This window comes from Streptomyces zhaozhouensis, from assembly GCF_900230195.1.
In the GTDB taxonomy this organism is placed as follows: domain Bacteria; phylum Actinomycetota; class Actinomycetes; order Streptomycetales; family Streptomycetaceae; genus Streptomyces; species Streptomyces zhaozhouensis.
In genome coordinates this window covers 113,087-170,757 of record NZ_OCNE01000011.1, presented here as the reverse complement: position 1 = coordinate 170,757, position 57,671 = coordinate 113,087, and the positions used below count along the sequence as shown (strand labels likewise).

Below are 57,671 nucleotides of genomic sequence, written 5' to 3'. Positions count from 1 at the left end.
GGTGGCGATCAAGACCGTGCGCAGCGAGCTTGCCGAGGACCAGCTGTTCCGCGTGCGCTTCACCAGGGAGGTGGAGGCGGCCCGCGCCGTCAGCGGCTTCTACACGGCCGCCGTGGTGGACGCCGACCCGCGCGCCGCCGTTCCCTGGCTGGCGACCGCCTACGTGCCCGCGCCCTCCCTGGAGGAGATCGTCACCGACTGCGGGCCGCTGCCCGCCCAGTCGGTGCGCTGGCTGGCCGCCGGCATCGCCGAGGCGCTCCAGTCCATCCACGGCGCCGGCCTGGTCCACCGCGACCTGAAGCCCTCCAACGTGCTGGTCGTCGAGGACGGCCCCCGGGTGATCGACTTCGGCATCGCCTCCGGCGTCTCCAACACCCGCCTCACCATGACCAACGTCGCGGTCGGCACCCCGGCGTACATGTCTCCCGAGCAGGCCAAGGACTCCCGCTCGGTCAACGGCGCGAGCGACGTCTTCTCGCTCGCCTCCACCCTGGTCTTCGCGGCCACCGGCCACCCGCCGTACCACGGGGGGAACCCGGTGGAGACGGTCTTCATGCTGCTGCGCGAGCGCCCCGACCTCGCCGGACTGCCGGACGAGCTGCGGCCGTTGATCGAGTCGCTGATGGAGCACAAGCCGGAGGACCGGCCCTCGCCGGCCGACCTCCAGGCCCAGTTGGCGCCCTACCTCTTCGCCGCCGGCGACGACGGCGGCAGCGCCTCGGCCTGGTTGCCGCCGGACGCCGTCGCCATGATCGAGGCCCGTCGGGGCCGGCCGGGCGGCGCGCCCCGGCAGCAGCCGTGGAGCGGCGCGGACGCGCCCCCGCCGCCGGGCCCCACCGGCGGGCAGGCGCCGCCGTCCCCGCCGCCGCCCTCGCAGGCGCGGCCGGAGCCGCAGTCGTCCGGGGCGGCGCCGCGTTCCTACGCGCCGCCGATGCCGTCGATGCCGCCGCCCCCGCCGCCGAGCACGCCCCCGCCGTCGACGCACGACAGCCCGCCGACCGGTCCGCCGGTCGTGCGGCAGCCGTCGGGGGCCGCGCAGCCGCCTCCGCCGGCGGCCGAGCAGCGGCGCCAGCAGCCGCAGGAGTGGGGCAGACCGCCGACGGCCCACCAGCAGGCGGCCGTTCCCAGCCCCAACACGGCGCACCCGGGCCAGATGCACCAGTCGGGCGCGACGGCCGACCACGCGGCGGGCGGGCAGGAGGCCGGCGGCCAGGAGGCCGGCGCCGCTCCGCGCTGGCGGCCCTGGCGCTTCCGGATGAGCAACGACCTCTGGGGGTCGCCCACGGTCTACGGCGGCGCGCTCTACGTCACCTCCCTGGAGGTGCACGCGCTGGACGTGGCCAGCGGCCGGCGGCGCTTCCGCACCCGGGAGGTCGCCTGGTCGATGGCGGTGGACGGCGGTCTGGTGCTCGCCTCCGACGGCCCGAGCCTGTTCGCGTTGGACGCCTCCGACGGCACCGACCGCTGGCGGGTCGGCACCGACGGATGGATCTACGGGCTGCGCGCCGAGCGCGGCACGGTGCTCACCGCCTCGCGTGGCGGCCTGGTCACCGCCTGGGAGGCGGGGACCGGCGAGCAGCTGTGGGAGCTGACCGGCGGGCAGAGCGACTTCGAGACGCAGGACGCGGTGCCCGTGATGCGGGACGGCGTGGTCTACGCCTGGGGCGAGGGGCAGCTCTACGTCCTCCAGGCGCGCACCGGCGCGGAGCTGTGGCGCTACCCGGTGGGTGACACCTCGGTGACCGGCGGGGTACCCGTCCGGGTGACACCGGCCGACGACGGGACGGTGTACGTCTGCGCCGGCTCCCGGGTGCTGGCGCTGGACGCCGCGTCGGGCGCCGAGCGCTGGCGCTTCGACGCGCCCGCCGCGATCCTCTGCTCGCCGACGTACCAGCCGGCGGGCGGCCGGGACGCGGGCGTCTACTTCACGGACTACCTGGGCACGGTCTACGCCCTGGACCTGGCGACCGGCGACGACCGTTGGCGGATCGCCACCGAGGCGCGGCAGTCGACGGAGCCGGTGCTGGTCTCCGACGGGCTGGTCCACCTGGGCAGCGGCACCGCGATGTACACGCTGGACGCGGTCAGCGGCACCCCGCGCTGGCGGTTCGCCGCCGGGGAGTCCATCGTCGGCGCGCCCGTGGTGCGGGACGGCCGGCTGCACTTCGGCTCGGAGGACCACTGCCTGTACACGCTGGACGCGGTGAGCGGCCGGCTCAGCTGGAAGCTGGAGACCGGCGGCGCGATCACCGGCACCCCGGCGGCCGCGAACGGGATGGTCTTCGCCTGTAGCAAGGACCACTGCGTCTACGCCCTCGACGCGGCCCGGGGAACGCGGCAGTCCTAGGTCGCCTCGTTTGGATCTTCGCGGGGCGGGACGCGACACACCGCCGTCCCCCACATGCGGGGGCGGCGGTGGCGCGCGAACCGGTGGTTCGACGAGGTTGCTGGGTGGCTACGCGACGTCGCGCCGGCCGTGCTCCTCGTGCTCACCGTGTACGGGGTGCTCCTCGTGGCGCCTGCGCCACGGGCCCTGCCGCACCTCGCCGCCAGTCTTCTCCTCGCGGTGACGCCCGTGGTGCGCGGGGCGCCCCTCGTGCTCGTGGCGCCCGTGACCGCGCAGGCCACGCTCCGCGAGATGACGGCCGGCCATGGTGGTGGCCGCGTACAGCATCAGCAGGCCCGAGCCCAGTGCGGCGAGCACCGGCCAGGACATGCCGCCCTCACCGATGGTGAGGCCGTTGCCGGCGTTGTACTGACGGATGATCCACAGCACGGTGAAGGCGAGGATCGCGGCGCCGGACAGGGTGGTCAGCAGACGGGACCGCAGCAGGATTCCGGCCACGGCCAGGGCGGCGGCGACCAGCATCGGCAGGAACAGGCCCGCGAAGAGCTCCGCGTTCCCTCCTGTCACGCCGGCCCCGTTGAACAGGTCCCACCATCGGTAGTTGTGGCCGTCGCGTCCTCCGTACCAGTTGAAGAACACGCTGCCGATACCCACGACGGCGGCTATCAGAGCGAGTATCGCTCCGAGGGTGTTACGCACCATGACGAGCCTCCCTAGGCACGACTGTCTGATTCCGGCTCGTGCTTTCGACGCTACGTCCACTCGGGCGGGCTCGCACCCCGAACGGCGGAGCACCGGGTGCGGGCACTAACCTCACCCGCCATGAGCCCCGTCGCGCGCCCGCTGCCCTTGCTCACCGCCGTCGTCGCCCTGATCACCCTCGAACTGCTGCGGCTGGGGACCACGGTGCTGGGCGGCTCCGGCACCGTCGCGGTCGCGGCCGTGCCCGCGTTGGCCTGCTTCGCCGGCCCGTTGACCTGGTGGTTGGGCTCGCGGCAGGGGCTGACCGTCGCGGTCGGCGTGCTGGCGGGCGCGCGGCTGCTGGTGCAGTTCCCGGTGGGGCGCTCGGTGCCGCTGGTCGGCTTCGCGCTCGCCTCGGCGCTGGTGGCGCTGGTGCTGGTGGTCCGCCGCGACATGGGCGACGCGGCGGCGGGCCCCGGCCGCGCGGCGCGGGCGATCGGGCTGGCCGTCGCCTTCGACCTGGCGCTGCGCCTTCCGCTCGACCTGCTGGACCTGATCTGGCGCGGCCGGATGCTGGGCTGGCTGCTGGTGCTGGCGCTGGCCGCGATGCTCGGCCCGCTGGCGAGGGCGGCGGCCACGGAACGGCTCACCCGCCCCGAGGGCGGCGCGCAACTCGCCGTGCTGGGACCGGCGTTCGCCCTGTACGCGATGGTGCTGGCCGCGCCGGGCGCCGTCGCGGTGGCCGGCGGGGTCTCGTTGACCACGGCGGGGCTGTGGCTGGGGGCCGGGGCGGCCGCCGGGATCGCGCTGCTCTCGCTGCCGGAGCCGGCCGGACTCGGCCGCTGGACCCGCTGGGCGCTGCCCGCCGCGCTGCCGCTGGCCGTCGCCGGCGTGACGCTCGGCCCGGCGCCGCTGGTCGCGCCGTCGGCGCTGCTGGGTCTCGCGGTGCTGCCCGCGGTGCTGCGGCGGGCGCTGGCGGTGCCGACGGGCTTCGGCCACGGTCCGCAGTTCGACCTGGCCCTGGCCGGCCTCGGCACCGGGCTCTCCTGCGTGCTGCTGGCCGCCGGCTACGAACTCCGCCTGTTTCCCTGGGCGTTCGCCCTGCTGCTCGCCCTCGCGCTGGCCGCCCGCGCGACGCGCGTCAACCAGGCGCCGCCGCCGCTGGCGCGGGCGTTCGTGCCGGTGGTGGTCGCGGTGCTGCTGCTCGCCTGGTCGCCGCTGGCCGGCGCGCTGCGCCCCGGTCCCGAGCCGCTGCCGACCGACACGGCCGGCGGCATGTACCGGCTGATGACGTGGAACGTGCACTCGGCCATCGCGCGGGACGGGGAGTTGACGCCGGAGGCGCTGCGTGCGGTGATCCAGGACTCGGGGGCGCAGGTCGTCGTCCTCCAGGAGGTGCCGCGCGGCACGCCGGGCGCCGGCGGGCTGGACCTGGTGACGTTCCTGGAGCGCCGGCTTGACGTGACGGCGGTCTGGGCGCCGGCCGCCGACGAGCGGTTCGGCAACCTGGTCCTCACCTCGCTGCCGGTGGTCCACGCCGAGACCGGCGCGCTCCCGCGTGCCGGCGGCGACATGGACCGTTCGTTCGCCGACGTCACGGTGCGGCTGACCGACGGCGAGACCGCCCGGGTCGTCGGGACCCATCTGCACGGCGGCTCCTCGCCCGAGCCCCGGCTGGCCCAACTGGACCCGCTGCTGGACCGGGTGGCCGGCGACCCGAACGCGGTGCTGGCCGGTGACCTCAACGCGCGCGCGGACTCGGAGGAGATCGAGACCGTCCGGGCGACGGGCCTGCGCAGCGCGCAGGACGAGGTGGGCGACCCCTCGCTGAACACCGCCGTCCGTCCCGAGCGCCGCGTCGACTGGATCTTCGGCGCTCCCGAGGTGGCCTTCGGCGGCTTCGAACTGATCGACACCACCGCCTCCGACCATCTGCCGCTGACCGTCACCGTCTTTCTGGAGTAGCGGCGTTCAGCGGGGCGGACCGCTCAACGGCGCCCGACGCGGAGGCCGCCCGCCGCCGCGTCGCCGCCCCGGAGGCGGCTCACGCCCCGTCGCCGTCCGACGGCGTGCCGCCGTCCGACTCGACGCCGTCGACCGCGTAACGGAGCGCCACCGCACCGCCCTTGAGGTGGCGCTCCTCCAACAGGCCGAGACGCAGCCGCAGTCCGCGGGGAAACGCCGCCAGGCCGCCGCCGACCGTGACCGGGTTGAGCAGCAACCGGACCTCGTCCACCAGCCCGGCGGCCAGCGCCGGTGCGGCCAGGGTCGGTCCGGAGACGGCGAGGTCCGCCGTCGCCTCCGCCTTCATGGCCCGGACCGCCTCCACGTCGAACTCCCGCTCGATCCGGGTGCGCGCCGTCTCCACCGAGTCCAGCGTCCGCGAGTAGACCACCTTGTCCGCCGCCAGCCAGACGTCCGCGAACTCCCTTTCCACCGGGGAGAGTTCCGCCTTCTCCCCGGCCGTCTCCCAGTAGACCGACTCCTCGTACATGCGCCTGCCCAGCAGATAGGTGCCGTAGGCGCGTTCCCACTCGCTGACGAGGGCCATCCCCTCCTCGTCCGGGGCGCTCCACTCGTAGGCGCCGCTCTCGTCGGCGAGGTACCCGTCGAGGGAGGTGATGGCGGAGTAGATCAGTCGGCCTGCCATGAGCAATGGTTCCTTTCCGGAATGGGAACGCCGAGACGTTCGCCCAGTACACCCCAGGAGATCACGAGCGGGCGGAAGCGGTGAGGAAGACGTCAAGTTCAGGCATGTCAGGGACAGTTGTGTGATGGGGTAGTCCTATGGACGTCAATGGGATCGTGGTGGAGACCGGCGGCTATCGCGCCGTGACCCCGTGGGAGGACGAGAAGTGGCGTGCGGAGGCGCTCGCGTGGATCTCCGAGCGGCTCGCCCACCGCGACCTGGTCGCCGGCGGCGACCCCGTCTGGGCGCGGCTCCGCCCGTGGTCCGTCGTCCTCCGCGTCCCGGTCACGGACGGCAGCACCGTCTGGTTCAAGGCCAACCCGCCCCGCTCCGCCTACGAACCCGCCGTCATGGCCGCCCTGCACCGCTGGGCCCCCGGCCGCGTCGTCGAACCGTTCGCCGTCGACACCACCCGCGCCTGGTCGCTCCTCCCCGACGCGGGGCCGATGTTCGCCGAGGTCCTGACCAACGACCCGGAGGATCTGGCGGCCTGGACCGAGATGCTCGCCCAGTACGCCCAGCTGCAACGCGAAGCCGAGTCGCACGCCGAGGAGTTGCTGGCCATGGGGGTCCCCGACTTCCGGCCGCCGCGCCTCGTCGAACGCTACCGCTGCCTCGTCGAGACCTCCGGCAGCCTCCGCGCCCCGGAACGCGAGGCGCTGCGGGCGGCGACCCCCCGCTTCGAGGAGTGGTGCCAACTCCTCGCCGACTCCCCGGTCGCCTGCTCGCTCGACCAGTCCGACCTGCACCCCGCCTCGGTCCTCACCGGAGGCCAGTACCTCACCCCCACCGGCGCGCTGACCGGCGACGGCCGCTATCTCTTCTTCGACTGGGGCGACTCCTCCGTCACCCATCCCTTCGCCAGCCTGCTGGTCGTCGGACGGGTCCTCGACGAACGCTTCGACCGCGACCCCGCCGCCCGCACCCGCGCCTGGGACGCCTACCTCGACGCCTGGGCCGAACGCGGCACCGGCCTCCCGGAGCTGCGCACCCTCGCGACGGTCGCCTGCCGCGTGGCGGCCGTCTGCCGCGCGGACACCTGGGACCGCGTCTTCCCGAGCATGTTGCTGACGACGGCCTACCGCGACGCCCATATCGCCCGGTGGCTGCGGGAGTTGCTGTAGGCGGCGTCCGTCCTGGTGCGCGCGCCGTCCCCGTGCCGGGCCCGCGGCTCGCGCGGGGGCACAGGACCGGGCGGGGTCCCGCGGTTTCCCGGGGCGGCGGCGGAGGGCCCCCCGAGGCGCCTCCGCCGTTCGCCTTGCCGACCTTGCCGACCTTGCCGACCTTGTTTGGCCTTGCCAACCTTGCCGACCTTGCCGGCCTTGTTCGCCGGGCGGCCGTCACACCAGGGGGCGCCGGCGGGCCTTGACGGTCTGGTCGGTGCGGGTGACGGCCTCACCGGTGTGGGGGTTGGTCTGCCGCCGCGGGTGGCGTTCGGCCAGCAGCACCTCCCACTCGCCCGGGGCCAGCTCCAGCGAGTCGACGGTCTCCTCCGGCGTCGGGAAGTGGACGTCGGAGATCTCGTCCTGCCACGGCGGAAGCCCCCCGTGCGCCTCGATCAGCAGCGTGCCGCCCGGCGCCACCGCCGCTGCCGCCGCGCGCAGCACGTGCGGGCTGAGCGTTCCGTCCCTGAAGTGCAGGAAGTGGGTGCTGACCAGGTCGAACGCGCCGGTCGGGAAGGTTTCGGCCAGGTCGTGGCGCTGCCACTCGATCCGGTCGGCGACGCCGGCCTCCGCCGCGTGGTCGGCGGCGCGGCCGAGGGCGACGTCGGAGACGTCGACGGCGGTGACCCGCCACCCCAGACGCGCCAGGTGGATGGCGTCGCCGCCCTCCCCGCAGCCGAGGTCGAGCGCGGTGCCGGGGGAGAGGTCGGCGGTCTCGCGGGCCAGCACCTCGTTGGCGCTGCCGCTCCAGAAGTGGCCGCCCTCCGCGGAGGCGTAGCGCCCGTTCCAGTACTCGTGGTCGGTGAGCTGCTCCACGTCGTGCCCCGCTTCCTGGTTCCCGTCGTGGTCCTGGCCGTGCTGGTGCTGGCCGTGCTGGTGCTGGTGCTGGGTCATCGCGCGCTCCTCCGGGAAGGGGTCGGAACGGCCGGGGTGTCGGCCTCGATCAGGTCCATGTTGATCACCGCGCCGGCGCGGACGCCGGCCGCCGCCGAGCTGACGACGTGCTCGTTGATGCCGGCCGCGTTGCCCGCGACCCACACGCCGGGGACGGGGGAGCGGCCGGTCGGGTCGGTCTCGATCTGGGTGCCGAGCACCTGGCCCTCCATGACCACGTCGGTCGGTTCGAGCCCCAACGCGGCCAGCGGGCCAAGCCGCACGGTCGAACGCGGCGAGACCACCACCGCCCGGCACGGCACGGAGCCGCCGCCGGCCAGGGTCAGGCCGCTGAGCGCGCCGTCCCGGTCGCGGGTCACCGCGGTGGCCCGGTCGTCGACGACGGTGACGCCCGCGGCCTCCAGCCGCGCGCGCCGGGCGTCGTCGAGCGCGGGGGCGGTGTGGGTGACCAGGGTCACGTGGTCGCTCCACTGGCTCCACAGCAGGCCCATGTGCGCGGCGAGCCCGTTGCTGGCGAGCAGCGCGACCGGCTGGTCGCGCACCTCCCAGCCGTGGCAGTAGGGGCAGTGGAGCACGGTTTCGCCCCAGTGCTCGGCGAGCCCCGCCACGTCGGGCAGCTCGTCCCGCACGCCGGTGGCGACCAGCAGCCGGCGGGCGGTGACGGAACGGCCGTCGCTGAGGCCGAGCCGGAAGAGCGGCGAGTCGGGCCCGCCCAGGGCCTCGGCCGAGGTGACGGAGACCGGGGTGAGGACCTCGGCGCCGTAGCCGCGCACCTCCTTCCTGCCGGCGGCCAGGATCTCGGCGGGCGGGGCGCCGTCCCTGGTCAGGTAGTTGTGGGCGTGCGCGGACGGCGCGTTGCGCGGCTCGCCCGCGTCGATCACCAGCACTCGCCGGCGAGACCTGGCCAGGGCCAGGGCGCCGCTGAGGCCGGCCGGGCCGCCGCCGATCACCGCGACGTCGTACGCGTCGCGGTCGTCCCCGGACGGCGGGGTCCCACGTGTGGTCATCGGGGTTCCTCCCTCGGGAATGGGGGTGTGGTGCGCATCGTCATGAATGTCGTTGTCACTGACTCGGAGCCTGCGGCAGCCGGGGCCAGAACGACAAGTCCTGTTGCCGGGATGGCAACATCCGGGCCGGGGGGCGCATGATGGGGTCATGGACGGAGGCGAGAACGCACGGGACGCGGGCCGCGCGCGGCGGGCGACGGGGGCCGGGGCGGCGGCCGGGTCGGCCGGGGCCGACCTGGCGCGGGTGCTGAACGACGTGGGGCCGAGGCTGCGGGCGCTGCGCCGGGAGCGCGACGTCACCCTGGCGGCGCTGAGCGAGGAGACCGGGATCTCCGTCTCCACCCTCTCCCGGCTGGAGTCCGGGCGCCGCAAGCCGACGCTGGAGCTGCTGTTCCCGCTGGCCAAGGCGTACCGGGTGCAGTTGGACGAGCTGGTGGGCGCGCCCACCACGGGGGACCCGCGGATCCACCCGCGGCCGTTCGTCCGGCACGGGCAGACCTTCATCCCGCTGACGCGCTATCTCGGCGGGCTGCACGCCTACAAGCAGATCCTGCCGCCGCACTACGGCTGCGACGCCGAGCCGCGCGTGCACGAGGGCTTCGAGTGGTGCTATGTGCTCTCCGGGCAGGTGCGACTGCGGCTGGGGGACCGGGTGTTGACGTTGACGGCGGGGGAGGCGGCCGAGTTCGACACCCGGGTGCCCCACGCGTTCAGCAACCCGGGCGACCAACCGGCCGAGTACCTCAGCCTCTTCGGGGCACAGGGGGAACGGATGCACGTCCGGGCGCGGCCGACAGCGGGCGGCGAGGGCGGCGAGGAGGGCTGACGGAAGGCGGGGAGGGTTGAACGGGAGGCGGGGGCGGCCGGGGCCGTGGGCCGGCGGCCGGCGGCGCCGAGGCCGGAGACCGTGCGGCCGGAAGTCTCCGAAGCCTCGCGGAGGGGGCGCGTCGCGCCTGGGACATCGGCCGTCGGCCCCCACCGACGGCCGATGTCTGGGTGGTTGTCGAGCCGGTCCGGACGGCGCCCCCTCCACGCCGCCCGAACCCCTTGCTCGGAACCTGCCCGGCGACTCCCCCGTCGCCGCCGAGCAGGCACACCACCGGGGAGGCCGGCCGCGCACCCCTGTGCGGCCGGACAACACTGAGCATGTCAGGCCGCCATAAACAGCCGATAAACGCGTGAGGGCGGCCCCCGCGAGGGAGCCGCCCGTGGTTGCCGGCGGTGGCTGAGCCGGCGTCACCTACCCGTGGACTGGGCGCTTCCCCCGGGGCCGCCGCTGCTGTAGTGGTCCGCCTGGGCCACCCCTGCCGAGGCGCCCCACACCGCGGTGACCAGGGCCAGACCGACGGCGAACTTTCTGATGCGGGTCATGACGGACTCCTCACTGGGAACGCCGACACGCGTCCCCTCCCGTGGCGTTGTGGAACCCCGCGCCGCGTGGCGCGACGCGGGGCGTCGTGCGAGGTGGTGCCGTACGTCTTGCAACACGAAGGCCGGCCCCCGAAACTTCGGGAGCCGGCCTCGGATAAGACCATTGTGAGCTCAGGAGGCGTAGTGGTCCACAGGGGCCACCGGGCCGGGCTTGTCCTTCGGCTCGCCCGAGGCGTAGTGGTCGCCCTTGGTCTCGACCTCGCCGTCGGTGTCCCGCTCGGGGACGTGCCCCGCGGCCTTGGGCTCACCGGAGGCGTAGTGGTCGCCCTTGGTCTCCACCGAGCCCTCGGCGGGCTCGCCCGAGGCGTAGTGGTCGCCCTTGGTCTCCACCGAGCCCTCGGCCGGCTCGCTGGAGGCGTAGTGGTCGCCCAGCGGACGGACCTGCTGGGGCTTCTTGCTCTCGGTCGTGGTGTCGGTCATGGTCAGCTCCTTGACGGTGTGGCTGTCATGGGGCGACACGGTCAGGCAGCAACCCCCCGTTGTGCTTCGGCCGATCCCAGCCAAAGATCGCCCGCCCCCGTGTTGTTGAGACGGTCCGCAGCCTGGCACGCCGAAATAAATGATCTCTAAACGTCCGAACGTGAGAAATCCCGAGCCGTCCTGCGTCCCTAGACGCGCGTGGGGGTCAGGAGGTTCCTCGCCTCGCCGGCCTCCGGCGCGCCCATCGTCTCCAGGATCTTCAGCGCGTCCTGCCAACAGGCCCGCGCACGGTCCGTCTGCTGAAGCTCCGCCAGCGCCCGTCCGAGCACCAACAGCACGGTGCCGCGCCGCCATTCGCCGCCGATGCCGCCGAGCGCCAGGGCCCGCTCCGCGTGCCGGGCCGCGTCCCCCGGGCGGTCGGCGGCGAGGTGCACCTCGCTGATGCGGTAGTGGGTGACGCCCTCCCAGAGCCGCTGCCGGGTGGCCCGGAAGACCTCCATCGCCCGGTCGAACTCCTCCAGCGCCTCCCGGTGGCGGTCCGCCCTGTTGAGCGCGACCCCCAGCGTGTAGCGGACGTTGGCCAGCCGCAGCGGCTGCCGCGCGCCGTCCAGGAGCATGGAGACACAGGCGCGCGCCATCTCTATGGCGCTGTCCACCCGGCCGGTGTCCAGGTGGACGCGCGCCAGGTTGCACAGCGCGCTGGCCCGCCCCGGCAGGTTGTCGTCCTTGCGGTACTCCTCGACCGCGCGGCTCAGATAGCTCTCGGCCGCCTCCAGATCGCCCCGGTAGATGCCGATGATGCCCCGGTCGTTGAGCGCGGTGGAGACCGCGTACGGGTCGTCGGCCGCCGTGCCGAGGAGCAGCGCGTGCTGGCTCTCCGCGTCGGCCTCGTCGAACCGGCCGTCCACCGAGTGCCCGTGGGCCAGCAGCGCGTGCAGCCGGCCCTGCGCCAGGTCGTCGTCGGCCTCCTGCGCGGTCGCGAGCATCCCCCGCACCACCTGGTTGAACTGGTGGGAGAACGCGCCGGACTCGGAGAGGTCCTGCACCGTCAGCAGGGTGTCGACCGCGCGCCGCAGCCCCTCGGAGGAACGCTGCTGGCGGACGCTGGCCAGCAGGCACTCCGCCTCGCTGAAGAGCCAGTCGAGCGCCGAGGCGCGGTCCCGGAAGGTGAGCCCCGGGTGGTCGGTGGGCGCCAGGTGGTCGATCAGCCGGTCGCCGGGGCGTTCGAAGGCGTAGACCCGGGCGCTGGACGCCAGGAAGTACTCCAACAGCCGCGCCAGCGCCGCCTCCCGCTCGGCCGGGGGCTGCTCGTCGCGTTCCGCGCAGGCGCGGGCGAAGAGCCGCACCAGGTCGTGCAGCCGGTAGCGGCCCAGGGGAGCGGACTCCAGCAGCGAGGTGTCCACCAGGGACTCCAGCAGCTCCTCCGTCGTCTCCAGGTCGCGGTCCAGCAGCGCGGAGGCGGCGGCGAGCGAGATGTCCGGGCCCTCGGTGAGGCCCAACAGCCGGAAGGCGCGCGCCTGCTCGGTCTCCAACTGGCCGTATCCCAGCTCGAAGGTGGCCTTCACGGCCTGGTCGCCGGCCTTCAGCTCGTCGAGCCTGCGCCGCTCGTCGCTCAGCTTCCTGGCCAACGTCGAGACGGTCCAGGTGCGGCGGGCCGCGAGCCGGGCCGCGGCGATCCTGATCGCCAGCGGCAGGAAGCCGCAGGCGCCCACGACCGCCATCGCCGCCTTGCGCTCGCCGGTCACCCGGTCCTCGCCGACGATCCTGGTGAAGAGGGTCAGCGCCTCCTCGGGGCTCATCACGTCCAGGTCGACCAGGTGCGCTCCGGCCAGGTCCACCATCCGCAGCCGGCTGGTGATCAGCGTCGCGCAGCCGGGCGCGCCCGGCAGCAGATCGCGGACCTGCGCGGCGTCACGCGCGTTGTCCAGCAGGATCAGCACCCGCCGGCCGGCCAGCAACGAGCGGTACAGGCCGGACCGTTCGTCCACGCCGTCCGGGATGTCGTCGTCCGGTATGCCCAACGCGCGCAGGAAGGCGGCCAGTACGGCGGTCGGCTCGGCCGGCGCTTCGCCGGCGCCCTGGAGGTCCACGTACAACTGTCCGTCGGGGAAGTGCTCCCGCACGGAGTGCGCCACCTGCACGGCCAGCGTCGTCTTGCCGACGCCGCCGATGCCGGCGACCGCCGAGACCGCCATCACCTGGCTGCCGGAGCCCGCCAGCTGCGAGCCCAGCTCGGCGACGAACGCGCCGCGGCCCGTGAAGTCCGGCACGGCCGCCGGCAGTTGCGCCGGGCGCACGCGGGGGCGCCTCGGGGAGCCCGTGGACACGGTCTTCAGCGTCAGCGAGCTGTCCGCGTTGAGGATGCGCTGCTGCATCTCCGACAGCTCGACGCGCGGCTCGACGCCCAACTCGTCTATCAGCAGCCGCCGCGCGTCCGCGTAGACCGCGAGCGCCTCCGCCTGCCGACCGCTGCGGTAGAGCGCCAGCATCAGCAGCTCGCGCAGCCGCTCCCGCAGCGGGTGCGCCGCGGACAGCGCGGTCAGCTCCGCGACGGAGTCGGCGTGCATCCCGGCCTGGAGCCCGACGTCCAGCCGCTGCTCGCGCAGCGTCAGCAGTTGCTCGGCCAGCCGGTTGCGCTGCATCTCGGCCTCGGGGCCCGGCAGTCCGGCGAGCGCCTCGCCGTTCCACAGGTCGACGGCCGCGCCGTACAGCTCGTGGGCCTGCGTCAGCTCCCCGCCGCCGACCGCCTTCTCGGCCGCCGCGCTGAGCCTGGACACCTCGTCCAGGTCCAACTCGTCGCGCGGGCCGAGCCGCAGCAGATAGCCGCCGGACTGGCTGACCAGCACCGAGGAGCGGGAGCCGAAGGACTTCCGCAGCCGGGAGGCGTAGGTGCGCAGCGCGGCGATCGCCTGCTGCGGCGGCTCGTCCCACAGCGCGTCCACCAGCTCCGTCGCCGAGGCCAGCCGGCCGCGCCGCAGCAACAGCGTCGCCAGCAGGGCGCGTTGCTGGGGCGATCCTGGGGGCAGGAGGTGTTCTCCCTGCCATGCGCGCACCGTTCCGAGCACCGCGAAGCGCAAGGTAGGTGTGTAACCCCCCGTGGTCCCCTCACCAACGGCCATGGTGTCCTCTGCTTCTCAACCTCTGCATGTATGGGGCGAACGTTGGAGTCTATCCGTCATCACGGAGTCCGTTAAAGACCAAGGTGGCCATCGCAGTGTGGCACGGAGTGGGCGCCGCCGGGAGTCGGTGCCCGGGAGAGGCGCCACTCCAGGCCACACCCGCACCGCGTCCTGTGGTGCCGGGGGGCCGCCTCTTATCCTCGAACCATGACGAGAAGCGCGGATGTTCCCACGGCCAACGCCATGCGCCGGGCGCTGCGCCGGGCCCGTGACGGGGTGGCCCTGGACGTGACAGAGGCCGCCGTGTTGCTCCAGGCGCGCGGCGCTGACCTGGAACAGCTCGCCGAGGCCGCCGGTCGGGTGCGGGACGCCGGGCTCGCCGAGGCCGGGCGTCCCGGGGTGATCACCTACTCCCGCAAGGTCTTTGTTCCGCTGACCCGGCTCTGTCGTGATCGTTGCCATTACTGCACCTTTGTGACCGTTCCGGGGAAGCTTCGTCGAGAGGGGCACGGCATGTTCCTCTCCCCGGACGAGGTGCTGGAAATCGCCCGTCGGGGTGCCGCACTGGGGTGCAAGGAGGCGCTCTTCACCCTCGGCGACCGCCCCGAGGACCGCTGGCCCGAGGCGAGGGAGTGGCTGGCCGCGGCCGGCTACGACGACACCCTCTCCTACGTGCGGGCCATGGCCGTCCGGGTCCTGGAGGAGACCGGGCTGCTGCCCCACCTCAACCCCGGTGTGCTCACCTGGACCGACTTCCAGCGGCTCAAGCCCGTCGCCCCCTCCATGGGCATGATGCTGGAGACCACCGCCACCCGGCTGTGGTCCGAGCCCGGCGGGCCCCACCACGGCTCGCCCGACAAGGAGCCGGCCGTCCGGCTGCGCGCCCTGGAGGACGCGGGCCGCTCCAGCGTCCCGTTCACCAGCGGGCTGCTGCTGGGCATCGGCGAGGACTTCACCGAACGTGCCGAGTCGCTCTTCGCGCTGCGCCGGATCTCCCGCACCTACCGCGGCATCCAGGAGGTCATCCTCCAGAACTTCCGGGCCAAGCCCGACACCGCGATGCGCGCCATGCCCGACACCGAACTCGCCGAGCTCGCCGCCGCCGTGGCCGTCGCCCGGCTGCTGCTCGGCCCCGCCGCGCGCCTCCAGGCTCCGCCCAACCTGGTCGACGAGGAGTACGCGCTGCTCATCCGCGCCGGCATCGACGACTGGGGCGGCGTCTCTCCCGTCACCCCCGACCACGTCAACCCCGAGCGCCCCTGGCCCGCCATCGCCGAACTCGCCGCCCGCACCCGGGCCGCCGGCTTCGAGCTGCGCGAACGCCTCACCATCTACCCGGAGTTCATCCGCCGCGGCGAACCCTGGCTCGACCCCAGGCTGCTGCCGCACGTCCAGGCGCTGGCCGACCCCGCCACCGGGCTCGCCGACGAGAACGCGACGCCCCGCGGCCTGCCCTGGCAGGAGCCCGACGAGCCGCTGGTCGCCAGGGGGCGCACCGAGCTGCACCACACCATCGACACCGAGGGCCGCACCGGCGACCGGCGCGCCGACTTCGACTCCGTCTACGGCGACTGGAGCGAGCTGCGCGCCCTCGCCCAGCCCGGCCTCACCCCCGACGCCGGGGCCTCACCCCGCCTCGACGGCGAGGCCCGCGCCGCGCTCGCCGTCGCCGCCGACGACCCGACCCGGCTCACCGACGCGCAGGCACTGACCCTGCTGCACGCCGACGGCCCCGCGCTGGACGCGCTGACCGACGTCGCCGACCAACTGCGCCGCCAGGTCGTCGGGGACGACGTGACCTACGTCGTGACCCGCAACATCAACTTCACCAACGTCTGCTACACCGGCTGCCGGTTCTGCGCCTTCGCCCAGCGCCGCACCGACGAGGACGCCTACACCCTCTCCCTCGACCAGGTCGCCGACCGCGCCCAACAGGCGTGGGAGGTCGGCGCCGTCGAGATCTGTATGCAGGGCGGCATCCACCCCGACCTTCCCGGCACCGCCTACTTCGACCTGGTGCGCGCCGTGCGCGCACGCGTCCCCGGGATGCACATCCACGCGTTCTCGCCCATGGAGGTCGTCAACGGCGCGACCCGCACCGGGATGTCGATCCGCGAGTGGCTGACCGCCGCCCGCGACGCCGGGCTCGACACCATCCCCGGCACGGCCGCCGAGATCCTCGACGACGAGGTGCGCTGGGTGCTCACCAAGGGCAAGCTTCCCGCCGACACCTGGATCGAGGTGATCTCCACCGCCCACGAGCTGGGGCTGCGCTCCTCGTCCACCATGATGTACGGCCATGTCGACCAGCCCCGGCACTGGCTGGGCCACCTGCGCACCCTCGCCGCTCTCCAGCGGCGCAACGAGGAACGCGGCGTCGAGGGGTTCACCGAGTTCGTGACGCTGCCGTTCGTCCACACCAACGCGCCCGTGTACCTCGCCGGCATCGCCCGGCCCGGCCCCACCGCGCGCGAGAACCGGGCCGTCACCGCGATGGCCAGGCTGCTGCTCCACCCGCACATCCGGAACATCCAGACGAGCTGGGTCAAGCTCGGCACCGAGGGTGCCGCCGAGATGCTGAGGTCCGGCGCCAACGACCTGGGGGGCACCCTGATGGAGGAGACGATCTCGCGGATGGCCGGCTCGGCCTACGGCTCGCACCGCAGCGTCGCCGAGCTGACGGCGATCGCCGAACTCGCCGGCCGCCCGGCCCGCCCGCGCACCACCACCTACGGCGCGGTCGACCCCGAACGGGTCGCCACCGCGCTCGCCGAGGACGGGCGGCTGCCCAGGCTGCTGCCGCTCGCCGGCGGTGCCGGGTGACCGCCCCGGTAGGCGGCGCCCTGTGGGGGCGCGGGGACCAGCAGGACTTCCGCAGCCGGGTGCGCGGCTGCCTGCTCGGCGGCGCGATAGGCGACGCGCTCGGCGCCGGCGTCGAGTTCGACTCGCTGGAGGCGATACGCGCGGCCCACGGGCCCGACGGCGTCACCGACTACGTCCCCGCCTACGGCCGGCGCGGCGCGGTCACCGACGACACGCAGATGACCCTCTTCACGGTGGACGGCCTGATACGGGCCCATGTCCGCCGCGACACCGGCGCCTGGCACCCCCCGACCGACGTGCACGCCGCCCACCGGCGGTGGTACCGCACCCAGAGCGAGTGGGGTCCGGACGAACGCCGGCCCGGCGACGGCTGGTTGGCGCGCGAGGAGTGGCTCTACAGCCAGCGTGCCCCGGGCCGCGCCTGCCTCGGCGGGCTCGCCGACGAGCGGATGGGCACCGTGGAGAAGCCCAAGAACCCGGACTCCAAGGGCTGCGGCACGGTGATGCGCTCCGCGCCGTTCGGGCTGCTCGTCGGCTGGGAGCCGCAGCTGGTCTTCCAACTCGGCGTCGAGTGCGCCGCCCAGACCCACGGCCATCCGACGGGGATGCTGGCGGCCGGCGCGTTCGCCGCCATCGTGCACGCGCTGGTGCGCGGCGACGACCTGGACGCGGCGGTGCAGAAGGCCCTCGCCCAACTCGCCACCAGGCCGGGGCACGAGGAGACCACCGAGGCGTTGAGGCAGGCCCTCGGCGCGGTCCGCCAGGGGCTGCCGACGCCGGAACGGGTCGCGTCGCTCGGCGAGGGCTGGACGGCGGAGGAGTCCCTGGCGATCGGCGTCTACTGCGCGCTGGTCGCGCAGGACATCCGCCACGGGCTGCTGCTCGCGGTCAACCACGGCGGCGACTCCGACTCCACCGGCTCCGTCTGCGGCAACCTGCTCGGCGCCCTCCACGGCGAGACGGCCCTGCCGCCGGCGTGGCTGGCGGAGTTGGAGGGCCGCGCGACGATCCTGGAACTCGCGGACGACTTCGCGATGGAGATGACCCAGGGCCCGGCCCTCCACGGCCCCGGCGACTCCGCCCGCATCTGGCTCGAACGGTACCCTCGCGGGGCGTAGCGGGAGCGACGACGCGTTCGCCGACGACGTACCGTTGTCGCCCTCCCCGCGCCCCCAAGCCGCCCACCGGCGTGTGGGGGGCGCGGGGAACTGCGCGGGTAACCGTCTACCGTGCCGCGGTCGACAACGCACCCGCGGCCCACGCTCCGTGGTCGCCCCCGCCCCCTAAACTCCCTTTCCCCCGCAGGAGTCGCGGATGGTCAGGTGCGGGTGCAGCACCACGTGCCGCGTGGCCATCGCGTGGGCCTCGGGGCCCGCGTCCACCCGGTCAAGGAGCAGCTCGGCCGCGACCTCGCCCAGCAGCCGCTTGGCCGGCGCCACCGCCGTCAGCGGCACCTCGGCCAGTGACGCGATCTCGTCGTCGTAAGCGATCAACGCCATCTCGTCCGGCGTGCGCACCCCCCTCGACCGCAGCCGTTGCAGCAGCTCTATCGCGTCGTAGTCGGAGTGCACCAGCGCCGCCCGCGCCCCGCTCGCCAGCAGGCCGTCCACGAAGCGGTCGTACTCCTGCCCCGCCCCCTGCGCGTCCGGCGCCGGCCGGCGCCCGTTGACCACCGGCGCGCTCGCGTCGAGGCCGAGACGTTCCACCGCGTGCCGGTAGCCGTCGAGGATCAGCGGCGCGGTCGGCGTGCGGTTGAGGTAGAGGCCGACCGCGCCGTGGCCCAGGCCGTGCAGTTGACGCAGCGCGTTGAACGCGCCGAGGCGGTGGTCGGAGACCACGAACTCGCAGGGCTCGTACGGGTCCTCGGGCCGCCGTTCCAGCAGCACGAACGGCAGCCCGGTGGCGCGCAGCCGTTCCAGCGTGGCGGGCGGCAGATGGTGGCCGCCGGCCGTCGCGATCAGCAGTCCCGAGGCGCCGGCGGCGCACAACTCCTCGATCTGCTGGTTGTCGCGCGGGGTGTCGTGCTGGCTGAGGCCGATGACGATCCGGGTGTTCCGCCGGTTGGCTACCGTGCGCACCCCGGCGACCACGCTCGGGTAGTAGTAGGTGGCCGAGGGGACCAGCAGCCCGATGGTGCGCCCGGCCGACGGGGGTTCGGGCTCGGGGGTCGGCGCCGTCGGATGGGCGACGAGCGGCGGGGCGTCCGGCGGTGGTTCGCCGCGGCCGCCCACCGGTATCGCGCCGCCGCGCACCTTGGTGAGCTGCCCCAGCTCCGCCAGCTCCGCCAGGTCGCGCCTGATGGTGCCGGCCGACACGCCGAAGCGGGCGGCGAGTTCGGCGACGCGCACGGCACCGCTGGCGCGCAGTTCCCGCAGCAGCAGCTCCTGCCGTTGTTCTACCAGCATCTCGGCGACCCCTCTCGGTTGCTCGTAGAGCTTAATGGTTGTTCGTAGATGCTCATTAACGTTTTTGAACACTTTCCCTTGACTGATGATTCAAGCTGGTTCAGGGTGCAGGCATCCGTCACCTAGGAAGCGGAGCCGTTCGTGTTTCCTCGCCGATGCCATGCGCTGTCGCGGAGCATCCTGACGACAGTGGCAGCAGGTGCCCTGCTGACCTCCTGTGCGCTCTCGGGTGGTTCCTCCGACGACGGGACCACCACGATCACCTACTGGTCCTGGACCTCCGGTTCGCAGGAGATCGTCGACCGGTTCAACGCGACCCACGACGACGTCCAGGTCGACTTCCAGCTCATCCCGGGCGGTGGCGACGGCGGGTACTCCAAGATGTTCAACGCGGTGCGGGCCGGCAAGGCGCCGGACATCATGACGGTGGAGTATCCGCAGCTCAACAGCTTCATCACCCAGGACCTGATCCAGCCCATGACCGACTGGGACGTGGCGGAGCTGGAGGACCAGTACCCGGAGTGGACCTGGCAGCAGATCTCCCCGACGGGCGAGGACGTGTACGCGCTGCCCAGGGACGTGGCGCCCACCGTGCTCTTCTACCGGGCCGACCTGTTCGAGGAGTACGGGCTGACGCCGCCGGAGACCTGGGACGACTTCCGCGAGGCAGCCGTCCGCGTCCAGGAGCGGAACCCCGAGGCGCAGCTCACCTCGCTGGGCCACAACGACGGCGGCCTGCTCGCCTCGCTGGCCTGGCAGTCCGGCGCCGAGTGGTTCGACACCTCGTCCGGCGAGTGGTCGGTCGAGACCCGCGACGACAACACCCAGCGCATGGCGGCCTTCTGGGACGGGCTGATCAACGAGGGGCTGGTCGAGGCCGAGCCGCAGTTCGCCGAGGCGCACATCTCCGACCTCAAGGCGGGCCGGACCCTGACCCTGGTCGGCGCCCCCTGGTCGGCCGGCCATCTCTCCCGCTACCTGCCCGAGTTGGCCGGCACCTTCGACGTCGCGCCCATTCCGCAGTGGGACGACGAGCCCACCGCCGGCAACCTGGGCGGTTCCACGATGGCGCTGCCCGTCGGCTCGCCGAACCCGGACGCGGCCATGGTCTTCGCCCGCTGGGCCTCCACCTCGCCGGACGCCGTCGCCGCCGCGGCCCCCGCCTCCACGGCCTACCCGGCCAACATCAACCTCCAGGACACCTGGGCCGCCGAGGTCAGCTCGGCCAACGAATGGGTGCGGGGCATGAGACTGCCCGAGGTCACCTCGGCCGCCGCCGAGGAGATCAACCCCGCCTGGGAATGGGGCCCCGACATGACCGAGAGCTTCGCCCGGCTGACGGACGCCGCCAGCGCGCGGGTCGGCAGAGAACGCGGGCTCGAACGGGCGCTCACCGACTGGGGCGACACCGTGATCGACCAGCTGCGCCTCCGCGGCTACAACGTCGTCGACTAGCCGTCCCCGCACCCGCCCGCCCCGGTACCGCACCCGCCCCGCACTCCTCGACCCAGGGGACACCCCATGGCCTCACTCACCTCGCCCCGGACGCCCCGGACGCCCCGGGCCACGAGCGGGAGACGGCGCTCCAGCGTGCTGCTCCTGATCGGACCGTTCTTCTTCCTCTTCGCCTTCACCTATCTGGGCCCGATCCTCTACGCGTTCGGCCTGAGCCTCTTCCGTGAACGCTTCGCCGGCATCGGCTGGGACGGACCGGAGAAGGTCTTCGCCGGCCTCGACAACTACAGCAGGGCGCTCACCGACACCGAGTTCCTCACCGGTGTCGGGCGGGTGCTGCTCTACGGCCTGATCTACGTGCCGCTGCTGATCGCGCTCGCCTCCGTCTTCGCGCTGCTGCTGGACAGCGCGGTCACCGCGTTCCGCAGGACCTGGCAGACGGTGCTCTTCCTGCCGCACATCGTGCCCGGCCTGATCGCCTCCATCGTCTGGCTCTACCTCTACACCCCGGGGCTCAGCCCGGTGATCGACGGGCTGGAGGTGCTGGGCTGGGAGGTCGACTTCCTGCACGGCGCCACGGTGCTCTTCTCCCTGGTCAACATCGCGGTCTGGAGCAACCTCGGCTTCAACGTGGTGCTGATCTTCGTCGCGCTCCAGGCGATCCCCCGCTCCACCATCGAGGCAGCCAGGCTCGACGGCGCGGGCGAGGCCAGGATCGGGCTGCGGGTCAAGCTGCCGCAGGTGCTGCCCGCGATGATGGTCGCGACGCTCTTCACCATCATCGGCTCGCTCCAGCTCTTCACCGAGCCGTACATCCTCCAGGCGTCCGGCAACAGCTCGGTGAGCAGCACCTGGACCCCCAACATGCTGTCCTACACCGCCGCGTTCCAGTCCAACGACTACCACTACGCGGCCACGGTCTCCGTGCTCGTGGCCGTCCTGGCCGGCGTGCTGTCCTTCACCGTCACCAAGATCTCCAACAGAAGGGCGCTGCGATGAGCACCGTGGGAACCCAGGTCGGCAGCGGCGACCGCGCCTGGTGGATGCGGCGTTCCTTTGCCACCCTGCTCTGCGCGCTGGCCGCGCTCTACACGCTGATGCCGCTGATCTGGCTGCTCTTCGGCGTCACCAAGTCGCTGCCCGACCTCTACGGCAGCAACGGCTTCGCGCCCTCCGGCGGCTTCCACGTCTGGGAGAACGTCCGCGACCTCTTCGCCCAGGACGGCGGCCTGTACGGACGTTGGCTGCTCAACACCGCCGTCTACGCCTTCGGCGGCGCCGCCGTCGCCACGCTGGTGTCGGTCGCGGCCGGCTACGCCTTCGACAAGTTCGAGTTCCCCGGCCGGGAGAAGTGGTACGGCCTGGTGATCGCCGGCGTGCTGGTCCCGCACACCGCCATCGTCGTGCCGATGTACCTGATGATGTCCGAGATCCGCATGACCGACACCATGTGGTCGGTGCTGATCCCCGTCATGGTCAACCCGTTCGGCGTCTATCTCGCCCGCGCCTACTCCTCGGGCGCGATACCCAACGAGCTGCTGGAGTCGGCCCGCATGGACGGCGCCGGCGAGCTGCGCACCTTCTTCTCCGTCGGGCTGCGGCTGATGGGGCCGGGCGCGCTGACGATCTTCCTCTTCCAGTTCATCGCGATCTGGAACAACTTCTTCCTGCCCATGGTCATGATCACCAACAACGACCTCTTCACCCTCGGGCAGGGGCTCTTCGTCTGGAACACCGCCGTCGACCAGAACCCCGACTACACGCGAATGGTCGTCGTCGGCTCCGCCGTCGCCACCATTCCGCTGATTCTGCTGTTCATCCCGCTTCAGCGGCGCTGGCGGGCCGGACTCACCGAAGGTGGCATCAAGTGACCGACGCGCACCACGACCCGGAGCTCTCCCCCCACACCGGCTGGACCAGGGCCGACTGGCTGGCCACGGCCGACGGACTGCTGGCCGCCGTGCGCCCGCACGCGACCCCGGGCAACTCCCTGATCCATCTGCCGGGGCCGCCCAGCCGCTCCGGCAGGCACAGCGACGGCCTGGAGGGCTACGCCAGGACGTTCCTGCTCGCCGCGTTCCGCACCGGCGGCGCCAACCTCGAAGACCCGCGCGCTCCCAAGCTGTTGGCGCCCTACGCCGAGGGCCTGGCCGCCGGCACCGACCCCGGCCACGCCCACGCCTGGCCCCGCCCGCTGGACATCCCGCAGGCCAGGGTCGAGGCCGCCTCCGTCGCGCTCGGCCTGCACGAGACCCGCACGCTGCTCTGGGACCGGCTGCCGTCCGAGGTCCGGGAACGGACCGTCGACTGGCTGTCGGAGATGGCCGACGTCTGGGTCCCGGAGAACAACTGGGTGTGGTTCCGCGCCACCGTCGCCGCGTTCCTCCGATCCGTCGGGGCGCCGTACCACGCCGACGACATCGCCTACGCCATCGACGAGACCGAGGGCTGGTACGCCGGCCACGGCTGGTACACCGACGGCGCCCAACAGCGCGGCCAGTTCCGGAACTTCGACTACTACAACGCCTGGGCGATGCACCTCTACCCGCTCTGGTACACCCGGATCTCCGGGGCCGACGCCGAGCCGGGACTCGCCGAGCGGTACCGCGCGCGGCTGCGGACCTTCCTCGCCGACGCCGAGCACCTGGTCGCCGCCGACGGCGGGCCGCTCTTCCAGGGGCGCTCCCTCACCTACCGGTTCGCCGCCGCCGCGCCGTTCTGGGCCGGCGCGGTCTTCGACGCCTCGCCCCTGCCGCCCGGCCGGACCCGGCGGATCGCCTCGGGGATGCTCCGCCACTTCCTGGACCGGGGCGCCACCGCCGAGGACGGGGTGCTCTCCCTCGGCTGGCACCACCGATTCGAGCGGGTCCGGCAGTTGTACTCGGGCCCCGCCTCGCCCTACTGGGCCAGCAAGGGCATGGCCGGCCTGCTGCTGCCCGCCGACCATCCGGTGTGGACCGCGACCGAGGAGGAAGCCCCCGTGGAACGCGGGGACTTCACCCGCGCCCTGCCCGTGCCCGGCTGGCTCGCCGCCGGCACCCGCGCCGACGGCGTCGTCCGCGTCGCCAACCACGGCACCGACCACACCCCGCCGCACCAGCCGGGCCGCGACGACCCGTTCTACGCCCGCGTCGCCTACTCCACCCACACCGGGCCCGAGCTGGGCGCCACCCCGCCGCCCGCCGGCGGGCGCGACGTCCACCAGCGGGACGGCGACGCGCGGGAGGGCGTGGCCTACGACGGCCAGGTCACCCCGCTGGACGCGGACGGCGTGCCCGCGCACCGCAGCCCGTTCCAACGGATCGCGCTCACCGACGAGTTCGCCGTCTCCCGGCACCGCCCCCACTGGCCGGACGCGGAACGCGACAGCAGCCTGGAGTGGCCGCGCGGCCCCTGGCTGCTCACCGCCTCCGCGGTGCGCGGCCCCTGGGAGGTGCGGCTGGCGCGTGTCGGCCACCCGGCGGGCGACCACCGGCTGCTGGTCGGCGGCCACGCGCTGGCCGACGACACCCCGCCGGCCGCCTCCGCCGACGGCGTGGTGCGCCGCGCCGACGGGCTGACCAGCGCGGTGCTCCCGCTCCACCCGGGCGGCGGCGACGTCACGGTGCACCGCGCCGAGGGCGCCAACGCGTTCGGCCGGCACAGCGCGACCCCCGCCTACCGGGGGGAAGGCCCGCTGCACGCGGTGGCCGTCTTCCTCGGCCGCACCCAGGCCGACGCCGGGCTGCCGCCCGGCCCCTCGGTCACCTTCCCGGACGCGGAGACCGCCCTGGTCCGCTGGCCGGACGGCGGCGAGACGACGGTGCCGCTGGGGGAGTGAACGCGGTCGCGTCGGAGCCTCCCGGGGCGCGCGGGGAAATCCCGCGCCCCCGGCGGCCGCGCGCGCCATACTCGTCCACCATGACGACGGACGAGACGCCGCTGACCGGCGGCAACGTCAACGCCGGAGTGGTGCGGGTCGGCGACACCGTGCGCCGGCCCGCCGGCCCCTGGACGCCCGCGGTCCACGCCCTGCTGGCACACCTGCACGCGGTGGGTTTCCCCGGAGCGCCCCGCCCGTTGGGCATCGACGCCCAGGGGCGCGAGATCCTCACCTTCGCGCCGGGCCGCGCCGCCTGGCCCGAACGGTTCGCGCTGCTGGCACCGGAGCGGCGGCTGGCCAGGGTCGGCCGCCTGATCCGCGAACTCCACGACGCCGCCGCCTCGTTCACCCCGCCGCCGGACGCGCGATGGCGGCGGGTGCTGCCCCCGTACGGCGACGAGCAGATCGTCCACCACGACCTGGCGCCCTGGAACCTGGTGCTGCCGGAGGACGGCGCGGTCGACGGCGGCGGCTGGGCGTTCATCGACTGGGACGGCGCCGGTCCGGGCACCCGGCTGGGCGACCTCGCCTACGCCGCGCACGGCTTCCTCCCGCTCACCCCCGACCCGGCGTTCGGCCATCCCGACCGGGTCGCGGCCGGCCGGCTCCGCGTCCTGGCCGACGCCTACGGGCTGGACGAGCCGGAACGCCGGGCCCTGGTACCGCTGTTGACGGCGCGCACCCGTGCCATGCACGACTTCCTGCGGGACCGTTCGGCCGTCGGCGAGGAGCCGTGGGCCACGCTCTGGCGCGAGGGCCACGGCGAGATCTGGCGGCGGGACGCGGGGTACACCGAGGAGCGCGAGGCCCTGTGGCGGGCGGCGCTCCTCGACTGACGGCCTCGGTCGAACCGGAACACCGCACCGGCCTACCGCACCGGCCGGCCGGCCGCGCCCGGCGCGCGGGACCGGCCGGTCCGCCCTCACAGCAGGGCGGCGCGGACCCGTTCTGCCAGGCCCGTCAGACGGTGCACCGGCTCGTTGGAGTAGACGAGCCGGACGTAGCGCCCGCCGCTCGGACCCCAGCCGTCCATCGGGGTGGCGACCACCTTGCCCCTGGCCAGCAGGCGTTCGGAGAACTCGCTCGCGGTGAACCCCAGTTGGCCGGCGTCCACCAGCAGCGACCAGCCGCCCCCCGGGCGGACCAGCGGATAGCCGGCCAGCTCGGCGACGACCGTCTCGGCCCGCTGCCGCCACTCGTCCGTCGCCGCCGCCACGTCGGCGTCCGCGTCGGGAGCGGCCAGCGCCTCCGCCACCGCCCGTTGGCCCAGTCCCACCTGGCAGACCACGTTGGTCAGCCCCACCAGCCGGATGTCCGCGACGATCTGCGCCGGGCCCACGACCCAGCCGACCCGCCAGCCGATCATCCGCAGCTCCTTGGAGGCGGAGCCGACGGTGATGGTGCGCTCGGCCAACCCCGGCTCGCCGGCCGGGTGCTGGGGCGGCAGGCCGTCGAAGCGGATGCGTTCCATCGCCGCGTCGTAGATCAACCAGGCGCCGTGCCGTCGGCAGGGCTCCGCCAGCGCGGCCCAGTGGCCGGCGCCCAGCAGCTCCCCGCCCGGCATCGCCGGGCTCATCAGCAACACGGCGGCCGTGCGCGGTCCGACGGCGGCGGCCAGCTCCTCGGGCTCCACCCGCCAGCCCTCGGGGGTCGGCCGCGACGGCACGAAGCGCGGCACGCCGCCCGCCAGCCGCACCCGGTTGACCAGCCCCGCGTAGACCGGGTCGGTCAGCACCACCTCGTCGCCCGGTTCCACGGTGGCGAGCAGCGCGTTGAGCACGCCGTTGAGTCCGCCGGCCACCGAGACGCACTCCGTCTCCGGATCGTAGGAACGGCCGGCGATCCTCCCCACGTGGGCGGCCGCCGCCCGCCGCAGCTCGCCGCTGCCCTGGAACGGCAGATAGCTGTTGGCGGAGTCCAGGTCGATCGCCTGGTGGGTCGCCACCAGCGCGGCGTGCGGCGGCCGCAGATCGGTGTCCAGGTTCTCCAGCCGCAACAGCTCGGGGTCCGCCAGGGCGTCCGCCCGGTCCCCGAGCGCGTCCACCCCGATCCCCGGGATGTCGCGCAGCCTGCTGACGGGCATCAATGGCCCCCTCCATCGACGGTGCGTGGCGCGAACCATCACATCATGAGGTGATCCACAACACCCAGCGCCGGGGTGGGCCCGACCCGGTTTTCCACCGACCGGGAGAGGCCGTCCGCCCGAAGCGAGACGACCGACCAGCCGGTCACGGCCCGCGACCCACCCGTGCCCACCCCGCACCCCACCCCGCACCCGCCTGTCTCCGCCCGGTTCCGGCCGGTCACGGCCACGCGCCGGCCCGTTCGGCACCCGCGGGCACGACGGCCGGCCGGCCCTCGTCACCCCGGCTCGGCGCCGGTACCGTGCCGACCATGTCGCCCCAACCGCCGCCCGCCACCGCGCCGTTCCCACCCGTCACCCCCGACGCCACCCCGGCCGCCCGCCGCCTGCTCGACCGCCTCTACCGCGTCTCCGGCGAGACCCTCCTCTCCGGCCAGCACAACCAGCCCCGCCACGGCTCCGCCTGGACCGAGCGCCTCACCGGCATCACCGACCGCACCCCCGCCGTGTGGGGCGGCGAGATCGGCTTCTCCGCCCCCGGCACCCTCGACGCCGTCGACCGCCGCGAGGCCAACGCCGACGAGGCCATCGCCTGGCACCGGCGCGGCGCGATCATCACCTACACCTGGCACGCCGTCTGCCCGACGGACGAGGAACCCGTCGAGTTCCTGGGCGGGATCATCCGCGACCTCGCCCCGGCCGACTTCGACTCCGTGCTGGAACCCGGCACCGCGCACCACACCCGCTGGTGCGCCCAGGTCGACGCGGCGGCGGCCGTGCTGCGCCGCCTCGCCGACGCCGACGTGCCCGTGCTGTGGCGGCCGTACCACGAGATGAACGGCCCCTGGTTCTGGTGGGGAGCCCAACCCACCCGACTCGTCGCCCTCTGGCGCCAGCTCTTCGACCGCCTGGTCCACCACCACGGGCTGCGCAACCTCCTGTGGGTCTGGAGCCCCAACGCCGCCTACGGCGACGCCGAACCGTTCGCCCCCTACCACCCGGGCCACGACGTGGTGGACGTGCTGGCCATGGACACCTACAAGGGCCACTACGAACCCGAGCACCACGCCAACCTGCTGGCCCTCGCCGAGGGACGCCCCCTCGGCCTCGGCGAGGTCGGCGACCTGCCGCCGGGCGAGGTGCTGGCGGAGCAGCCGGAGTGGACCTGGTTCCTGGCCTGGCCCGACGTCGTCACCGAACGCAACACCGAGGCGGCCATCCGCGCCCTCTACCACCACCCCCGCGTCTCCCACCTCGCCTGACGCCGGCCGTTCCGCGCGGGGGCTGGCGTTGACACCGACGTCAGGGCCTACCGTCGTGGACGACCGGTCGCCGCCGGTCGCCCACGACGGCCGGGAGAGGAGCCCCGTGCGCATCGGAGAACTGGCCGCGTTGGCCGGCACCAGCCCCCGCGCGCTGCGCCACTACGAGTCGCTCGGCCTGCTGCCCGCGCGCCGCGACCACCGGGGACACCGCGACTACGACGAGAACGACCTGCGGCTGCTGCGGCAGATCCGGGTGCTCCAGGACTTCGGCTTCGGCCTGGAGGAGACCCGCCCGTTCGTCGAATGCCTGCGCGCCGGGCACCCCAGCGGCGACGTCTGCCCCGCCTCGCTGGCCACCTACCGCGCCAAACTCGCCGAACTCAACGCCTTCATCGACGAGTTGACCCAGGTCAGGGACGAGGTCAGAACCCGCCTCCAACACGCGGAGGCCGTGACCGCCCCGGCTCCCGCCTGTGTCTTCAACCCCCTTCCTGAGCCTCCGCACCGAAAGGCCCCGCCGTGTCCCACCCCACCGCCGTGACCCCCGTTACCCCTGTGACTGACGCCGCCTTCGCCGCAGAGGTCCTGGCCTCCGAAGTCCCGGTACTCGTCGACTTCACCGCCGCCTGGTGCCCGCCCTGCCGGATGCTCGCCCCCGTCCTGGCCGCCTTCGCCGCCGAACACCCCGACACCCTGCGCGTCGTCACCCTCGACATCGACCACAACCCCCGCACCCCCGCCACCTACGGCGTCCTCGCCGCCCCCACCCTCCTGCTCTTCCACGGCGGCCAGCCGATCCGATCCCTGGTCGGCGCCCGCTCCAAGGCCCGCCTGACCGAGGAACTGTCCGACTTGCTGTGAGAACGCCGGGCCCCCCGCGCGTGAGCGGCGACCGCCGGCGACGATGGCGCGGTGGACACCGCATGGACGCTGCGCGCCCTACCGGGCTCCCTGGCACGCGAGGACGGAACGTTCGCCCGTGTCGTCGACGGCCCGGAACGTCCCGTCCCGGCCGTCTCCCGCCAACTCGCCGCCGAGGCCGAACGCGCCCGGGCGCACCACGCGTCGCGGGGCGCGAGCGGCCCCGACACCCCGGGGGAGGTCGCGGCCGTGCTGCGACCGATCGACGCCGCGCGAGCCGTGGACCTGCTCACCGCACTCGCGGCGAACAACCTCCTCCACCCCGCCCGCGACCGCCGCGACCGCGCCCACGCCCGCGCGGCGGCCGAGCACGCGGGCGGACTGCTGGGCCAGGGCTCCGCCTGGCACACCCACCTCGCCACCGACTGGCCCCGTGTCCGGGGCCGGAACCCGGTCACCCGCCACACCGTCGACGGCCTGGCGGCCGGCACCGGTTCACACTTCACGGTCGCGCTGCTGCAAGTCGCCGTGGACTGACCGCGTGACGGAAAGCGAGGTGGCGGGACCCTGACCGGGTTCCGCCACCGAACAGCGGCCAACCCCCGGGCGCCGCCCAGCCCCCAGCGAGCACCCCGCGGCCCCCACCCACGCCAAAGCCCCCGCCGGCTCGACGCCGGCGGGGGCTTTGGCTGTCCGTTCTACCTGGTCTAGTGAACGGCCCTTGTCTGTGGACCGTTCGCGGATGGGTCTGACCTGCGCTGACGGAGGCGTCGCGCAGCCCCTTCCCACCGCCCGGAAGATCATTCCCCAACTACTTGTACAGGGCACCCGCAGGCACCTACGTGCTTGCCGGCACGGTCCCGCCCATGATCCGCAGCGCTCTCGGGTGCCCCGGGAAGCGAGCGCTACCACCACCTTGCCCCCGGCCGCATCGAGGGCCTCGTGCTCCCAGAGCCCCAGGTCACCCACGCCAACCGGACGAGGTGGGCATCGGTGTCCGCATCCCGCCGGACGTTGCCCTCCAGCTTCTCCCGCCACCCCTCCCCGTTGTGCACCGGCGCGTGCAAGTGCTGCGGGCAGGCGTGCCAGAAGCAGCCCTGCACGAACACCGCGGTCCGCCACTTCACGAACGGGACGTCCGCGCGCCGCCTGCGCATGCCGGGACCGGTAAGTCAACCCGGTACCGGAAGCCCAGCGCGTGCAGCGCCCGTCTCAGGGCCAACTCGAGCGCGATGTCCCGGCTGCGTTGTGCCAGCATCAGCCGGCGGACCTTGGCGTCCCTGGCCGCAGGCACGCCCGAACGGCGTACTCCGTCCCTCATACGGGCGTCAACTGATTCGTTGCGGAACCCGTTACCGGCCAAAGGAATCCGATTCAGCCCGACGCCCCCGGCCTCCACAAGGAATCGGCTCGTCTCCTACGCCCACGTTACATACAACCCGTCACGTGCGCGGGCACGCCACGAATGCTCGATCGGGCGCGCAGGTCTCACCCAGCGGTGTATGCCACAGCGTCGTGGCTATGGATGCTCTCTAGGTTGTGGACCCTCACCGAGTGACGAAGACCCCGCCCGCGGCAGACGTGGCTGACTTCGCGGGCAATGTCTTCGACGAACACAGGGTGGTCGAAGGCCTGCATCGTCAGCACACGTTCATCTGGACGCTTTACCAGGGGCACGACGGGAGCGGACGCACACCGTTCCAAGAGTCGTACGGCCTGCTGCACCCCAAACGGATAGGGAGTGTCCCCGTGCCCTGTCACGGACAGCGTGACGCGGCTGCGCTGGTTGTGGGCGCCGTAGTCAGAGATCGCTTTCGAGCACGGGCACAGACTGGTGACCTCTGTGGTAACCGACGTGACAACCGTCGTGTCTCCGTTGTCCCAGCGGCCGTCGAACCGGACATCGTGGACCTGGTACGACTCGGCGCCAGTCGCTGGCGCGACTACGGTCGTGCTCAGCGGGACGGCTACTGACACCGCGAGCGCCGGTGCATCCAGTAGGTCCGCACCGACTTTCAGCACGTGCGGCAGCCTCCGCGGATCGAACCGGCGAAGGTGCTCGTGGACGAGAGCCACCATGCGGCTCATGTGGGTGCCCCGGCGGTCATGCTGGAGCCGCACGGTCACGTCGATCTCGGCGATGCCCTCCTGGCGGAGGTGGCCGTCCTCGAAGTACAGCGGGTAGCGCAGGCCGCTGATGCCGACATCGTCGATCTCGATGCCGCGGGTGTCAGTCTCGTTCTGGATGTCGTGCATCGCTCACTCACCCCGATAGGTGCAGCCAGACGTGCACGTCTCGCGAACGGTGATCGCGGAGAGGTCGGGCAGGGTCGGCTTCAGCCGCTCCCAGATCCAGCGGGCGAGGACCTCGCTAGTCGGGTTCTCCAGGCCCTCAATGTCGTTGAGGTAGTAGTGGTCGAGCTGCGCTTCGAGGGGCTTAAAGCCCTTCTTGAGGTCGCCGAAGTCCATGACCCAGCCCGACTCGGGGTCGACGGGAGCCTCGACATGGACGATGACCTTGTAGGAGTGGCCGTGCAGGCGCGCACACTTGTGGCCCTCGGGCACGTTGGGCAAGCGATGTGCAGCTTCGAAGGTGAACTCGCGGAAGATTTCCATTAATGAATTCCCAGATACTTGTGCGTCTGGAGAGAGAGGATCCAGCGCGGGTTCTTCATGCAGTAGTCGACAGTCGCCCTGGTGTTGGCTTCAACGTCCGGGCCGTCCATGGGCTGGAGCCGGAAGTACCGGAAATCCAGATGCTCGAACTGACCGGGCTCGCCGCCCAGTTGCGGGTAGACCAGCTTCAGTTCGTCTCCGCTAGTCACGACCAGTTCGGAGCCGATCTTGGGGCTGACGCAGAGCCAGTCGATGCCGTTCGGCGGTACGCGGGTGCCGTTCGTCTCTACGGCAACCTCGAAGCCGCGGGCGTGCAGCGCGTCGATCGCCGCTTCGTCGAGTTGTAGAAGCGGCTCGCCGCCGGTGCACACCACGAAGCGGTGCTCCCTGGATGACGACGGCCACGCCTGCTCGATGGCTTGAGCGAGGTCGTCCGGGGTCCGGAACCGGCCGCCGCCTTCCCCGTCGGTTCCGACGAAATCTGTGTCGCAGAACTGGCAGATCGCACGGTGACGATCCTTCTCAAGGCCCGTCCACAGATTGCACCGGGAGAAGCGGCAGAAGACGGCTGGACGGCCTGCGTGACTCCCTTCGCCTTGCAGGGTGTAGAAGATCTCCTTGACCAGGTAGGTCATTCTCACGCGCCCTGGTACTGCACGGGGTCGGTGACGCCGGCCTCGGCGAAGCCCTTGAGGCGGAGCAGGCAGGTCTCGCAATGTCCGCATGCCCGCCCCTGCTCGTCCGGGTCGTAGCAAGAGGAGGTAAGGGAGTAGTCCACGCCGAGGCGCAGGCCCTCACGGACAATGTCGGCCTTCGACATGGCGATGAGCGGCGAGTGGAGCTTGAGACGCTGCGTGCCCTCAACCCCGGCGCGGGTGGCCAAGTTGGCCATGCGCTCGTAGGCCTCCATGTACTCAGGGCGGCAGTCCGGGTAGCCGCTGTAGTCGACCGCGGTCACCCCGGTGAAGATGTCGCTCGCCCCAACCGTCTCCGCATAGGCGAGGGCGAAGGAGAGGAAGATCGTGTTGCGTGCCGGGACGTACGTAATGGGAACGCTATTGCCGGTGTCCTTGTCTCTGGTGTCGTCCAGAGACTCATGCTTCGGAACGTCGATGTCCGACGTGAGCGCGGATCCGCCGAAAACTCGCAGGTCGATGTCCGCGATGACGTGCCGAGCGACCCCCTGCGCCTCAGCCACACGCTTCGAAGCCTCAAGCTCCACGCTGTGCCGCTGCCCGTAGCGGAAGCTTAGCGCGTACGGCGTGTAACCCTGGTCCTTGGCGATCGCCAAAACGGTCGTTGAGTCTAGTCCGCCACTCAGTAGAACGATCGCGGGACGCTCCGCCATGCCTGCTCCTAGTTAGCTCCGTGTGTACTGCGGCAGCCTACGCGAAAAGTGACAGGTAGAGTAACGACAACAGACTGGTAGTTATGAGCGTCGGGAGCCGAGTCGCGTGAGGCAACTTTCACTTGTGGTCACATGTACGGACCGTAAGGCTGTAGCGCCGGAAGCCTCACTGCACGCAAGGTCACTGCCGGTTGGGACCGTGGAGGAACGCTCGACCATCTGGAAGGGGCGCGTCGCGGACGCCTCCGCTACCCATCCACTCGACAGGCTCTACTGCGGCGACCACTGGACACAGTCGCGTCGCCTCGTCGCTACGGCCGCCAAGGCTGGTTTCGACGCACGGCTATGGGTCGCGTCCGCCGGCCTCGGCCTTCGGCCAGCATCCGAGCCGGCCCCGGCGTACGCGGCGACATTCAGCACGCCACACGCTGACTCGGTAGCCACCTCTGCGGATGAAAGCGCCCAGTGGTGGAAGTACGTACAAGAGGGACAAAGTCGCGCAACATTGCAGGAACTCGGGAAAAGCGGTCCCATCTTGATGATTCTATCCGAGGTCTACACGAAGGCAATGGAAGCCGAACTCCGAGCTCTGGGTGCCGTTGCGAGCGAGGCGCTGCTGGTAGGCGGCGTCAGAGAGATCCCCGGCATCCGAAGAGTCGCCTCCGATGCAGGGCTGCGACTCGCGCTCGGCGGAACCCTCACGAGCCTCAATGTCCGCATGGCCGCTTCCTGGCTCCGGCACTGCGAGGACAGTCGGCTGACCTCTGAGACCACCAGTTCCGCCTGGCACGAGTGGGCGTCGGCTGTACCGAGGCCGGAACGACTCAATCGTCAGCCCATGACCGATGCAGAGGTCATCGCCTTCATTAGGCAGGAGACAGAGGCTCAACCGGGCATCTCACGGACGCGGCTGTTGCGGATCTTGCGCGACAGCGGCCGCGCATGTGAACAGAGCAGGTTTGGCACCCTGTTCAAGCGAACCATGGGGGATCAGTGACCGAGAACCTCATCACACGCAGGGCTCTGCGGATCAATCAGCACCCCGACATCCCCTTGTACCTTTTTGCCCTGGAAGCCGGAGAAGTCGACCTCGTAGCCGACGTTGCGCGGATCTCACGCGATGAGGCCGGAAAGCTCCTCGGCTACCAGCGTCCGGAGAAGAAACAGCACGTAAAGCAGATCTTGGAGTATCTGGACGGGGATGAGGTGCTGTTTCCGAACGGACTCATCCTCGCACTCCCATCCTCAGTACGTTTCAGAGGAAGCCGCGGACCGAACCCTAGCGACGGCCTTGCAACCATTGGGATGCTTGAGATCCCAATGCCAGAGTCACGGGAGGCTCCCCGTCCGGCTCTCATCGTTGATGGCCAGCAGCGGAGCCTGGCCCTTGCTCGTACTCGGAATGTCAAGTTGCCTATCACGGTGGCTGGCTTCGTTTCCGAAGATCTGCATGTCCAGCGCGAGCAGTTTTTGCGGGTCAATACAGTGTCGCCGCTCCCAAGCGACCTGGTTTCCGAACTCCTACCAGAAGTAAACACTCACCTGCCTACCAAGCTCTCGGCTCGTAAACTTCCGGCGATCTTGGTGAATGCGCTAAGCCAGGATGGCGACTCACCCTTTAAGAGCCTGATCAAACAAGCGTCGACGACAGCTAGCCGGAAATCTGAGACGGTCGTTAAGGACAACAGTCTACTTCAGGCGATCACCGCGTCATTGTCGCCTTCTGGGGTACTCTTCCCTTACAAAGACTTGTCCAGCGGAACCATTGATACGAGCACCATTCGCAAGATCCTTGTCGTCTACTGGACGGCCGTGCGAGCCACCTTTCCTGACGCCTGGGGAATTTCCCCCAATAAGAGCCGACTAATGCACGGCGTCGGCATTCGGTCAATGGGACGGCTTATGGACCGCGTCATGGAAAGAGTGATGTTTGAAGTAGACATCAACTCGGATGAGGCGTACAGCAAGGTCATGGCCGAATTGGCTCTGGTCGAACCCTACTGCCGCTGGACCAAGGGGCGCTGGCCCGAGATTAACTACAACTGGAACGAATTGGAGAACATCACAAAGCACATCAACATCCTGTCAAATTACCTGATTCGCGTTTACCAGAAGGCAAGGATGGGTGCAGCGTGAGGTTCTACTTTCCGGACAGTCAGGACCAGGTCAGTCCGAGTTATGACTTCCTCAATGACGAGTATTCTCCTTTTCGCGTCCGACAACGGGACGATTTCTACGCCCATCAGGCTGTGAAGCCGGCACCTTACGACGGCATCCTGGTCAGCAAGGCCATCGTCGACGGGTCCGTCAAGGGGGCGGGTAAGTACAGCGCACCGCAGCGTGAACGTCTCTACCGGCTTGGCGTGCGAAATTTCTTCAGGCTCCCCAAGACGATGAGCAGTCTGGGAGACTGCGGAGCCTTCAACTATATCAACGAAGAGCGCCCACCCTATACGGTTGATCAGGTACTCGACTTCTATGTCGGCTGCAAGTTCAACTCCGGAATCAGCATCGACCACGTAATCTTCGGATATGAGCCCGAACTCACCGAAGAGGACGCAAACCCTGCGTGGGTAAAGCGACGCGAGATCTCGCTGGAGTTGGCTGAAGAATTCATCGCTGCTGTCCGATCACGCAATTCCAAGATCCTGGAAGAAGACGACAAGCTCGAACCGGTCGGCGCAGCACAGGGCTGGAGCCCGGACAGCTACGCCGACAGCGTTGCCCGACTTCAGGAAATGGGCTACAAGCGGATTGCTCTAGGCGGCATGGTTCCACTAAAGACTCCCGAGATCGTGGCGTGCCTAAAGAGCATTGCACAAGTTCGCGCAGAAGGAGTTGACTTCCACCTCCTCGGAATCACTCGCGTAGACAGCATGGAAGAATTCGCGAAATTCCACGTAGAAAGCTTCGATAGCACCTCTGCTTTCCGTCAGGCCTTTATGGATGAGCGCAACAACTATCACACCGCAGATAAGGCCTACACGGCGATTCGCGTTCCGCAGGTGGACGGAAATCCAGCCCTCAAGCGATTGATCCTGGCCGGCGTCGTATCCCAATCCGAAGCGATCAAGGCCGAGCGAGAGTGCCTTCAACTGCTGCGTGATTACGACAAGGATTTGGTGGATTCCTCAGAGGTCTTGGATGCCTTGCGCCGCTACCAGGTGCTCCTCGGCGATGCCAAGAAGCTGAAGCAGTTGGACAACCAACTGAAGCGATATGGCGCCACGCTGGCTGACAGGCCATGGAAGCACTGCACATGCGACCTCTGCCGGGAACACAAGATCGAGATGGTCATATTCCGTGGGTCCGAGCGTAACAAGCGCCGCGGATTCCATAACATGACAGTACTCGAAGCAAAGATGCGCAAGCTGCCGTTCACATAATCACCCAGAACGTGTATAACGCCCAAAGTAACCCAACAGGAGATGATGTGGCCGACCGCTACGAGCTAAAGCTACCCGCCCTCAAGATCCTCCAAGGCACCAAGGAGATCTACTGCTTCGCCGTCGACGGCAAGAAACTGCACGACTTCGCCGCCGTGTCGCGCATCCGCCGTGATGACCAAAAGCGGTTGCAGGGGTACCAGCGGCCCGAGGTCCTCAGCCACATCCGCTCAATCCGCCGCTACCTCGAGTCCGAGGGAGCGATGCTCCCTAACGCCGTGGTCCTCGCGTTCGACGAGCGGGTGAGGTTCGAACCAGCGGTCCGTGGCGGCGATGTGAAGTACTCCATCCCGGGCGAACTGATCATCCCGGTCGACGAGTCACTGGCCGACGACGAGAAGCCGGCCTGGCTCGTGGACGGACAGCAGCGCAGCGCCGCCATCAGGGACGCTGACCTCGCTGAGTTTCCTGTCGCCGCCGTGGGCTTCATCGCATCCGGGCAGGAAGAGCAGCGGTCGCAGTTCATTCTGGTCAACTCCACCAAGCCGCTCCCCAAGGGACTCGTGTACGAGCTCCTGCCCGAGACCACCGGCCAACTGCCGCGCTCTCTCGCGCGCAGGGCACTCGCCGCGAGGCTCATGGTCCACCTGAATATGGGGGACGGTCCCTTCAGCGGAAGGATCAGCAGTCCCACATCCCCCACCGGAGACATCAAGGACAACAGCGTTCTGAAGATGCTGGAGCACAGCATCTATGAGGGCGCCTTGTACCAGTACCGCAACGCCACCGACGGCACCGGGGACGAGGAGCGGATGCTGGCCCACCTGCTGGCCTTCTGGACCCCAGTGGCAAGCATGTTCCGCGAGGCGTGGGGGAAGCCCCCGAAGGAGTCCAGGCTGACCCATGGGGTGGGCATCCAGGCGATGGGCTTCGTCATGGACCGGCTCACTGCGGATGTCCCGGTCGACAAGGTCGACTGGGATGATGTCCGTGCCATTCTGCGTGGGCTGGAAGAGCACGTGGCCTGGACCTCGGGGAAATGGAAATTCGGAGATGACCATCAGCCCAACTGGAACAGCCTGCAGAATACGTCCAAGGACGTACGGCTGCTCAGCAGCTATCTGCAAGCCCGAGTGAGCGCCTAGCCCATAGCTCGCCTGTCGCTGCCCGAGGCCTTGCTGCGGCGGCCGCCCGGTCCCGGGCGGCCGCCGTTCTGTTAGGACTCTGCTGCTGCGAGGCGGAGCGCATCGACCGCAGCGCGGAGGAGTGATGCGGAGCCACTCCCGTTCGCATATCCGACGTGCTTTGTCGTCTTGTTCTGATCGATGAAGCCGGTGGCCGCGTGCTTGGCGCAGCGCGTGGCCAAAACGATCACATTCGCAGTACGGGCCTTCTGCCGCAGTTGCGGCGTGCCTACGTGGTCGTAAGCCGTCAAGACCTTCACAGCGGGAGCGAGCCGCTTCAGTTCCTCCTGGCATCGGGTGAGCACTGCCTCGTCCAGTGAGTAGAGCAGCAGTGTCGCCGAGGGGAACTCGACGGGCGTGCTCTCCTTGCCGTCTTCGCCAGCAGGAGCATCCCAGGAGAAGCTGATGCCGAGGTCTTCAGAGAGCCGGCGCGCGAAGGCAATGTCGGCCTCAGTGAGGCGGCGGCTGCGTGTAGCAAGAGGCCCGAGCAGTTGCGAGCACAGGCTCGCGCGGGCCCCAGGATTAGGGCACGCTGCAAGGAACAAGCGGTCGACGAAGTCCAAGACAGCCGAGGCCCGTTCGGGAGCAACCCACCGATCCGTGTCCGAACCGATGTCCTTAAGGATCTCCGCGTACTGATCGGCAGAGGGAGCAGCGCGAAGCGCGATCTCCATCAGCGCCTGCAAGGCCGCCAAGTCGCCAGGGCTGTAGCGGTTGAAAAGCACTGCGTTGTGGATGAATGCATGGGCGCATTCGGGTGCGGGGTCGTCGTAGCCCACGGCATCGATGAACGAGCCCACTGCCCGCCATAGTTCTCGCGCGGCGCCGTCGCTCAACCCGTCCAGGAATTCGGCGAGGGTCCCATCGTGCTCTGCAGGAGTGGGCCACAGGGTCCACTGTTCCTCATCCAGTGCGTCCTTCGCCGCGCTGTCACCCTCGGCGAGCGCGAAGAACAGGGCTGGCCAATCGTTGATCGGAGTGGCCGAGTCTGCCGACTCCTCGGGTTGCGCAACCGTGGAGGCATCGAGGTCGCCCGAAGCCTGGGCAATGAGCGCATTGGCCTCGTTCAACACAAGCATGGAGATCTCGGGTGTTTGGTCGAGGTCCTCAGCAGCCGTCATGAACCGGCGTGCGGCCTCTGTGTTCTTAAGGATCACGCAAGCCAGAAGGAGCACCGTCATGGCCTGCGGTCCATACGACCGCGGGTCGCCTGCGAGCAGCTCGGGGACGGCCTTGCCGTGAGTGATGAGGTTGGACTTGGCTGCCTCCAGATTCCGAGCCGTGAGTGGCTCCTCCAGAGCAACGGTGTACACAGCGTTCAGGATTGCTGCCTTCACCGGCGCAGGAGGATCTTGCCTGGCTACGTCCTGAAGTGCCGGGAACGCCAGCACCTTGGTAGTCGCTCCGAGACGGTCAAGTCTCTTGAGCTTGAGATGTGCGAGATTCGTCGCGGTAAGCCCGCCCGCGGCGGCCAGTTGCTCAAGGAGGTCAAGCGACGCAGCTTCGCCGCCGGCCGCGAGAGCCGCGTCGAACTCGGCGATGAGACGCCCGACCGGCTTTACTACGCGCCATAGCCTTGGCGGACGCCTCAGGTAGGTCTGCTGCATCAGTAGCAGAGCATCAGTCAGGCCCTGCCGGTATTTGGCGCTTTTCCCGGTTGTCAGCCGGAAAGTGGAACGTTCGCCAGCCAGGTCGATGGCGGCGCGTTCCACGGGATCGTCCCGGTTGAGGAGAGTTGGACGAAAGCCACCGCGCTCCATGTTGCAGTAAATGTACGTAGGACCGGCAAATGCCTCAATGAGTTCAGCTGTCTTGCCGGCATCTGCTGGGTCGCGTGCGATGGCGTACATCGAGTAGGACTGGTTTGCGGCGACCCAACGAGGGAGAACGATGGGCGCGTCGTTATCACCCAGCGCGATCTTGACGAAGGGCTCGGTGCGCGCTGTCCATGAGTGCTTGGGGTCCATCTTGGGCCACGCGTCGTTGCCCTCGCCGAAGAACCTGTGCAGGAACGCCTGGATACGATCAATGGTCCAGGACGTGGTCTGGTTCATTCTCCGTCCCCCCACCGCTCGGCCAGGTCAATGCGTGCTTGAGCGGCAGCGTTGCTGCCTGCCTGGTAAGTGATCTTTTCGTCGTTCCGGACCATGCCTCGGATCGTGAAGTTCATCGATCCACTCAGCATCCAGTCATTCCCGCACAGCGTCTTCTCGTGGATATCCGGGTCGCGGACGATGTGAAGCTTCGTTCCTGATGCCGCCTTCATCAGGCGGCGCAGGAAGTCCTCGTTGTGTGGATCATCGCGGGTCACGACGTGTACCTGTGCGCCACCATGGGCAATGCGGGCCACTGCGTCTGAGAGTCGGCACCCCACGGGAGGGGTGTCTCCAAAGAGTGCGTCGTAGGCGCCGTGGCTGTTGTCGAGGACCTGGACGTCGGTGATCCATGCGGACACCAACCACAGGTGGTCGCTGGGTGCGATGAACTCCGCAATCAGCGCGGCGGACAGCATGGTGTCAACGCGAATCGCGGTGTGCTGCCCAGTGCGGAGGGTTCGTTCCTGGGATTTCACTGGGCTGCCTCCCTCAATTCGACCCTGACTCGAATCTCGTTCTGGTGGCGGACCACGCCGCAGACTTCTCCGTAGACGCGCAGCACATCCCTGTCGATGGGCGTGACCGGAACCTGCTTCAAGGCTTGAGCCATCAGAGTTGCGTCTCCCGCTGGACAGACCAGCTCGACAGCCGAGGTCGCGGTCAAATGCTGCCGGTAGGCGTTATCCCAGGTGGGCTTGGTGATGTCGATCACCGGTATACGGTCATCGTGTGCGGCTTGGACCAGCAGACGCTCGAGGACGGGGTCGTCAGCGTATGGCTGGTAGTGTTTCAGGTCTTGAGTGCGGGCCTGGTGGCCACGGGGCCACAGAAGACTGAAGACCTGGTCTGCGGTCAGGGGCCGGGCGCCTTCCAACTGGAGCTTGCCGGATCCTACGGCGTATGCGATTACGCGAGCGTCGACCTCGACCCGGAGACGTTGCTCCAACTCCGTCGATGCGTCAACAAGGACAAGAGCGGTGACGTCGGTATCGGGTCCGGACCCCGGGCGCAGAAGCCGCGTGGACAGGGCAGCAACGGCTGCATGCCGAGGCGGGCCGTCGAGCCGTGCCCAGGCCTCGCGAAGGACGTCCAGAGCGTCCTCGGCTTCTTTGGCGGAACTGCCGCCCCGGAGTGTCGCCATTGCCTGGGCAGCTGTTCCGCTGGGTTCGTCGATGACGTGCCGGAGGAACCGGGTCAGTGTGGCGTCGACGTACTCGTATTCGCTCGGCGCGAGGCTGCTCGTCACAAGCCCCCAGAATTGCCGGGGATCCTTCGAGTAGAAGTCGACCAACTGCTCGATGATCCCCAACCCACCCACGGACGTCTCGCTGAGCCACACCTCGGTGAGCGAGTCCTCTCTCTCACCGGGAAGTGTGTCAACGATGAGGTCGCCGTCCTGTGCGTTCGGGCACGCGCGTTGAGCAGCGGCGAGAACCGCAGCTGCCATCGTGTCGCGGTATGTTTGCCGGGCGAGCGGGCTGGTCTTGGCTGAAATGTCCTCTGCTACCAGCAGCTCTGCTGCCCTGTCCAGAGCAGTGATGACCATGCTGTTGGCGACGAGCTTGATCAACTCTGACACGAGTCGATCACCGTCGACCTCCTGCTCAGTCACGTCGGAGTCACGGTAGAGCACCTGGAAGATCTTGGAGAGATCTTGAGTCCAGGAACCGTTTTTCAGCAGCGCACGGACGTCAGCGTTCGTGCGGTTCCCGTCGAGTCCGGCCAGAGCGAACGCGGTCAGATAGATCTGGGCCAGGCGCTCCCTCTGGAATCTGTCGGAGATCTCGGCCAAGGCCGAATCATCCTGAACCGTGTGCAAGAAGGCCAGCGAGCGCCACTGAGGGGTAGTGAGGTACTCCCTGACAGCCGGATCGTCGAGGTTGAGTGGCTTGAGTTCGAAGCGGATGGCATCGACGCCCAAGGCGAATCCGAGTGCGGCCGGTCGTCCCCGGAGTTCGTACCGAACAGCGCGGGCTTGACTGTTCTGGCGTTCCCGGCGGACGTTGCACTCAGCGCCGAACGTCATGCGGCGCACTTGTACAGGGTTGCCGGCCGCGTGAGTCGCAAAGCTGACCGTGTCAATGCGACGTTGCCAGGGGGACGGCTTCGGCACGGTGCCCTCACTGAGGGGCGCGTCGTCCTCCACGACGATCTGGGTGCCCCACTGGGGCTGGCCGTGGGACTGGTCCACGATGTCGGGATCGGGTTGGGAAAGCGCCAGGCTCAAGGGGCGGACGACTTCGAGGGTGGCGCCATCGTGTCCATGAGGCTGCCAGGTGCCCTCCAGCCTGCCCTCGGTGACGATTTCCCTCAAGTTGAGCACATTGCCGTCGTTGTCGGGGATGGGGAGCCACGTGCGGTGAGTGTCGTCCATGTACCCGAAGCGCCGGCTGACCCGTCCCGGCACGGCTTCAGTCAATGCCTTACCGATGGGCATGTGTTCTATGGATCCATCCCCGTTGTCGAAGGGGAGTTCCAGATCGACCTCAGGAAGGTTCAGCGGCTCGAACAGGGTTCGGGTGATGAACTCGGGGAGCATGGCCTTCTTGCCCATGCCGGGGTCGTTTACAAGAGGTTCCCAACGGGAGCGAAGCCGGCGAAGAGCCGTGGGCACGACGGCCAGGAGGAGGGAGCGAGGCTGTTCCCACAACACGGCCTGTGCGTCGTCAACGCTGATCTTCAACGCCTTGACGAGGTGCCGTGCAAACTCGTCCTGGACACGCTCCTCTGTCAGCAGTTGATGCAGGATCCTGATCAGTCCGAGGCGCTCGTTCTCGTACTCGGACAAGATCCTCGGGTCATCCGGGGATGTCAGGAGCTTCCGCACGTCGCCGCGCCCGACCTGGGCACGCATCCTGCGCCCGGCCCAGTCAAGAAGAGCCTGGGCTCCCTGGATCTTGAGGACGTACCGGTTCCTGAGCGGCAGGGTCGTGGCAGCGACCTCCGGGGCAAAGAGCGTTTCGTAGCCTTGGTAGGCCAGGCGATCGCGACCGTAGTCCGACAAGGTCACGATGGTCAGCGGCCGAGTCCCGCGCTCTCGGCCGGCGCGGCCGCGGCGCTGGATGAACGAAGCGGCATCCCGCGGAGCCTTGTGTTGAAGGACGAGACCAACCCGGGGATCGTTGAAACCCACTTCCAACGACGCTGTAGCGATGGTGAGGTTCGCGTTGCGGTTCACCCCCGCGTCCTGGGATGAGGTCCGCCCGATGATCAAGGGGTGCATGCGGAGATCGGGGTCGAGTTCATGACCGATCCGCTCGACGAGTTCCCAGTTCTGTCCTGCGAGGTAGCGGGGCCCGGGCTCAGGGCGCGCACGTGACCGCAACCCGGCCAGCACGTCACCCTGGCGCTTCGTGCGCCCGCGGTGGTCCTGGTCGCCCTCGGCGTCTCGGAGGTACTTGTAGAAGCGGTTGGTGACGTCCAGGGCATCCGTGAATAGGAACCCGGTCGAGCCGTAGAGGAAGGCGTCGTCACCGTTGTCGAGTACGCGGCCCCAGAGAATCGCAGTCTGGATCGACGTGGACAGGAGGCTGGCTCCCGAGACTGGGTCGCCTCGCAGCGCGAGCGCGTACTCGCGGCCTTCTCGCACCATGGTGGCATCGTCGGGTGCAATGGGGTCCACGTCATTCTCGCGCAGGCCGACCAACTGTGCGAAGAACTGGTTCGCGTCGCGCAGTGTGGCGCTGAGGCCCACGAAAGTTACGGGTTTGCCTACTGCGTTCCTCCATCTGCGTAGGAGGTAGGCGACCTGTGCCCCGTGTACTCCCGAGTAGGTGTGCACCTCATCTAGGAGCATCAGGGACGGCACGCTTCCCCCGCGCCAGCCCAGGAGGCTATCGAGGTAGCCGTCGGCGCTGCAGTTGTTCAGCATCTCAGTAGTGGTGAACAACAGGTGCGGCGGGTTCTTCTTCAAGGACTCGCGGGTTAGGGCGAGTTGGCCGTCCGGGATTTCGTCCCCGCAGCGTCGGCATATGAGGCGTTCAACGCGTTCAGCGCGGTCCCTGTCGGACCAAACCAACTCGCCGTCTTCACACTCAGGGCTGGGACAGGGAAGGAAGGGACATACGGCGCCGTCCCCTACACGTGCCCAACGGCCAGAACCTCGTCCGGGCTGCAGTCGCCAGTCGTCGGCGTGATTCGGGGTGCCTCCATAGAGTGCGCCGAGACGCAGGGGCCTCTGCCTCTGACTGACGAGCGCACTCTGAACGCTGCGAGCATTGACGATCGCATCGCGCAACTGATCCCTCAGCAACTCAGTTCGCGGATACAGAGCCAGAGTGTGGATCCTGTTCTGGACCCTGTTGGTCACGTGCTCCGCTATGGCTGCGAAGGCGGGCAGGTAGAAGGACAGCGTCTTGCCGCTACCGGTGCCGGCGCTGACGATGATGCCCTTGGAACGGTTTTGGCCCTGGAGTGAGGAGAAGACAGCTTGCGTTGCCTCCAACTGAAATCGGGCGAGGTTCTTGCCGCCCAGTTGGTCGTGGGCAACGCGGTCTTGGAGATCGCCCCAACCGGGAAGTGTGCGCAGCTCCTTCAGTGCTTGGGAGCCTGGGATGTCTCGATCAGGGTAACGGCGGTAGCGAACGTGTAGGCGGTAGTCAGCAACGAGTCGCTTCCCTTGCCGCCACCATCCGTTGGGGGTGTCGTCTGCCCAGTCTCCGCGAGGGCGGAAGAGTTGGCGCAGCCCAGCAGTCAAGCGCAGAGCCTCGGCAAAACGAGTGCGGTAGCGGATTGATCCGTCGCTGGGCCAGGGCACCTTGAAGAGCAGTGCGCGGCCCTGCATCTCGCGGAGAATCTTGACGGCTGATAGTGCTGGCGGATTGTTGCATTCGTCGAGGAACTGCTCGATGCATCTAAGGACGTCATCCTCTGAGAGCGCGCCTTCCGTCATGCCCCACATGAGGAGGGGCAACTCAAGGTCTTCAAGTTGGTTCAGGAGTTCGTTGGCAAACTTCCGGCCTACTATGCTCTGGTTCACGAACCCTTCCTCTTCAGGGTGATGTGGGCGTCCATCCGGAATTCGCGAAGGAGTGCGATCTCTTCGTCTGTGACATCGCTTAGCATCAGGCCAGGTTGCTCACGTAGCCGATTTAGCAGGTCGACGAGTGCTTCCGGCGGGTCTTGAGTGTCTTGAAGGAGTTCCGCTAGGCCGGCGTACGTGGTCGCGAATGTGATGATGGCTTCTTTAGAAGCCTTGCCCCTGGCGATGCGCTCCAGTTCGAGTTGTCGCTTGGAAGCCTGCTTCTCCGCTTCGAGTACGACGAGCATCGAGATTCGCGCAAGGGGCAGGTCCGTGAGGAGTTGCTCAGTCCAGGCTGACCAAGCGGCTTGATTCTCTTCCGTGAGACGATCGGTTACTGCCTGTGTCTTCTTCTTCGCCGTGTTGAACACCTGGTTGGAGGGGAGTCCGCTGGGTCCCAGACTGCGTTCGAATCCAGCTCTGCCGTCATCGATACCGGGCAGGTCGATGTCGAGTCCCGCGCCGCGGGACTGTAGGGCCTGTGTGACGGCCAGTTGCGAGCGAAGCTGGTTGAGCTGGGAGCGGAGTTCTAGCAGCCGGCTTGATACACGAGTGGCCTGTCGCTGAGAGTCCTCGCCATCCGCGATACGGGAAGCGTGATCCTCGAGCAGTTTTGCCTTCTCGTACACGGATATCCGAGTCACGGCTGATCAGCCCCTTCGACTGCCAGGGAACGCCATTCGGCGATGAGTTCTTGCACGCCCTCGGCTGCGCTCTTTGCGGCCGACGAACTCGCCCGCAACTCGGCACCCTTCAGTGCCTCATCGAGCCATTCGTCAGCGACACAAAGCAGGTTCCGGATAACTTCGATGGAGACCCCTCGGTCTTGGGCGGCCGTGCGGATGCGCGCAGTCAGACGCGCCGCCTCGGGGCGATCGTCGTCGAAGCACCGACCCAGGTCATATTCCAGAGCGGAGATCGCGGACCACTCCACAGCACCTGCCCGCTCAAGGAGAGTATCGAGTTCACGTGCTCGTTGGGCGGACAGCGACAGACTGACCTCTCTTGCCCTGTCGACGGCGGTTCTGATGCTGGCCAGGGTGTGATTCCCTGGGATGCTGCGGGGTTGCCGCATTCGGATGTCGCCCAGCCAGTCCTTGAGCATCGTGACTTGCCCGTCGATCAGCGCGGACCATGACGCGAACGGTTTGACTCCGGGCTTCACCCACTCGGGGATACTGCCCGCTGGCGTTTCCCACGCCCAGGTGGCTGTTGCCTCTTCCAGTAGAGGGATTGCCCGGGCTGCGTCGATCATGCCCACGGCTCCTCTGCTGCCCTGCGAGATGCCGATTCCGGCACGGATACGCTTCACTAGGGCGCCGCGGGCCGACAGGTGCTGGTTGAGGGCGGCGGTCCACCGGTCCGGCCTCGACATTACGCCGGTACCTTCCCAAGCGTCGCCGTCGTCCACCGCTGCCGCCAGGAGTTCTTCGACACTCATGCCAGGCCAGCACCGGCCAGCAAGGACTGCCCCGAGTATGGATGTCCGTAGGCCGAGCACAAGGTCGTCGTCGGTGACTTCCAGGTTGCGTTGGACTCTGGATGCCAGCGCACCCGCGTGCCGCTCGGCCAGGGTCGCGAGCCTGCGGATGTCCTCACCGCGTACTTGGTCCAACCCGTACTGCGCACGGATCAAGCTCTGGAAGAACCTGCTGTTCGTCGCGCTCCGCTTGAACTGGATCGGTGCGCTATCGGCACCTGTGATGCCTGCGACAGCAGAGCCTTCGATGCTGACGACAGTGGCGTTGTTGGGCCAGCCCTTCTCCTTCACGTTGCTCTGCGCCTGCATGAGCGGCGCGTTCCAGCGGTACCGCTCGGCTACCGCGGTGGCGATGACTGTGCGGATGGCTCGGGCGTGATCCTGCTTGAGGTCGTCGCCGCGGGTGACCCACTCCTCGATGTTCTGAAGGCTCCGTTGAACGGACGGCGGATAGGTCTTGTCTTCCGTCTTGGCAGTGCCAGGCGTGGTACTGGGGTGGGGGGAAGGCTCAGCTCCACGCCGTGGCTGCTTCAGAGGGGTTTGGGCTCCAGCAGCCATGGGGCTGAGAGCAAAGGCCTCCATCACCGCGGGATCGATTTCGATGCCCTGAGCAGCCGCGTCGCCCCAGAATTCAAGGATCAGCTTCCGGCGTGGGCCGGCCACCTGATCGTTGGTATCGATCAACGATCGCACGGTTGTGTCAAGCGTCGTGTCGATGTCAGCGGTGAGGAAGCTTTCGGAGAAGGCCGCATCGGGAAACTCCCCACGCCGCAGCGATCCAGCGTGCTCAATGAGAATGGGCCGCACCACACTTCCGAGCACCGTTCGGGGGACGAACCCCCACGGTTCATCCTTCGAAGCGGTGGAGTGGACCATGCGAGTCAGGGCTGAGCGGTTGAAGGGGTAGAGCCCGAATCCATCCGCTGATGCTCCAAACGCGTCGTGGCAACGCGGCTGCAGGGGGCAGGCATCACACGCGTTCGGCGGCTCGTCACCGCCTACCTGCTCCAATCGATCCTTGCCGATTCGCGCGGCGTTGAGGTAGCGGCCAACGAATGAAGCGATGGCTTCTTCGCCGGTGTCTTCTACGCTGAAGGGCACGTCGAGGTCATACGCGTAGCCCAGGTTTGCTTGTACACGGGTGAGGGCGGTCTCTGGCAGGTCACGGAAGTAGCCAGTCGTTACCGCCATAAGGGTGCGGATGGGGGCTAGCCGTGTCGCCCCCTCACGGTGGGCGGCTTCGACAAGGGCGTCCAGTAGGTCCTTCTGCACGCCCTGGATGAGAGCAAAGTCTTCGATGAGGAGAATGATCTCTTTGCCCTGTCGGTGGTACTCCTCGCGGACAAGGGTCATCCCTTCCAGCAAGCGGCCCATCCCGAGGTTGAAGCTGCGATTGATCGCAGTCTCCAAGTGTTCGTTCAGCAGGTCGATCGCGATCTCCTGGAGTTCGGCCTTGGCGCTGAGAACCTGTACCCACTTCTTGGCTAGCGCCGAAGCCTTGCTGACATCTGTGATGTCTAGCGGGAGATCATCGACGGTGAACTTCGGCGGGCGATCTTTGTCACCCTTGGTGCGGTCTCGTAGGAGGTACGTGGCCAGTTGTGGAACAAACTTCTCGGGCTGGAGCATGAATTCGCTGACGTGCGGATCGTCAAGGAGTGCCCCGAGGCCATGAGGGCCGAAGAGTTGCCGCGCCGGCCCCGAGACGCCGCGGCCGGTCTCGGCTACGAGGGTCTCGTTGAGGGAGTGGATCAGCCGCCGAGCCAGCACTGATGCGTCGATGTCAGCGGTGAATTTTTCGATCTCCGCTTTGAGTTGCTTCAGTTCGTCACTGTCTGCCTTGGCGATCAGACTTTGCACCACTGCCTTGAGGCTTGTTCTGTGCTTCTCAAGGTAGATGATCTCGCGATCACGGCGCCCGTCGGCGACCAGTTCGAGGTGCTCGCGGACCCATCGGACGAGGTGAGACTTTCCCGACCCGGACTCGCCCACGATGGGCATAAGGAGTGCGCCGCTGTTGGACTCGTGATTCAGGAAGTCATGAAGAACCGTCCGCTCGTCGACCGGCTGCCCCTCAAGCACGAGTTGCCGGCCGTCGAGCCGCGCTCGCTGGATCCGCAACGGCGCATGAGTGGCCCGAAACACGGCCGCAGATGGGGAGATGGCTTCAACGCTGATGGTGTTGGCGGCCGTTGCGGGGTCCCAGCAGACCTTTCCGCGGAAGTCAGGCACTGGGGTCCTCCTGGATGGTGATGTCGCTTACGTAGCGCGGACTGGAGGGCTGCTCTGGATCGCTCACCTGCAGCACCATTGCGGCATCGGAATCGAGTTCTAGGCGCATCCAGCCCTCGTCGTTACCGCGGAGCAGCGCAAAGGAGAGAGCAGGGCCCGCTACACGGTCACCGGGGTTGGGGAGGTGGAGAGCCAGGGAGTATTGGCCGCTGGAGAGTACCGGCAAATGCTCGCGGACGCTTCGTACGGCTGTTACGGCATTCACCTGGCGGCCCGGCTCCCATAGGTACTGCATGACGTATCTGACTGCGGTGGTGCAGTCGGGTATCAGACGACTGCCACCTCCGCCGGCAAGGAGTGGTCGTGCTGCGAGCCCTAGCGCGTGGGCCCAGTCGCAGAACTGCCGCCATCGCTCGGCGTTCACCACAGCTGGTCCCGCCTCGGGTCTGAGAGGGGTCTCCTTCATGAGGTCCTGCGCCTGGTCCCAGTCGACAGCAGGGCCCATGGGATCTAGCGTGAGGAACCATGCCAGGGCACGCGTGAGGTCTCGGGATTCCCTCTGTTCCTCGTTGTCCCCTAGACCACTGTTGCGCTGAGGTGCGAAGACGGCGCTGCGTAGCGCAGCCGCAAATGCGCCCCAGTCTTGGCCGTCGAGATGTTCAGCGGGTCCCATGAGCGTCAGCTCACCGGTGGATTCGGCGACGTGGAGTAGCCCGAGCTCCCGCAGCGTCTTGACGGCCTTGTTGAACATCTCCGACGCGTCTTTGTCACCGGATGCGAGGGTCGGTGGGCTCAGCAGAGCGCGGGCGCCGTTGAGTGGTACCGGCTTCTTCGAGTGGGCCAGTAGACGGACGACTGCCCACATGGGGTCGGGGCGCGAGGCGTCCACGTTGATCAGGGCCATCAGAACGACTCCAACGCGGTCTGAACGGAGAAACTTTGAGCATGAAGAGCACCGAAGGCCAGGTTTGGGCGACTCGGATCCGGCGTACTTCGCGGGTGGATCAAGTAGGTCACATCTGGTGAGTCAAGCCGCGACTTGAGCACCCGGTCCATCGGTGAGGGATCATCGTCCAGAACCCAGGCGATGGGGCCTTCGTAGAAGCGGAGCAGATCCGCGTCGGTGTCGCAGATGATCGGCCGCGGTGCCACATCCTCCTGAAGAGCTTCGGCTAGAGATGGGGTGATCCCTGGCCCACCAATCACATTCATGCCACGAAGGGCCAGCATCTCCAGCAGCCGAGGCACCTTGACCTGGCGGTCCGTCTCGGTCCCCCACCACAAACTGAGGCAGGACGCGGTGCCACGCATGCGCCGGAGTGGATCGTGGCTGGTCCGACTAGGGGCTGGAACCAGTGGATGGGGGTCTCCGCCCAGCTTGTAGAAGCCGTTCTCCTGCGGAAGGCCTGTCGTTCTGCAACTGGGGCAGCCGCGGCAATTCACCCCCGTCAGCAGTGGGGCACCGCCTTGCTGGACCCGGTAGTAGGTGCTGAGAACCTCGCCTGTGCATCGATTGCCACGTAGCAGGGTGCGGAGATCGGCTAGGGCCTGTCGCTGCGCGGTGATTGAGCGGCGGCGCTCCGCTTCGAACCGACTCCGGAAGTGCTCCTCGTCGTTGGTCTGAGTGTCTTCGAGCGTGACGTCCACATGCGTGGATGCCACCTCGTAGAACCGGTCGAGGCGTCCCTGGAAGGCTGCGCGTGGTTCGTCGTCGTGTCGCTGGGGCGGCTCAGGAACGTGGAGACCGATGAGCCCGGCGCGCAACATGAGGTTCAAGGTGCGGATGTTCCAGTCGCGGTTCGCCTCCGAGGTGTCGTGGACGTTGTCCGGGATGGAGTCGAGGTTGACGAGGTAGTGACGCGGACGTGGGTATGTCTTGTCCCTGAGCGTCCACATCCACTGCCACCTCGACCACGCTTTGTCTGCGCCGATGATTGCTTGCCGATTGATGCCCTCGGCGACGGGCTCGTCCCGGGGGGCGGACGCCAGGTAGGCCACGGACGGACGTCCGTCCCGGCCTGTGCGCCCTACCTCCTGGTAGTAGCGGTCAACGGTTTCGGGCAGGCAGGCATGCACCACACTGCGGACGTCGGGTAGGTCTACGCCCAGGCCGAAGGCTGAAGTCCCTACGACGATGTCGTATCGGGTGGGCAAAGGGCCCGAAGCGGAACGGCCGCTCCAGCCTTCCACTGCGCTTCGGCGTTCGTCGGGGCTGGAATAGCCGGCGACGTCAGCTACTCGTGCGAAGCCGGCTGTGCGCAGACGGTCGAGCCACGCCTTGGCGTCTTTCCGCTCTGTCACGTACAGAGCTAGTGGTTTCGGTAGACGATCGATGGCACGAAGGATTTCCTCGGTGCGCTGCTCTTCGTCGGTGAAGGCATCGAGGTAGTAGCTGGGTTCGTGGCGCACCTGGGCGCCCCAAACGATCTCGGCTGGCTTGGGGTCTGCGAACAGTTTTTCGAGCGTGGTCACCTGCTGCTCGGTGAGTGTGGCGCTCATGCAGACCGTCACGGGTGCACGTCCGGGTGGTGCTGCGCTCAGCCAGGTCCGACGATGGACGGACATGGTTTGGAACTCAGGTCGAAAGCCTTCGCCCCATTGCTCGACGAGGTGGGCCTCGTCAATGACGAAGTAGTGAAGGTGACCTGCCTCGGCAGCATCTTGTAGTGCAGACTTGAGTCCAGAAACGAGCGATTCAGGGTTTGTGAAGACTAACCGCTGTTTACCTGTACGGGTATCTTCTCGTATTTGTTGCTTGAGGTTCTCGTTGAGGCCGCCGATGTAAGCGTAGCGGCCGGAGGGACTTCGTCGTCCGCGGCCGTTCAGCAACTCCTGGGAGCGACGTTCCATGTCCAACGCGAGCACAACAGTCGGCACTACGACCAAAGTGACACCGGTACGGTTACTTGCGAGCAGAGCCGGAGCCTGTACGAGGGCGGTCTTGCCGTGGCCGGTCGGCAAACAAGCGATGACAGTGCTGCCAGGCTCTGCGAGTGCCACAGCGCGCGCAGCTTGCCGCTGCCCGATTGACTTGTACTGGGCGTAACCGCTGCCGAGAGCACGGATCCAGAAGGGGTCAGCTGGACACGGCTCCAACTCAAGGTGTGTTTGGAGGTTTTCCCCGAGGTGGACCCCCTCCAAGTCGTACGTGGCTGCTTCGTCAGCTTTTTGATCTTCCCCGCCAGGGTGCCACGGCCGTGCTGTGACCAAGACGCGACGGCCGTCCGGGAGCGCATGGCAGTGCATCTGTTCCCACTGCTGTCGCGTGGGCAGCGGTGCGCCAGGTGGTACTGAAAGGCCAAAAGTGTTTCCGCTGGCCTGAGCTTCGAGAAGGATCTGCCGTGTCAGTGCTGCCACGTCACGCCACGAGGCCGTCTGTTCAGCCAGGCCGTCGAGGGCATCCTTGAGCCGTCGCAATGTGCCGCGGTATACCGGCTCCTCCGGCGTCGGGACAACGAACGGCCAGACGTCAAAGAGTTGCTGTGCCCCAGCCCAACTGTCACGCACTTGCCTGGGCCCCCTTTCGCTCAGCGCGGAGAACGCAGGTTGCAGCCATGAGCCGTACGCTGGGCTGCATGAGGCCGTCGATGAGTAGACCGGCGGTCTTCACGTCTGCCAGTTGGCTTTCGTCCTCACGCAGGAGGCGACCCGCAGCCCTGCGGGCCTCTGCCTGCGCCCGAGTCACGGCGAGTCGCCGGCGACCGCGCTCCTGGGCCTCGGCGCAGAGTGCCTTCAGGTCAGTGACGCGGAAGAGTTCGTCGCGTGCGACCTTCTCGGCGGTCTCAGCAGCATGACGGAACTGCGACCAGCCACCGAAGACGCCGATGAGAACACGAATCCGCTGGCCACTCAGCTTTTGGCACTCTCGGTTGTCGTAGGACTCGTTCAGCCATTCGAGCGCCGAGGCCAGCGCCAGCGCCTCGGTGCTTCCAGCCCGCGCCCACACTCTGCGCGTGAACGGTGGAAGGAGAAGATCGGCCTGGCGCTGCAACGCCCTTTTCATCTCATTCCGGTTGGCCATCGCCTCGGCCGCCATGGAGGCGTCGGCCTCAACCAGGAAGTCGAAGCCAAAATAGGGCTCTGGGTCGCCCATGTGGCTGGGGTCCACGCGCTGGTAGGCAGTGGCCTGGCCACGTTCGTCAATGTCGCTCAACGCGGCGAGTGCGTCGATGAAGGGGTTGCCTATGCGGAACAACCTTGTGCCAGGATCACGCAGGGCCCTGGACCGGTTGAACGTGCCCTGGGCCATGGCAGGGTCCAGCGCCGCGGTCTGCGCCACGTAGAGCCGCGGCGGCACCTGCGGCCGTGACCCTACGAGGTCGAAGACGGTCTTGCCGGCTGTGCGCTCGTAGTGGCGGATGTTGATACCACCAGATCCTGCGCTCGTGTACCGGAAGACACCGCGCTGGATCTCCTTCCACTCCAGTTCTAGCCCTCTGAGGTTCTTAACCATGCTGTCTCGGCCATCGACATCGAGGTAGATGGCTTCGAGCATGTCCATCTTCTCGATCTGTTGGCGCGCTTCGCGGAGTTGGTCTTGAACTCGTTGCTGGGCGGACGCGAGTCCGGACGGGCCATCTCGTAGGGCGTCGCTCCAGACAGCGTCGCGGCCTTCTGCGATGGCGTCCTGCAGTGTCGACACTGACCTCGAGAAGACCTCGTAGCCGTCACGCAACAGGTTCAGCCACGCCGTGCCAAGGGCCTCATCCTCGGCGCTTGCGCTGAGCACGTACTGGCTGGCTTTATCGAGTTGGCTGACGGACTCGCTACTGGGATAACGGTCAACCCGTCCGATCCGTTGTTCGAGCTGGTTGGGGTTCCACGGCAGACGCATATGAATGACGGCACTCGCGGCCTGAAGGTTCAGCCCGTCTTCGGCGGTGTGGTCGGCGACAAGGACGGACGTCCCCGGCGCCGTGCGCCACTTCGTGACCGCGTCCTCGGAAGCTGCCGCTCCGGCTTGTGCGGTGTGCTCCACAACACAGGCTGTACGAGACAACCGCCGCAGGTGCGCCGCGAGTTGGCGCGCCAGCACGCCCGCACCGCAGAAGACGACGATGCGTCCAGGGCGATTCAGAGTGGGGACGAGGGCGTTGACCGTCGCCTTGAGCCGCTGGTTGCCCTCTGCTTCGTCGAGGTGCCTCTCTAGCTCGTCGAGTGCTTCCACCTCTGCGGGGATGAGAAGGGGCGCGGCGAGCATGGCCTGCTCCTGGGCACTGAGACCGGCTCGTTGCGCCGCCTCGCCATCTCCGCGAACTCGCCAGCGCACGGCGTCGACGAAGTCGTCGAAGGGCCCGCCCATCCTGGACATGAGGACGCCGAGTATGCGGGCGTACGCGGTGGTCTGATCTTCATGCCCGGCATCGAGCAAGAAACTCGAGACCCCAATGCGCCACTCCGTTAGGGCGGTTTCGACTGCGTCGAAGGTGGACGGCAGGGTGATAACGTCCGAGAGCTTCCGCCCGCGGACAGCGTAGGGTTCACCTTCTTCGGCATCGTCTTCTGGCCTCTCCACCTGGCCGCGCCGGTGTCGGATCACCCGCCGGTGGAGGCGGTACGTCTCGCTGATGTGTCCCCGCAACTCCTCTACGCGCAGGGAGAGTTCATCCGATTCTACTTCATCGCGGAGGTCATCGTCCTCAGTGAGACATTCGACGACCCGATCTGCAAGGTGCTCAAATCGGGGGTCGTCGGGGAGGATTCGCCGGATGTCGTCGAGCGTGGACCTCAGCAGGAAGGTGAAGGTGGCATCCAGGGCGTAGACGCTGTCGGCCAACTCGGCTCGTAGGGCATAGCGGCGCTCGAAAGCTTCGCGGTCGTCCCATCTGTGTAGGTCGCGATCGAGTAGGTGCAGCAGGCCGAGGTGAGTGGTGTAGTGCGAAGTCACGGGGGTCGCGGACAGGAGCAGAAGCTTCGGTGCGGAGTGAGCCAGGGCGGCTAGCTCCCGGTAGGGCGAGAGGCCCTCGTCGGCGTTCTGTACCAGTGCATGGGCTTCGTCCACGACGACAAGTGCACTGTCGTGGTACGCGGACCACTTCTCTGGCGTCGCGTGGGACGTGATCACGATCCGGGCTGATGGAAAGTCGTCGACGAAGAACTTGTTGCGGAGCTCCTTGTCCCACTGGCGCCGCAGTGGCTCGGGGGCAACGACCGTTATTCGTGCTTGCGGATCGTCCAAGAGGGTCTGCCGGATGACGAACCCAGCCTCGATGGTCTTCCCGAGGCCTACTTCGTCTGCGATGAGGTATCGCTGCACTGGGTCAGCGAGAACCGTCATTGCCGCGCGGATCTGGTGTGGGAAGACCTCGGCAGCTGAGGACAGCAGCGCAGCCATGTTTGCGCAAGCAGCCCGTTGGGCAACGAGGTCACGTAGGAAGGGAAGCCGAGCGTCGCGGAAGAACCCCGACTCGCCACCACCACTCGTGAGGACGCGGAGTGGATCATGAACGGGGCGGTCCCAGCGCACTCGGAGATCGCACTCGTTCGCGCGCTCGTTCCACTTCTTGTTGGGGACCTGGATGAAGTATTCCGGGAGGTGCTCCCCCGTGACCCGGCCAGCGAGCCAATCTCCGGTGCTCGGTTCGCGCCAGTAGACCCGCGTTTCGGCTTCGAGTTTGGCACGCCAGCAGCAGCTCGCCGGCACACGCTGAGAGTGGACGACCTCTTCGGCTACTGATTCGAAGAAGTCGACGCGCAGCATCTCGCCGTCGATGGCGCCAACCCGGCCGATGCCCGGAGCCCCCGTGAACTCGACGAGGTGTCCAACCGCGAAACCCGAAGACATCCTTCTGCTCGCCCTCCAACAACCAACCTAGCAACGCACTTCAGCCTAGCCGCACCCACTGACGACTCGATCGACAACTCTCACAAAAAGGGAAAATGTGTTCGACGGTTAGCGGCAAGGCCGCCGTCCGCCACCAAAGCACGTGCACGGGCTAAGACGTTGTGGCTGGTTGTATAGCCGAACGTCATGCTCGGTGCATGCTTCTGCCTAGTCCTACCTTCCGCCGCCTGGCGACGTTGTTGGTCATTGATAACGAGGAACGTGTGGCCCTCCTCCGATGTTCGAATGGCACCTCAGCATGGGGGTTGCCCGAGTGCACGGTGCACGCTCGGGAGACGGGCCTTGACCCTTGATCCTGGACACACGAGACACCGGATCCTGGGGATCTGAGAACGGACATCTCGTGGTCATGAAGAACTATCCGCCGCAGTTCAAGGCGGACGCGGTTGCGCTGTACCAGTCGCGGCCCGAGGCGACGATCCGGCAGGTCGCCGCCGATCTGGGGATCAACCCCGAGACCCTGCGGAACTGGGTCCGGGCGGCCGGAGCGAGCCGGCCGCGGGGACACCGGGCGGAGGTGCCGGCCGAGCCGCTGACACCGTTGGAGGCGGAGAACGCCGCTCTACGGAAGAAGGTCCGTGAGCTGAAGGAAGCACGCGAGATCCTGCGGAAGGCGGCGAAGTATTTCGCCGGAGAGACGCGCTGGTGAACCGCTTCCAGTTCGTCGCCGACCACCAGCGCCGCTACGGCGTGAAGCGGCTGTGCACCATCCTGGGCATCGCCCGCTCCAGCTTCTACTACTGGCGCCGCACGGCCGCGGACCGGGCCGCCCGGCAGGCGGCCGACGCCCGCCTCGCCGCCCGGATACCGGCCGTGCCCCGCGAGTCGGACGGCACCTACGGCGTCCCCAGGATCACCGCCGAGCTCCGCGAGGCGGGCGAGCGGGTCAACCACATGCGGATCGCGCGCGTGATGCGAATCATCGGCTTGACAGGCGTGCGCTTGCGTCGCAGGCACCGCACCACGATCGCGGACCCGGCCGCGGCGAAGGCGCCGGACCTGATCGGCCGCGACTTCACCGCAAGCGAGCCGAACACGAAGTACGTCGGCGACATCACCTATCTCCCCGTGGATGGCGGGAAGTTCCTCTACCTGGCCACCGTCATCGACCTCTCCTCACGCCGCCTGGCCGGCTGGGCGATCGCGGACCACATGCGCACCGACCTCGTCACCGACGCCCTGGCCGCCGCCGAACAAACCCGCGGCAGCCTCACCGGGGCGGTCATGCACACCGACCACGGGGCCCAATACACCAGCCGGGCCTTCGCCGACGCCTGCCGCCAGGTCGGCGTCCGTCAGTCCATGAGCGCGATCGGCAGCTCGGCCGACAACGCACTCGCCGAGTCCTTCAACGCGACCTTCGAACGCGTGACGCTCCAGGGCCGAAAGCGCTGGCCCAGCGAGCGCGAGGCCCGCCTCGACGCGTTCCGCTGGCTGCACCGCTACAACACCCGACGCCGTCACTCCCGCCTCGGACAACGCAGTCCCATCGCCTACGAGACAGCACTCGACACAACATCAACTACCCTGGCCCAAGCCGCATAGCCCGTGTCCAGGAGTCCGGGTCAAGGCCCGTCGAGCCGCATCTCCCTCCGATGGGTGAGCGGCGCCCGATCCCGGACCTGCGGCGGCAGTTCAATGCTGTGATGTGGCGGTTCCGCACCGTAGTCCGTGGCGGGACGTGCCCGCCGAGTACGGCTCATGGTCCACCGCCTACGACCGCTTCCGTGCCAGGGCTGTGCAAGGGCGTCTTCGCGCACCTGATGGAGCAGGCGATCGCCCTGGCCGCCGCGCGCGGACAGGTGGATCTGGACCTGGTCAGCGTGGACTCCACCACGCCGCACGCCCACCACCATGCCACCGGGATGCGGCTGGACGCCGAGACGCTAGTGCTCTGACCGCATAGGTTCGCCGGGTCGTTCAGGCTGCGGTGGCGAGGGGGCGTCCGCCCCAGCGGATGCCTTTCTCGCTGCGGATATGGGCGCGTTCCTTGCGTTGGGCGGCCAGGATGTCGCGATGGCGGGCGTTGGCGTTGCGCCATCGCAGGTAGGCGTGCAGGGCCCGAGTCTGCACGGTGTGGTTGGGGTGGTGGGAGTTGGCGATGGTGAACTGCCTCAGCGGTCCGAAATGGGCCTCGATCGGGTTCGCCCACGAGGCGTAGGTCGGGTGAAACACAGCTCGACCTTGTGTTTTTTTGCCCAGTGGCGGATGTCGGCGCCTTTGTGGGCGGACAGGTTGTCCAGGATCACGTAGATCGGTGCGCCGTCGGGCCGGGCGGCGCGGATCGACTTCAGCGCCGCCAGAGTGTTCCCGGCGCCTTTCCTGCGGCGGTTGATGCCCCGCAGGGTGTCGTCGCCGACCGAGTAGCAGCCGTGGAAGTACCGGACTCCATGAATGCGGTGGTAGGTGGCAGGCAGTCGGTCGGGGTGCTTCTGTTCGGCCCAGCCCGAGCCGGCGGTGGGCCGGATCCCGAGCGGGCCGAACTCGTCGAACGCGAAGACCAGGTCCGGGAAGCGGTCCAGCACATGCTCGATGCGGTCGATCTGGTGCGCTGGAAGTGATGCCGCGGCGGGCGAGCAGGCCGCGTAACGCCTCGCGGCCGATGAGGATCATCCGGCCGTGGACTTTCCGCAGGTAGGCGACCAGCTCGCGCAGCGACCAGCGAGTGAAGGGCTGGCCGAGCTTGGTGGGGCGAGTGGTGGCCGTCGTGACGACGAAGTCCTCGTCGTCACGACTGAGCAGGCGGGGACGGCCTCCCGCCCACCGAGGGTCCAGGCAGGCCAGGCCGACATCGTTGAACCGGTGGATCGCATCAGGCACGGTGTCCTCGTCGGCCTGCACCAGCTGGGCGATCACCGGCACCCGGTTCCCGCCGGCCGAGGCCAGCAACATCATCGCACGCCGGTAGCGCACCGAGCTGGTGCCACCGCGGCGCACGATCCGCTGCAGCTTCTGCCCCT

General features: G+C 68.8%; 42 protein-coding genes and 1 pseudogene (2 of these 43 running past the window's edge). 21 read left to right on the top strand and 22 right to left on the bottom strand.

Annotation, left to right across the window (positions count from 1 at the left end; all coding sequences use genetic code 11):
* Positions 1-2,347, top strand: partial view of an outer membrane protein assembly factor BamB family protein gene (gene afsK, locus CRP51_RS16925; protein ID WP_097232056.1) — the 3' portion only. Its footprint begins 119 nt before the window's first position; the window shows 2,347 of its 2,466 coding nt (coding positions 120-2,466); the start codon falls outside the window, past its left edge; it ends in the stop codon at positions 2,345-2,347.
* Positions 2,348-2,455: 108 nt separating this feature from the next.
* On the opposite strand, the gene CRP51_RS16920 is transcribed toward afsK, so the two are convergent.
* Positions 2,456-3,049: a hypothetical protein gene (locus CRP51_RS16920; RefSeq protein ID WP_097232055.1), complete on the bottom strand. Its 594-nt coding sequence runs from the start codon at positions 3,047-3,049 to the stop codon at positions 2,456-2,458.
* Positions 3,050-3,169: 120 nt separating this feature from the next.
* Between CRP51_RS16920 and CRP51_RS16915 the strand changes: the two genes are divergently transcribed.
* Positions 3,170-4,993 (top strand): endonuclease/exonuclease/phosphatase family protein, encoded by a 1,824-nt coding sequence (locus tag CRP51_RS16915; RefSeq protein WP_097232054.1) that lies wholly within the window; start codon positions 3,170-3,172, stop codon positions 4,991-4,993.
* A gap of 79 nt (positions 4,994-5,072) precedes the next feature.
* Here CRP51_RS16915 and CRP51_RS16910 read toward each other — a convergent pair whose 3' ends face one another.
* On the bottom strand, positions 5,073-5,678 hold the full coding sequence (locus tag CRP51_RS16910) for a dihydrofolate reductase family protein (protein WP_097232053.1): 606 nt from the start codon (positions 5,676-5,678) through the stop codon (positions 5,073-5,075).
* A 137-nt stretch (positions 5,679-5,815) separates the two neighbouring features.
* Here CRP51_RS16910 and CRP51_RS16905 point away from each other — a divergent pair, with 137 nt between their 5' ends.
* Entirely contained in the window at positions 5,816-6,841 is a 1,026-nt protein-coding gene (locus CRP51_RS16905; RefSeq protein ID WP_097232052.1) for a phosphotransferase, read from the top strand.
* Positions 6,842-7,057: 216 nt separating this feature from the next.
* On the opposite strand, the gene CRP51_RS16900 is transcribed toward CRP51_RS16905, so the two are convergent.
* Together CRP51_RS16900 and CRP51_RS16895 are read right to left on the bottom strand one after the other, a co-directional pair.
* On the bottom strand, positions 7,058-7,774 hold the full coding sequence (locus tag CRP51_RS16900; RefSeq protein ID WP_097232051.1) for an SAM-dependent methyltransferase: 717 nt from the start codon (positions 7,772-7,774) through the stop codon (positions 7,058-7,060).
* Complete coding sequence (locus CRP51_RS16895; RefSeq protein ID WP_097232050.1) at positions 7,771-8,781, bottom strand: NAD(P)/FAD-dependent oxidoreductase; 1,011 nt, start codon at positions 8,779-8,781, stop codon at positions 7,771-7,773. Before CRP51_RS16895 ends, CRP51_RS16900 begins: the two co-directional genes overlap by 4 nt.
* Before the next feature lie 148 nt (positions 8,782-8,929).
* On the opposite strand from CRP51_RS16895, the gene CRP51_RS16890 reads away from it, so the two are divergent.
* Entirely contained in the window at positions 8,930-9,607 is a 678-nt protein-coding gene (locus CRP51_RS16890) for a helix-turn-helix domain-containing protein (protein ID WP_097232049.1), read from the top strand.
* Between the two features lie 410 nt (positions 9,608-10,017).
* Here CRP51_RS16890 and CRP51_RS29995 read toward each other — a convergent pair whose 3' ends face one another.
* The 3 genes from CRP51_RS29995 to afsR form a co-directional block, all read right to left on the bottom strand.
* Positions 10,018-10,152: a hypothetical protein gene (locus tag CRP51_RS29995; RefSeq protein ID WP_281259668.1), complete on the bottom strand. Its 135-nt coding sequence runs from the start codon at positions 10,150-10,152 to the stop codon at positions 10,018-10,020.
* Positions 10,153-10,323: 171 nt separating this feature from the next.
* Complete coding sequence (locus CRP51_RS16885) at positions 10,324-10,632, bottom strand: hypothetical protein (RefSeq protein WP_097232048.1); 309 nt, start codon at positions 10,630-10,632, stop codon at positions 10,324-10,326.
* Positions 10,633-10,820: 188 nt separating this feature from the next.
* Positions 10,821-13,751 (bottom strand): SARP-family global regulator AfsR, encoded by a 2,931-nt coding sequence (afsR, locus tag CRP51_RS16880; protein WP_097232047.1) that lies wholly within the window; start codon positions 13,749-13,751, stop codon positions 10,821-10,823.
* Between the two features lie 207 nt (positions 13,752-13,958).
* Between afsR and CRP51_RS16875 the strand changes: the two genes are divergently transcribed.
* Positions 13,959-16,574 carry a bifunctional FO biosynthesis protein CofGH gene (locus CRP51_RS16875; protein ID WP_097232046.1) on the top strand — a complete coding sequence of 872 codons (2,616 nt, stop codon included), beginning with the start codon at positions 13,959-13,961 and terminating at the stop codon, positions 16,572-16,574.
* Positions 16,571-17,692 carry an ADP-ribosylglycohydrolase family protein gene (locus CRP51_RS16870; RefSeq protein ID WP_097232045.1) on the top strand — a complete coding sequence of 374 codons (1,122 nt, stop codon included), beginning with the start codon at positions 16,571-16,573 and terminating at the stop codon, positions 17,690-17,692. The genes CRP51_RS16875 and CRP51_RS16870 overlap by 4 nt, the downstream gene beginning before the upstream one ends.
* A 165-nt stretch (positions 17,693-17,857) precedes the next feature.
* Here the strand turns inward: CRP51_RS16870 and CRP51_RS16865 are convergent, their stop codons facing one another.
* Positions 17,858-18,979: a substrate-binding domain-containing protein gene (locus CRP51_RS16865; RefSeq protein WP_097232044.1), complete on the bottom strand. Its 1,122-nt coding sequence runs from the start codon at positions 18,977-18,979 to the stop codon at positions 17,858-17,860.
* Between the two features lie 189 nt (positions 18,980-19,168).
* Between CRP51_RS16865 and CRP51_RS16860 the strand changes: the two genes are divergently transcribed.
* The 5 genes from CRP51_RS16860 to CRP51_RS16840 all read left to right on the top strand — a co-directional run bounded on the left by CRP51_RS16860 (position 19,169) and on the right by CRP51_RS16840 (position 25,132).
* Positions 19,169-20,434, top strand: a complete 1,266-nt coding sequence (locus CRP51_RS16860; protein WP_170970585.1) for an ABC transporter substrate-binding protein — start codon at positions 19,169-19,171, stop codon at positions 20,432-20,434.
* Positions 20,435-20,500: 66 nt separating this feature from the next.
* On the top strand, positions 20,501-21,433 hold the full coding sequence (locus CRP51_RS16855; RefSeq protein ID WP_097232042.1) for a carbohydrate ABC transporter permease: 933 nt from the start codon (positions 20,501-20,503) through the stop codon (positions 21,431-21,433).
* Complete coding sequence (locus tag CRP51_RS16850) at positions 21,430-22,305, top strand: carbohydrate ABC transporter permease (RefSeq protein ID WP_097232041.1); 876 nt, start codon at positions 21,430-21,432, stop codon at positions 22,303-22,305. The genes CRP51_RS16855 and CRP51_RS16850 overlap by 4 nt, the downstream gene beginning before the upstream one ends.
* Positions 22,302-24,254: a DUF2264 domain-containing protein gene (locus CRP51_RS16845; RefSeq protein ID WP_170970584.1), complete on the top strand. Its 1,953-nt coding sequence runs from the start codon at positions 22,302-22,304 to the stop codon at positions 24,252-24,254. Before CRP51_RS16850 ends, CRP51_RS16845 begins: the two co-directional genes overlap by 4 nt.
* An 80-nt stretch (positions 24,255-24,334) precedes the next feature.
* On the top strand, positions 24,335-25,132 hold the full coding sequence (locus CRP51_RS16840; protein ID WP_097232039.1) for a phosphotransferase enzyme family protein: 798 nt from the start codon (positions 24,335-24,337) through the stop codon (positions 25,130-25,132).
* Positions 25,133-25,218: 86 nt separating this feature from the next.
* Here the strand turns inward: CRP51_RS16840 and CRP51_RS16835 are convergent, their stop codons facing one another.
* Entirely contained in the window at positions 25,219-26,379 is a 1,161-nt protein-coding gene (locus CRP51_RS16835; RefSeq protein ID WP_097232038.1) for a pyridoxal phosphate-dependent aminotransferase, read from the bottom strand.
* Between the two features lie 311 nt (positions 26,380-26,690).
* Here CRP51_RS16835 and CRP51_RS16830 point away from each other — a divergent pair, with 311 nt between their 5' ends.
* The 4 genes from CRP51_RS16830 (at position 26,691) to CRP51_RS16815 (ending at position 29,042) form a co-directional block, all read left to right on the top strand.
* Complete coding sequence (locus CRP51_RS16830) at positions 26,691-27,641, top strand: glycosyl hydrolase (RefSeq protein ID WP_170970583.1); 951 nt, start codon at positions 26,691-26,693, stop codon at positions 27,639-27,641.
* 106 nt (positions 27,642-27,747) lie between these two features.
* Positions 27,748-28,185 carry a MerR family transcriptional regulator gene (locus tag CRP51_RS16825; RefSeq protein ID WP_097232105.1) on the top strand — a complete coding sequence of 146 codons (438 nt, stop codon included), beginning with the start codon at positions 27,748-27,750 and terminating at the stop codon, positions 28,183-28,185.
* 14 nt (positions 28,186-28,199) lie between these two features.
* Entirely contained in the window at positions 28,200-28,505 is a 306-nt protein-coding gene (locus tag CRP51_RS16820; RefSeq protein WP_281259667.1) for a thioredoxin family protein, read from the top strand.
* 51 nt (positions 28,506-28,556) lie between these two features.
* The gene (locus CRP51_RS16815) at positions 28,557-29,042 is read left to right on the top strand and encodes a hypothetical protein (protein WP_097232036.1); all 486 of its coding nucleotides are present in this window, start codon (positions 28,557-28,559) and stop codon (positions 29,040-29,042) included.
* Between the two features lie 951 nt (positions 29,043-29,993).
* Here the strand turns inward: CRP51_RS16815 and CRP51_RS16805 are convergent.
* From CRP51_RS16805 to queC, 4 genes are read right to left on the bottom strand one after another with little or no spacing between them, the layout of a single operon-like run.
* Positions 29,994-30,761: a GTP cyclohydrolase I FolE2 gene (locus CRP51_RS16805; protein ID WP_097232035.1), complete on the bottom strand. Its 768-nt coding sequence runs from the start codon at positions 30,759-30,761 to the stop codon at positions 29,994-29,996.
* A gap of 3 nt (positions 30,762-30,764) precedes the next feature.
* Positions 30,765-31,121 (bottom strand): 6-carboxytetrahydropterin synthase QueD, encoded by a 357-nt coding sequence (gene queD, locus CRP51_RS16800; protein ID WP_097232034.1) that lies wholly within the window; start codon positions 31,119-31,121, stop codon positions 30,765-30,767.
* Positions 31,121-31,756 carry a 7-carboxy-7-deazaguanine synthase gene (queE, locus tag CRP51_RS16795; RefSeq protein ID WP_097232033.1) on the bottom strand — a complete coding sequence of 212 codons (636 nt, stop codon included), beginning with the start codon at positions 31,754-31,756 and terminating at the stop codon, positions 31,121-31,123. Before queE ends, queD begins: the two co-directional genes overlap by 1 nt.
* A gap of 2 nt (positions 31,757-31,758) precedes the next feature.
* Positions 31,759-32,469: a 7-cyano-7-deazaguanine synthase QueC gene (gene queC, locus CRP51_RS16790; RefSeq protein ID WP_097232032.1), complete on the bottom strand. Its 711-nt coding sequence runs from the start codon at positions 32,467-32,469 to the stop codon at positions 31,759-31,761.
* A 199-nt stretch (positions 32,470-32,668) separates the two neighbouring features.
* Between queC and CRP51_RS16785 the strand changes: the two genes are divergently transcribed.
* Genes CRP51_RS16785 through dbpB (CRP51_RS16770) form a run of 4 tightly spaced genes read left to right on the top strand, consistent with a single transcriptional unit; the run spans position 32,669 to position 37,000 of the window.
* On the top strand, positions 32,669-33,466 hold the full coding sequence (locus CRP51_RS16785) for a hypothetical protein (RefSeq protein ID WP_245880628.1): 798 nt from the start codon (positions 32,669-32,671) through the stop codon (positions 33,464-33,466).
* Positions 33,463-34,605 (top strand): DGQHR domain-containing protein DpdB, encoded by a 1,143-nt coding sequence (gene dbpB / locus CRP51_RS16780; RefSeq protein ID WP_097232030.1) that lies wholly within the window; start codon positions 33,463-33,465, stop codon positions 34,603-34,605. The genes CRP51_RS16785 and dbpB (CRP51_RS16780) overlap by 4 nt, the downstream gene beginning before the upstream one ends.
* Positions 34,602-35,855: a tRNA-guanine transglycosylase DpdA gene (gene dpdA / locus CRP51_RS16775; RefSeq protein ID WP_097232029.1), complete on the top strand. Its 1,254-nt coding sequence runs from the start codon at positions 34,602-34,604 to the stop codon at positions 35,853-35,855. Before dbpB (CRP51_RS16780) ends, dpdA begins: the two co-directional genes overlap by 4 nt.
* 47 nt (positions 35,856-35,902) lie before the next feature.
* Positions 35,903-37,000: a DGQHR domain-containing protein DpdB gene (dbpB, locus tag CRP51_RS16770; RefSeq protein ID WP_097232028.1), complete on the top strand. Its 1,098-nt coding sequence runs from the start codon at positions 35,903-35,905 to the stop codon at positions 36,998-37,000.
* A 71-nt stretch (positions 37,001-37,071) separates the two neighbouring features.
* Here dbpB (CRP51_RS16770) and dpdD read toward each other — a convergent pair whose 3' ends face one another.
* The 8 genes from dpdD to dpdE are packed head-to-tail and all read right to left on the bottom strand — an operon-like array spanning position 37,072 to position 54,651.
* Positions 37,072-39,093, bottom strand: coding sequence for a protein DpdD (dpdD, locus tag CRP51_RS16765; RefSeq protein WP_097232027.1), 2,022 nt, complete (start codon positions 39,091-39,093; stop codon positions 37,072-37,074).
* On the bottom strand, positions 39,090-39,611 hold the full coding sequence (gene dpdK, locus CRP51_RS16760; RefSeq protein ID WP_245880627.1) for a phospholipase D-like domain-containing protein DpdK: 522 nt from the start codon (positions 39,609-39,611) through the stop codon (positions 39,090-39,092). The genes dpdD and dpdK overlap by 4 nt, the downstream gene beginning before the upstream one ends.
* Positions 39,608-44,113: a protein DpdJ gene (dpdJ, locus tag CRP51_RS16755; RefSeq protein WP_245880626.1), complete on the bottom strand. Its 4,506-nt coding sequence runs from the start codon at positions 44,111-44,113 to the stop codon at positions 39,608-39,610. Before dpdJ ends, dpdK begins: the two co-directional genes overlap by 4 nt.
* A complete protein-coding gene (locus CRP51_RS28535) occupies positions 44,110-44,784 on the bottom strand; it encodes a hypothetical protein (RefSeq protein WP_141514619.1) in 675 nt (224 codons plus the stop codon). Before CRP51_RS28535 ends, dpdJ begins: the two co-directional genes overlap by 4 nt.
* Before the next feature lie 11 nt (positions 44,785-44,795).
* Entirely contained in the window at positions 44,796-47,867 is a 3,072-nt protein-coding gene (gene dpdH, locus CRP51_RS16745; RefSeq protein ID WP_097232025.1) for a protein DpdH, read from the bottom strand.
* Complete coding sequence (gene dpdG, locus CRP51_RS16740; protein WP_097232024.1) at positions 47,860-48,771, bottom strand: protein DpdG; 912 nt, start codon at positions 48,769-48,771, stop codon at positions 47,860-47,862. The genes dpdH and dpdG overlap by 8 nt, the downstream gene beginning before the upstream one ends.
* Positions 48,771-51,374 (bottom strand): protein DpdF, encoded by a 2,604-nt coding sequence (gene dpdF, locus CRP51_RS16735; protein ID WP_097232023.1) that lies wholly within the window; start codon positions 51,372-51,374, stop codon positions 48,771-48,773. Before dpdF ends, dpdG begins: the two co-directional genes overlap by 1 nt.
* Positions 51,367-54,651, bottom strand: a complete 3,285-nt coding sequence (gene dpdE / locus CRP51_RS16730) for a protein DpdE (RefSeq protein WP_170970582.1) — start codon at positions 54,649-54,651, stop codon at positions 51,367-51,369. The genes dpdF and dpdE overlap by 8 nt, the downstream gene beginning before the upstream one ends.
* Before the next feature lie 403 nt (positions 54,652-55,054).
* Between dpdE and CRP51_RS16725 the strand changes: the two genes are divergently transcribed.
* A protein-coding gene (locus CRP51_RS16725) for an IS3 family transposase (protein WP_097232022.1) occupies positions 55,055-56,256 on the top strand; the annotation gives its coding sequence in 2 pieces (ribosomal slippage) (positions 55,055-55,346 and positions 55,346-56,256; 1,203 coding nt in all).
* A 182-nt stretch (positions 56,257-56,438) separates the two neighbouring features.
* The gene (locus tag CRP51_RS16720) at positions 56,439-56,609 is read left to right on the top strand and encodes a hypothetical protein (protein ID WP_170970581.1); all 171 of its coding nucleotides are present in this window, start codon (positions 56,439-56,441) and stop codon (positions 56,607-56,609) included.
* Between the two features lie 22 nt (positions 56,610-56,631).
* Here CRP51_RS16720 and CRP51_RS16715 read toward each other — a convergent pair.
* Positions 56,632-57,671 (bottom strand): annotated as a pseudogene (locus tag CRP51_RS16715) (IS630 family transposase) (it continues 40 nt past the right edge of the window).

Coding starts and splice junctions, on each gene's coding strand:
- CRP51_RS16920 (WP_097232055.1), bottom strand. CDS start 3,049: ATGGTGCGTAACACCCTCGGAGCGATACTCGCTCTGATAGCCGCCGTC.
- CRP51_RS16915 (WP_097232054.1), top strand. CDS start 3,170: ATGAGCCCCGTCGCGCGCCCGCTGCCCTTGCTCACCGCCGTCGTCGCC.
- CRP51_RS16910 (WP_097232053.1), bottom strand. CDS start 5,678: ATGGCAGGCCGACTGATCTACTCCGCCATCACCTCCCTCGACGGGTAC.
- CRP51_RS16905 (WP_097232052.1), top strand. CDS start 5,816: ATGGACGTCAATGGGATCGTGGTGGAGACCGGCGGCTATCGCGCCGTG.
- CRP51_RS16900 (WP_097232051.1), bottom strand. CDS start 7,774: ATGACCCAGCACCAGCACCAGCACGGCCAGCACCAGCACGGCCAGGAC.
- CRP51_RS16895 (WP_097232050.1), bottom strand. CDS start 8,781: ATGACCACACGTGGGACCCCGCCGTCCGGGGACGACCGCGACGCGTAC.
- CRP51_RS16890 (WP_097232049.1), top strand. CDS start 8,930: ATGGACGGAGGCGAGAACGCACGGGACGCGGGCCGCGCGCGGCGGGCG.
- CRP51_RS29995 (WP_281259668.1), bottom strand. CDS start 10,152: ATGACCCGCATCAGAAAGTTCGCCGTCGGTCTGGCCCTGGTCACCGCG.
- CRP51_RS16885 (WP_097232048.1), bottom strand. CDS start 10,632: ATGACCGACACCACGACCGAGAGCAAGAAGCCCCAGCAGGTCCGTCCG.
- afsR (WP_097232047.1), bottom strand. CDS start 13,751: ATGGCCGTTGGTGAGGGGACCACGGGGGGTTACACACCTACCTTGCGC.
- CRP51_RS16875 (WP_097232046.1), top strand. CDS start 13,959: ATGACGAGAAGCGCGGATGTTCCCACGGCCAACGCCATGCGCCGGGCG.
- CRP51_RS16865 (WP_097232044.1), bottom strand. CDS start 18,979: ATGCTGGTAGAACAACGGCAGGAGCTGCTGCTGCGGGAACTGCGCGCC.
- CRP51_RS16855 (WP_097232042.1), top strand. CDS start 20,501: ATGGCCTCACTCACCTCGCCCCGGACGCCCCGGACGCCCCGGGCCACG.
- CRP51_RS16850 (WP_097232041.1), top strand. CDS start 21,430: ATGAGCACCGTGGGAACCCAGGTCGGCAGCGGCGACCGCGCCTGGTGG.
- CRP51_RS16840 (WP_097232039.1), top strand. CDS start 24,335: ATGACGACGGACGAGACGCCGCTGACCGGCGGCAACGTCAACGCCGGA.
- CRP51_RS16835 (WP_097232038.1), bottom strand. CDS start 26,379: ATGCCCGTCAGCAGGCTGCGCGACATCCCGGGGATCGGGGTGGACGCG.
- CRP51_RS16830 (WP_170970583.1), top strand. CDS start 26,691: ATGTCGCCCCAACCGCCGCCCGCCACCGCGCCGTTCCCACCCGTCACC.
- CRP51_RS16805 (WP_097232035.1), bottom strand. CDS start 30,761: ATGCACGACATCCAGAACGAGACTGACACCCGCGGCATCGAGATCGAC.
- queD (WP_097232034.1), bottom strand. CDS start 31,121: ATGGAAATCTTCCGCGAGTTCACCTTCGAAGCTGCACATCGCTTGCCC.
- queE (WP_097232033.1), bottom strand. CDS start 31,756: ATGACCTACCTGGTCAAGGAGATCTTCTACACCCTGCAAGGCGAAGGG.
- queC (WP_097232032.1), bottom strand. CDS start 32,469: ATGGCGGAGCGTCCCGCGATCGTTCTACTGAGTGGCGGACTAGACTCA.
- dpdD (WP_097232027.1), bottom strand. CDS start 39,093: ATGAACCAGACCACGTCCTGGACCATTGATCGTATCCAGGCGTTCCTG.
- dpdG (WP_097232024.1), bottom strand. CDS start 48,771: ATGGCCCTGATCAACGTGGACGCCTCGCGCCCCGACCCCATGTGGGCA.
- dpdE (WP_170970582.1), bottom strand. CDS start 54,651: ATGTCTTCGGGTTTCGCGGTTGGACACCTCGTCGAGTTCACGGGGGCT.